42 protein-coding genes and 1 rRNA gene (1 of these 43 running past the window's edge) are annotated in these 57,671 nt (G+C 74.8%); 22 read left to right on the forward strand and 21 right to left on the reverse strand.

The window, feature by feature from the left end; translation table 11 throughout:
* Positions 1 to 73: 73 nt before the first annotated feature.
* Together rrf and B056_RS0119425 are read left to right on the forward strand one after the other, a co-directional pair.
* Positions 74 to 190, forward strand: a 5S ribosomal RNA gene (gene rrf / locus B056_RS0119420).
* Between the two features lie 2,571 nt (positions 191 to 2,761).
* A complete protein-coding gene (locus B056_RS0119425) occupies positions 2,762 to 3,994 on the forward strand; it encodes a hypothetical protein (RefSeq protein ID WP_020572588.1) in 1,233 nt (410 codons plus the stop codon).
* 128 nt (positions 3,995 to 4,122) lie between these two features.
* On the opposite strand, the gene B056_RS0119430 is transcribed toward B056_RS0119425, so the two are convergent.
* Complete coding sequence (locus tag B056_RS0119430; RefSeq protein ID WP_018503529.1) at positions 4,123 to 5,451, reverse strand: DUF1015 domain-containing protein; 1,329 nt, start codon at positions 5,449 to 5,451, stop codon at positions 4,123 to 4,125.
* Between the two features lie 332 nt (positions 5,452 to 5,783).
* Here B056_RS0119430 and B056_RS0119435 point away from each other — a divergent pair, with 332 nt between their 5' ends.
* Positions 5,784 to 6,227 carry a tetratricopeptide repeat protein gene (locus B056_RS0119435; protein WP_026239888.1) on the forward strand — a complete coding sequence of 148 codons (444 nt, stop codon included), beginning with the start codon at positions 5,784 to 5,786 and terminating at the stop codon, positions 6,225 to 6,227.
* Positions 6,224 to 7,414, forward strand: coding sequence for an HAD-IIA family hydrolase (locus tag B056_RS0119440; protein ID WP_018503531.1), 1,191 nt, complete (start codon positions 6,224 to 6,226; stop codon positions 7,412 to 7,414). Before B056_RS0119435 ends, B056_RS0119440 begins: the two co-directional genes overlap by 4 nt.
* A 58-nt stretch (positions 7,415 to 7,472) precedes the next feature.
* On the opposite strand, the gene B056_RS0119445 is transcribed toward B056_RS0119440, so the two are convergent.
* Positions 7,473 to 7,811 (reverse strand): SCP2 sterol-binding domain-containing protein, encoded by a 339-nt coding sequence (locus tag B056_RS0119445; RefSeq protein WP_018503532.1) that lies wholly within the window; start codon positions 7,809 to 7,811, stop codon positions 7,473 to 7,475.
* Between the two features lie 245 nt (positions 7,812 to 8,056).
* On the opposite strand from B056_RS0119445, the gene B056_RS0119450 reads away from it, so the two are divergent.
* From B056_RS0119450 to B056_RS0119475, 6 genes are all read left to right on the forward strand, one after another.
* The gene (locus B056_RS0119450) at positions 8,057 to 8,326 is read left to right on the forward strand and encodes a hypothetical protein (RefSeq protein ID WP_026239889.1); all 270 of its coding nucleotides are present in this window, start codon (positions 8,057 to 8,059) and stop codon (positions 8,324 to 8,326) included.
* A gap of 17 nt (positions 8,327 to 8,343) precedes the next feature.
* The gene (locus tag B056_RS0119455) at positions 8,344 to 9,348 is read left to right on the forward strand and encodes a TlyA family RNA methyltransferase (RefSeq protein WP_018503533.1); all 1,005 of its coding nucleotides are present in this window, start codon (positions 8,344 to 8,346) and stop codon (positions 9,346 to 9,348) included.
* Positions 9,345 to 10,232, forward strand: a complete 888-nt coding sequence (locus B056_RS0119460; RefSeq protein WP_018503534.1) for an NAD kinase — start codon at positions 9,345 to 9,347, stop codon at positions 10,230 to 10,232. The genes B056_RS0119455 and B056_RS0119460 overlap by 4 nt, the downstream gene beginning before the upstream one ends.
* A 184-nt stretch (positions 10,233 to 10,416) precedes the next feature.
* Positions 10,417 to 12,168: a DNA repair protein RecN gene (gene recN, locus B056_RS0119465; protein WP_018503535.1), complete on the forward strand. Its 1,752-nt coding sequence runs from the start codon at positions 10,417 to 10,419 to the stop codon at positions 12,166 to 12,168.
* A gap of 152 nt (positions 12,169 to 12,320) precedes the next feature.
* Complete coding sequence (locus B056_RS0119470; RefSeq protein WP_020572589.1) at positions 12,321 to 14,180, forward strand: CTP synthase; 1,860 nt, start codon at positions 12,321 to 12,323, stop codon at positions 14,178 to 14,180.
* Positions 14,177 to 14,800 (forward strand): NUDIX domain-containing protein, encoded by a 624-nt coding sequence (locus B056_RS0119475; protein ID WP_018503537.1) that lies wholly within the window; start codon positions 14,177 to 14,179, stop codon positions 14,798 to 14,800. Before B056_RS0119470 ends, B056_RS0119475 begins: the two co-directional genes overlap by 4 nt.
* A 78-nt stretch (positions 14,801 to 14,878) precedes the next feature.
* On the opposite strand, the gene B056_RS0119480 is transcribed toward B056_RS0119475, so the two are convergent.
* Entirely contained in the window at positions 14,879 to 15,784 is a 906-nt protein-coding gene (locus B056_RS0119480) for a PKD domain-containing protein (RefSeq protein ID WP_018503538.1), read from the reverse strand.
* Between the two features lie 2 nt (positions 15,785 to 15,786).
* On the reverse strand, positions 15,787 to 16,437 hold the full coding sequence (locus B056_RS0119485) for a hypothetical protein (RefSeq protein WP_018503539.1): 651 nt from the start codon (positions 16,435 to 16,437) through the stop codon (positions 15,787 to 15,789).
* A gap of 212 nt (positions 16,438 to 16,649) precedes the next feature.
* Between B056_RS0119485 and B056_RS37185 the strand changes: the two genes are divergently transcribed.
* Complete coding sequence (locus B056_RS37185; RefSeq protein ID WP_018503540.1) at positions 16,650 to 17,753, forward strand: tyrosine recombinase; 1,104 nt, start codon at positions 16,650 to 16,652, stop codon at positions 17,751 to 17,753.
* Positions 17,754 to 18,017: 264 nt separating this feature from the next.
* Here B056_RS37185 and B056_RS0119495 read toward each other — a convergent pair whose 3' ends face one another.
* The gene (locus tag B056_RS0119495; RefSeq protein ID WP_006542192.1) at positions 18,018 to 18,236 is read right to left on the reverse strand and encodes a hypothetical protein; all 219 of its coding nucleotides are present in this window, start codon (positions 18,234 to 18,236) and stop codon (positions 18,018 to 18,020) included.
* Between the two features lie 610 nt (positions 18,237 to 18,846).
* On the opposite strand from B056_RS0119495, the gene npdG reads away from it, so the two are divergent.
* Positions 18,847 to 19,530, forward strand: coding sequence for an NADPH-dependent F420 reductase (npdG, locus tag B056_RS0119500; protein ID WP_026239890.1), 684 nt, complete (start codon positions 18,847 to 18,849; stop codon positions 19,528 to 19,530).
* Positions 19,531 to 19,541: 11 nt separating this feature from the next.
* Positions 19,542 to 20,375: a helical backbone metal receptor gene (locus tag B056_RS0119505; RefSeq protein ID WP_018503542.1), complete on the forward strand. Its 834-nt coding sequence runs from the start codon at positions 19,542 to 19,544 to the stop codon at positions 20,373 to 20,375.
* 63 nt (positions 20,376 to 20,438) lie between these two features.
* Here B056_RS0119505 and panB read toward each other — a convergent pair whose 3' ends face one another.
* On the reverse strand, positions 20,439 to 21,380 hold the full coding sequence (panB, locus tag B056_RS0119510; RefSeq protein WP_026239891.1) for a 3-methyl-2-oxobutanoate hydroxymethyltransferase: 942 nt from the start codon (positions 21,378 to 21,380) through the stop codon (positions 20,439 to 20,441).
* A gap of 596 nt (positions 21,381 to 21,976) precedes the next feature.
* On the opposite strand from panB, the gene B056_RS0119515 reads away from it, so the two are divergent.
* Together B056_RS0119515 and thrS are read left to right on the forward strand one after the other, a co-directional pair.
* Positions 21,977 to 22,621: a TetR/AcrR family transcriptional regulator gene (locus B056_RS0119515; RefSeq protein ID WP_018503544.1), complete on the forward strand. Its 645-nt coding sequence runs from the start codon at positions 21,977 to 21,979 to the stop codon at positions 22,619 to 22,621.
* A gap of 174 nt (positions 22,622 to 22,795) precedes the next feature.
* On the forward strand, positions 22,796 to 24,772 hold the full coding sequence (thrS, locus tag B056_RS0119520) for a threonine--tRNA ligase (protein ID WP_026239892.1): 1,977 nt from the start codon (positions 22,796 to 22,798) through the stop codon (positions 24,770 to 24,772).
* Positions 24,773 to 24,828: 56 nt separating this feature from the next.
* Here the strand turns inward: thrS and B056_RS0119525 are convergent, their stop codons facing one another.
* Entirely contained in the window at positions 24,829 to 26,670 is a 1,842-nt protein-coding gene (locus tag B056_RS0119525; protein ID WP_018503547.1) for an NAD+ synthase, read from the reverse strand.
* Between the two features lie 252 nt (positions 26,671 to 26,922).
* Here B056_RS0119525 and B056_RS0119530 point away from each other — a divergent pair, with 252 nt between their 5' ends.
* The 3 genes from B056_RS0119530 to B056_RS0119540 all read left to right on the forward strand — a co-directional run bounded on the left by B056_RS0119530 (position 26,923) and on the right by B056_RS0119540 (position 33,556).
* Positions 26,923 to 28,281 (forward strand): glutamine synthetase family protein, encoded by a 1,359-nt coding sequence (locus B056_RS0119530; protein ID WP_018503548.1) that lies wholly within the window; start codon positions 26,923 to 26,925, stop codon positions 28,279 to 28,281.
* A gap of 145 nt (positions 28,282 to 28,426) precedes the next feature.
* Positions 28,427 to 31,606, forward strand: coding sequence for a bifunctional [glutamine synthetase] adenylyltransferase/[glutamine synthetase]-adenylyl-L-tyrosine phosphorylase (locus B056_RS0119535; protein WP_018503549.1), 3,180 nt, complete (start codon positions 28,427 to 28,429; stop codon positions 31,604 to 31,606).
* Positions 31,607 to 31,780: 174 nt separating this feature from the next.
* Positions 31,781 to 33,556 carry a phospholipase D-like domain-containing protein gene (locus B056_RS0119540; protein ID WP_026239893.1) on the forward strand — a complete coding sequence of 592 codons (1,776 nt, stop codon included), beginning with the start codon at positions 31,781 to 31,783 and terminating at the stop codon, positions 33,554 to 33,556.
* A gap of 185 nt (positions 33,557 to 33,741) precedes the next feature.
* Here B056_RS0119540 and glnII read toward each other — a convergent pair whose 3' ends face one another.
* Complete coding sequence (gene glnII / locus B056_RS0119545; RefSeq protein WP_018503550.1) at positions 33,742 to 34,812, reverse strand: glutamine synthetase GlnII; 1,071 nt, start codon at positions 34,810 to 34,812, stop codon at positions 33,742 to 33,744.
* Positions 34,813 to 35,293: 481 nt separating this feature from the next.
* The gene (glnA, locus tag B056_RS0119550) at positions 35,294 to 36,718 is read right to left on the reverse strand and encodes a type I glutamate--ammonia ligase (RefSeq protein WP_018503551.1); all 1,425 of its coding nucleotides are present in this window, start codon (positions 36,716 to 36,718) and stop codon (positions 35,294 to 35,296) included.
* A 181-nt stretch (positions 36,719 to 36,899) separates the two neighbouring features.
* On the opposite strand from glnA, the gene B056_RS37190 reads away from it, so the two are divergent.
* Positions 36,900 to 37,376 carry an RDD family protein gene (locus B056_RS37190; RefSeq protein WP_026239894.1) on the forward strand — a complete coding sequence of 159 codons (477 nt, stop codon included), beginning with the start codon at positions 36,900 to 36,902 and terminating at the stop codon, positions 37,374 to 37,376.
* A gap of 98 nt (positions 37,377 to 37,474) precedes the next feature.
* Here the strand turns inward: B056_RS37190 and B056_RS0119560 are convergent, their stop codons facing one another.
* From B056_RS0119560 to B056_RS0119580, 5 genes are all read right to left on the reverse strand, one after another.
* The gene (locus B056_RS0119560) at positions 37,475 to 38,476 is read right to left on the reverse strand and encodes a DUF4191 domain-containing protein (RefSeq protein ID WP_018503553.1); all 1,002 of its coding nucleotides are present in this window, start codon (positions 38,474 to 38,476) and stop codon (positions 37,475 to 37,477) included.
* Positions 38,477 to 38,532: 56 nt separating this feature from the next.
* Entirely contained in the window at positions 38,533 to 38,814 is a 282-nt protein-coding gene (locus B056_RS37195) for a hypothetical protein (RefSeq protein WP_035752097.1), read from the reverse strand.
* 201 nt (positions 38,815 to 39,015) lie between these two features.
* Complete coding sequence (lipA, locus tag B056_RS0119570; RefSeq protein WP_018503555.1) at positions 39,016 to 40,002, reverse strand: lipoyl synthase; 987 nt, start codon at positions 40,000 to 40,002, stop codon at positions 39,016 to 39,018.
* Entirely contained in the window at positions 39,999 to 40,772 is a 774-nt protein-coding gene (lipB, locus tag B056_RS37200) for a lipoyl(octanoyl) transferase LipB (RefSeq protein ID WP_051105674.1), read from the reverse strand. Before lipB ends, lipA begins: the two co-directional genes overlap by 4 nt.
* 83 nt (positions 40,773 to 40,855) lie before the next feature.
* Positions 40,856 to 41,605, reverse strand: a complete 750-nt coding sequence (locus B056_RS0119580; protein WP_195905929.1) for a Type 1 glutamine amidotransferase-like domain-containing protein — start codon at positions 41,603 to 41,605, stop codon at positions 40,856 to 40,858.
* A 146-nt stretch (positions 41,606 to 41,751) separates the two neighbouring features.
* Between B056_RS0119580 and B056_RS0119585 the strand changes: the two genes are divergently transcribed.
* A complete protein-coding gene (locus B056_RS0119585; protein WP_051105675.1) occupies positions 41,752 to 43,620 on the forward strand; it encodes a protein kinase in 1,869 nt (622 codons plus the stop codon).
* Between the two features lie 38 nt (positions 43,621 to 43,658).
* On the opposite strand, the gene B056_RS0119590 is transcribed toward B056_RS0119585, so the two are convergent.
* The 4 genes from B056_RS0119590 to B056_RS0119605 all read right to left on the reverse strand — a co-directional run bounded on the left by B056_RS0119590 (position 43,659) and on the right by B056_RS0119605 (position 49,657).
* On the reverse strand, positions 43,659 to 44,570 hold the full coding sequence (locus tag B056_RS0119590) for a TIGR01777 family oxidoreductase (protein ID WP_018503558.1): 912 nt from the start codon (positions 44,568 to 44,570) through the stop codon (positions 43,659 to 43,661).
* 249 nt (positions 44,571 to 44,819) lie between these two features.
* Complete coding sequence (sucB, locus tag B056_RS0119595) at positions 44,820 to 46,289, reverse strand: 2-oxoglutarate dehydrogenase, E2 component, dihydrolipoamide succinyltransferase (RefSeq protein ID WP_026239897.1); 1,470 nt, start codon at positions 46,287 to 46,289, stop codon at positions 44,820 to 44,822.
* A gap of 100 nt (positions 46,290 to 46,389) precedes the next feature.
* Positions 46,390 to 47,772, reverse strand: coding sequence for a dihydrolipoyl dehydrogenase (gene lpdA / locus B056_RS0119600; protein ID WP_018503560.1), 1,383 nt, complete (start codon positions 47,770 to 47,772; stop codon positions 46,390 to 46,392).
* Between the two features lie 271 nt (positions 47,773 to 48,043).
* Positions 48,044 to 49,657, reverse strand: coding sequence for a leucyl aminopeptidase (locus tag B056_RS0119605; protein WP_018503561.1), 1,614 nt, complete (start codon positions 49,655 to 49,657; stop codon positions 48,044 to 48,046).
* 168 nt (positions 49,658 to 49,825) lie between these two features.
* On the opposite strand from B056_RS0119605, the gene gcvT reads away from it, so the two are divergent.
* Positions 49,826 to 50,923, forward strand: a complete 1,098-nt coding sequence (gene gcvT / locus B056_RS0119610; protein ID WP_018503562.1) for a glycine cleavage system aminomethyltransferase GcvT — start codon at positions 49,826 to 49,828, stop codon at positions 50,921 to 50,923.
* 40 nt (positions 50,924 to 50,963) lie between these two features.
* On the opposite strand, the gene cobS is transcribed toward gcvT, so the two are convergent.
* Complete coding sequence (gene cobS, locus B056_RS0119615) at positions 50,964 to 51,839, reverse strand: adenosylcobinamide-GDP ribazoletransferase (protein WP_018503563.1); 876 nt, start codon at positions 51,837 to 51,839, stop codon at positions 50,964 to 50,966.
* A complete protein-coding gene (gene cobT / locus B056_RS0119620) occupies positions 51,799 to 53,181 on the reverse strand; it encodes a nicotinate-nucleotide--dimethylbenzimidazole phosphoribosyltransferase (protein ID WP_018503564.1) in 1,383 nt (460 codons plus the stop codon). Before cobT ends, cobS begins: the two co-directional genes overlap by 41 nt.
* A gap of 101 nt (positions 53,182 to 53,282) precedes the next feature.
* Between cobT and B056_RS0119625 the strand changes: the two genes are divergently transcribed.
* Entirely contained in the window at positions 53,283 to 57,512 is a 4,230-nt protein-coding gene (locus B056_RS0119625) for a DUF4062 domain-containing protein (RefSeq protein ID WP_018503565.1), read from the forward strand.
* 86 nt (positions 57,513 to 57,598) lie between these two features.
* On the opposite strand, the gene B056_RS0119630 is transcribed toward B056_RS0119625, so the two are convergent.
* On the reverse strand, positions 57,599 to 57,671 hold the final stretch of the coding sequence (locus B056_RS0119630) for an aldehyde dehydrogenase family protein (protein ID WP_018501992.1). It continues 1,367 nt past the right edge of the window; only the last 73 of its 1,440 coding nucleotides appear in the window; its start codon lies off the right edge, out of view; it ends in the stop codon at positions 57,599 to 57,601.

Genomic DNA, 57,671 nt, shown 5'->3' on the forward strand with positions numbered 1-57,671 from the left:
CAAAGATTCTGCTGTTCTGCGTCCACTGTGCGGTTCTCGGGCTGCGACCGGTTTCGGTCGGGTCTGATAGTGTTTCGGTGGTTTTAGCGAAGGGGAAACGCCCGGTTCCATTCCGAACCCGGTAGCTAAGCCCTTCAGCGCCGATGGTACTGCGTGGGTGACTGCGTGGGAGAGTAGGACGCCGCCGGACTTCTTTTGGTGGGGGCTGTTTCTGGCTGTGGCCGGGAGCAGCCCCCACCTGCATTTCCGGGTTGTTCCGGCTGGCGAGGGCTGGCGGCCTGTGCCGCGCCGGCCATAGCGGCCGCGTGCGGTTCATGGGAGCCGCATCCGATCGAGGTCGGAACTGTAACCCTCGAAGGCCGCGACGGATCCCCGACCCTGCGACGTCGAGCCCACGCGGTCCGGGACCGAACCGAAGGTTCGAGCACCCGAGCTCCGCGGCCCGGCCCCGGCCCCCAACCGGCCCTCAGCCGGCCCGAACAGGATCGAGCGTCCGAACAAGGATCAAACGTGGCGCCTGAGTGAGTCCATAGACTCACTCACCCGCCACGGTCGCGCCGGAAGGCCGACGGCCGGAGGCAGACTTGCGTTGCCGCTGATGGGCGGTGGGGGCGGGGGCGTCCGGGTGGCGGATCGGTGGTGCGCAGAATCGGATCCACCTGGGGAGGCCGCGTTCCGGCGCCCCGGAACGAAGGGAATGCTGTCGGTTATGCCGAACGACGAGTCGCCGAGGTCCCAACCGCCGTCCAGGGCCGGCCGCACCGCCACCGGTGGTGACGGCGCGCGGCGCACCGAGGGCCGCCGTGACGCCCCGACGGCCCGTCGAGGGCCGTCCTCGTCCGGGCGGGACTCCGGTGGTGAGGCCCGGCGTTCCGGTCGAGTGGCCAGGGGCGATGCCGGCCGCTCGGGTTTCGTCCGGCGGGCTGACGGTGGGCGGGGCCCCACGTCGGCGGGTGCCCCGGGCGGGGGAGCGGGCGGCCGCGGTGCCCCGACCCGGCAGGGCACCGGCCGCGCCGGCGGCCCGCCCCGGCAGGGAGCTTCCGGCCAGGGCACCGCACGTCCGAAGACAGCCTGGCGTCCCGCGGGGACGGGGCAGGGCCGCGGTGGTGCCGGAGCTTCGGGCGGCGAGCGGTGGAGCCGTCCCACCTCGGAGTCCGAGGGCGGTCCGCGCGCGACGAGCGGTGGCCGGCCGAGCGGTGGCCGGCCGACGGGGGACCGTCCGACCGGAGACCGGCGGTCCGGTGGTACCGGCCGGCCGGTAGGGCAGGGCAGGCCTGACGGGGGGCGACCGGTCCGCCGCTGGGAGGGCTCCGGCCAGGGGTCCGGCCGGAGCGCGCCCGCCTCGGAGGCACGGGGCCGGCAGTGGTCGGGGAGCCCGGCGCGGGAGGCGGGCGACCGCCCCAGGCAGAGCGACCGGCCGCCCTACGGCGCGGCCCGCGCCGCCAACCCCCGCTACAGCGGCCCCCGTCATGAAGGACCTCGTCACGAGGGGCCGAGGCACGAGGGGTCCCGTCACGACGGCCCTCGTCACGACGGGCCCCGCCACGACGGGCCCCGTCACGACGGAGCTCGTGATGAGCGGGGCCGTGGCGACGCTCGGCGGGAGAGCGGTGGTGGCTGGGCCGGCAGCGGCCCTCGAACCGGTTCGTCGCCCGATCGCGGTGGGCAGCGCAGCTACGGAAACAGCGGCGGCAGGCCTGACGGTGGCCGGCCGGCGCAGGGACAGGGACAGGCGAGCCGGGGCTCCTCCGGGCGTCCGTACGGTGCCGGGCGGCCGGTTGGCGGTGGGCGTGACGGTTCCGCCGGTGCCGGTCACGGCGGGCCGGAAGAGAACCGGTTCGACCGGCGTTCCCGCGCGCAGGGCCCGGGCCAGTGGCGACCCTCGTCCGGGGACGCGGCGACACGGGGCGCGGCAGGACCGCGCGGCGGGGTTCGCCGTGACGGCCCGGGCAGATCAGAGGGGACGGCGGCCGGCCGCGGCGCGGGTTCCGACCGGCGCCCCCCGTCGACGGGGTCGCGGCCCTGGCAGGGTGGTGCGTCCGGCGATGCCCGGACCTCCGGTGGTACCGGTTCCGGCCGTGGTTACCGCTCCGATCGTTCCTCCGGGTCCGACGGTGGTTACCGGTCCGATCGTGGTCCCGGGTCCGATCGTGGTGCCGGCCGTCGGGGCGGCCCGCCCAGCGGGGGATCGTCCGAACGGTCCTACCCGCGGGCGGCGCCCCGTGACCAGCCCACGTCCGGCGCGAACCGGCCGGACCGGTCTGACCGGCCGGACCGGTCAGACCGCGTGGAGCGGCCGGACCGGGCGGAGCGCGCGGAGCGCATGGACCGACCGGACGTCGCGGGCAGCGGTCCGGACCGGGCCCGCCCGGAACAGACCCGTCCCGACCGGGCCCGCCCGGATGAGGGCCGCCCGGATGAGGGCCGGCGGGACGCTGGCCGCGCGGACGTGGGACGTCCCTATCAGGCCCGTCCGTACCAGGAGCGGTCGGATCGGGCCCGGCCCGATCGGTCCGGTGGGAACCGGTTCGAAGCGAACCGTGCCGGCGCCGGGAGTTCGTACCCGAGCCGTCGCGGCCCGGACGCCCGATCCGGAGCGACCGGGGGACCTCGAACGGGGCGGGGCGGGGCGAGCGGCGGGCCGGGCCGGTCGGGCCCCGGCACGCGTCCGGCTGGCGGGAGCGGGGGACGGCCCTCCGCCGGGTCGCCCGGCCGTCCGAACCGGGATGACGCCACGGCGCGCCGCCGGCCGCCCGCCCCGGTGCTGCCGGATGAGGCCAAGGCCGAGCTGCTCGATCGCGACATTCGCCGTGACCTGCGCAGTGTGCCCGCACCGTTGGCCGAGATGATCGCCCGGCATCTCGTCGCGACCGCGCTGCTCGTCGACACCGACCCGGTGCAGGCGTTGGCGCACGCGCGGGCCGCGGCGGCCAGGCTGCCCAGGATGGCCGCGGTGCGCGAGGCCGTCGGCGTCGCGGCCTACCACGCCGGCGAATACGCCTCCGCGCTGCTGGAACTGCGCGCGGCGCGCCGCATCGACGGCTCGTCCCACAACCTGCCGCTGATGGCTGACGCCGAGCGCGGCCTCGGTCGGCCCGAGCGCGCGATCGACTACCTCTCGGACCCGGGTGTCGCGGCGCTGGACGCCGCCGGCCGGGTCGAGCTGCTGATCGTTGTGTCTGGTGCCCGGCGCGACATGGGCCAGCCCGAGGCGGCCGCGGTGCTGCTGCGCGACGAGGCGACCGCCAGGACGGAGCCGAAGCCGTGGACGCCCCGGCTCTGGTACGCCTACGCCGAGGCCTTGCTGGCGGCCGGTCGCACGGTGGAGGCGCTGCGCTGGTTCACGGCCACGGCCGGCATCGACGAGGACACGACCGACGCGGCCGAGCGTGTCTACGAGCTGACCATCGATGACGAGAGCCCCGAAGACGACGAGAGCCCCGAAACCGACCCCCAGGACGGTGGCGGGAACGAGCGGCTCGAGCGCGAGCAGCCTGACGACGAGCGGCTCGACGACGGCGGGCTCGCCGTCGACATCCACGACGGCGCGGCCGCCGAGGGAACGGCGCCTGAGAGCCTGATCGTCCCCGGTCCGGACGCCGCCGCCGCTGACGCCGCGGTCGCCGCCGCCGACGCCGACGCCGCTACCGACAACGACGACGGTGACGGTGCCGGTGCCGGTGCGAACGTCGACGGGGCGTTGGCCGATGCGGATGCCGAGGCGGAAGCCGATGTCGAGGCGAACGCGGCGACAGACGCCGAGACCGGTGCCGCTGGAGCGGCGGTCGACGCGGCCGTCGACGGTGAAGACGGTGAAGCGGAGCCCGCCGTGGGGCCGGAGCCGACCGAGGTCGACTTCTCCGCGGCTGCGGACACGAGCGTGGCGCCTGCCGTGGAGGCGAGTGCCGACACCCCGCCGATTCCGGAGATCATCTTCTCGGACGCCCCGGGCGGTGCGGACCAGGCCGGAGCGCACCGGACGCCGGAGGACTAGACGCCGGGACATTCCCGGTCTCCCGGGCGCTCGAACAGCTGAGCGCCCGGGAGACCGGGCCCGCGCCGTACCCGGGGCGGTCCCCGGGCGCTCGAACAGCTGAGCGCCTCGGTCCGCCCGAGCGTGCCTCAGTCCAGTGGGCGGATCAGCAGGCCGGTGCGCGGCTTCGGGGTGAACAGGGTCGACTTGCGGGGCATCCGCTCCGCGGCACCGGCGACGGCGGTCACGTCGGCGACCGGGGTCGGGTTGAGCAGCAGCGCGACGCCGCCGGTGGCGCGCGCGGCGGCGAGTGCGGCCGGGGCGTCGTGGTAGTAGTCGACGACGCCGACCTTGTCCTCCAGGCCCCAGACGTCCGTGATCAGTGCGAGGTGCGCGACGGTCACGTCGAGGCCGCGGAACGCCGCCGACCGGTCGGCGGGCAGCGCGCGGGCGAGGAGATCGGCGGTGGGCGCCGTCAGCAGGAAGGCGCCCGAGCCGTCGCTGATCACGAAGGCGTGGCCGTCGTGGCCGGCCTTGGCGAGCTCGTCGAGCAGCACCGCCGGGTCGACCCGTCCGGTACCGGTGGCGGTGCCGGCGGCCTCGGTCAGCCGGCGGACGGTGAAGGCGCCCTCGGCCCGCGCGACGGCGTCGGTGAGGGTGAGCCCCCGTACGGCGCGGTGGATCGCGTGCACCTGCGGGCCGTTGGCGGTCGCGTCCACCAGGAACGTGAGCCCGAAGTCCCAGGCACCCGCACCGTCGCCCGCGGTGTGCCGTTCGGCCTGGTAGTGACGGTAGGTGGCGTACCGGTGGTGGCCGTCGGCGATGACCGCGCGCCGGGGGAGCAGGTCCGCCGCGATGGTCGCCAGCTGGGCGGGGTCGTCGATCGCCCAGATCCGGTGGGTCACCCCGTCGTCGGTGCGGGCGTCCACGATCGGTGGGGTGGTCACCGCCGCGGCGACGACCTGGCTGGCCGGGCCGCCGCCGTCGTAGAGCAGGAAGATCGGCTCCAGGTTCGCGGCGGTCGCCCGGGTCAGCGCGAGCCGGTCGGAGACGGGGCCGGCCATGGTGTTCTCGTGGGGCAGGACGATGCCCGCGTCCGGGTCGGCCAGGGCGAGAGCGCCGACGAGCCCGCGCTGGAGGTGGCCGTCCTGCTCCTGCTCGTAGACGTAGAGCGCGGGGGCCTCGTCCCGGATGAGGATCCCGGCGTCCAGCCACTCCCGCAGGGTCCGCGCGGCCCGGTCGTACCGACTGTCCGGCTCGGCGGGGGAGAGGTCCCGCGGCAGGATCAGCCGGACGACGTTGTGCTCCGCGGCCGCCTCGAGGGCGGTACGGCCGTCCTCGTCGATGACGTCGTAGGGCGGGGAGGTCAGCCCGGCGAGATCCGGGCCGGCGGTGGTGAACCGCGCCGCGCGGAACGGCGCGAGGACGAGCCCGGGCGGAATGGGCACGGCGGCGTCAGGAGCAACCATGAGGCGCATCGTAGGTGCTGGGGGCACCCGGTCGCCCCGGCCGGCCGGCCAGGTCACGCCACGGAAGACTGGCCGTTATTCCGATGTTGAGGCATGTGGGCGCCACTTGCGGCGAAACTGGAGGAGAGGGTGGGACGCCTCCACCCCACCTGGGTCGCCGAGGACGTCGGCCGGTGGGGCCGGCCCGATGACGGCCGGTCGCGGTGCCGGTCAGGGCGGTGCCGGTCGGGCTTCGGCCACGCCGGCCGCTGTCCGGCGCGGCCCGGTGCGGCGTCCCGGTGGTGCTGATGCCGCCGCCGCGGTGGCCACGGCCGTGGCGGTCCGGACGACGTGGAGGTGCCATGACGGAGGAATCCGGCGTTCCGAACGGCAACGGCAATACCAACGGTAACGGCAGCGCCAACGTGCGCTCGCCGGCCGGCGAGGTCTACGACTGGTACACCCGCGGGATGGCGCTGCTCGGGCACGGCGACGCGAACGCGGCGGTGCAGCTCCTCGCGCACGCCGTCGCGGCGGAACCGGCGTCCCCGAGCGTGCGGGAGGCGCTGGGCCGGGCGCAGTTCGAGGCCGGGCAGTACGACGACGCCCTGCGCACGTTCGCCTGGATCGTCGAGCGCCATCCGACCGACGACTACGCCCAGTTCGGCCTGGGGATGGCCGCGCGCCGTACCGGCGACCTGCGGTCCGCGGTGGAGCACCTGGCGCTGGCGGTGGCGATGCGGCCCGATCTGGCGCACTACGGGGTCGCGTTGCGCGGGGCGCGGGCCGCGCTGAACCGCGCGTGACGGCTCCGCGCGAGGCGGCGGGCACCGAGGCGGCGGCCACGGAATCGGCGGCCACGGAATCGGCGGGCACCGCGACGGCGGGCACGGGGTGGTCCGTGCTCGCCGGCACGGCCCGTTCGCCGGCGGCGATGTTCGACGTCGCGCTGATGGATCTCGACGGGGTGGTGAACCGGGGCGAGCGGGCTGTCCCGCACGCCGCGCGGGCCATCGAGGCCGCGGGCCGGCAGGGCCTGCGCACCGTGTACGTGACGAACAACGCGCTGCGGACTCCGGAGACCGTCGCCGCGCGGCTGTCGGGTTTCGGGGTGCCCGCCGAACCGGCGGAGGTGGTCACCTCGGCGCAGGCGGCCGCGCACGTGCTCGCCGAGCGGCTGCCGGCCGGGGCGGTGGTCCTGGTCGCCGGGGGCGTCGGGTTGCGGGAGGCGGTCCGTGCGGAGGGACTGATCCCGACGGAGTCGGCCGCGGACGAGCCGGCCGCCGTGGTCCAGGGCTTCGACCCGGAGATCGACTATGCCCGGCTGGCGGAGGCGGTGCTGGCGATTCGCGCGGGGGCGTGGTGGGTCGCGAGCAACACCGACCTGACCGTGCCCACGGAGCGCGGCCTGGCGCCCGGTAACGGGGCGCTGGTGGCCTTCGTCCGGGCCGCGACGGGCGCGGAGCCCGAGGTGACCGGGAAGCCGGAGCTCGCGATGCACGCGGAGTCGGTGCGGCGCAGCGGCGCCCGCGACCCGATCATCGTCGGCGACCGGCTGGACACCGACATCGAGGCGGGTTTCCGCGCCGGCACGCCGACTCTGCTGGTGCTCACCGGGGTCACCGGTCCCGCGGAGCTGCTCGACGCCCCCGCGCGGCACCGGCCGACCTTCCTCGCCGCCGACCTGCGCGGGCTGCTGCGTCCCCAGCCCGCCGCGGCCGCCGGGGACGGCTCGTCCCGGTGCGGCGGGTGGACGTGCGACCTGGACGGCGGCACTCTGCGCTGGCACCGGACCGACCCGGGGGACGCCGGTGGGCCGGCCAGCGGTGGGCCGGGCGGTTCAGGGTCGGCCGGGGAGGACGACGGGCTGGACGCGCTGCGCGCCGCGTGCGCACTGGCCTGGGCGGCGGCGGACGAGGGCCGCCCGGTCGAGGCCCTGGCCGCCGACCGGCCGGCTGGCTGCGAGGACCTGCGTGTGCCGGCCGCGCGCTGAACCGGCCAGTACCGGCACGGGCCGGGCCGGTGCCGCCCGCCGGCTACCGCCGGCACGGTCAGAGCAGGGAACGGACCCGCAGGAGGTCCCGGACGCTCGCGTCGACCTTGAGTCGGCCGCTGGCCCACGCCGTCGTCACCGACAGGGTGCCTTCGGTCACGGCGAGCAGGTCGTCGCTGCTCAGAGTGAGGGTGATCTGCGCCCCCGGCCGCTCGCCCTCGCCGATGTCGCACAGGCAGCCGTCGCGGAGCTGGCCGGAGAACGTGGTCCGCAGGTCCGGGATCCGGCAGACGATCACCCGGTCCGGGGTGCGTGGCGGCCGGCGCTCGCGCGCGAGCTCGCCGAGCCGCTCGGCGAGGGTTCGCAGCGCCGCCTCGCACTGCAGTCTGTCCGCCATGCCGGCCGGTCACCTCCTTCGCCCGCGGCGCCCGCTTCGCCCGCAGTGCCCGTCATCCGTGCCTCGGCGGATCCTCCGGGTCCGGAGGAACCGGCCGTCAGCGACACTAGCGTGTGCCTGCCGCCCCGGGCGGGACGCCGGTTGATGGTGTGCGGGACGCCGGTGGATGTGAGGGCGGCCACGTGCTTGCCAGGTCATGCCGCGGCCGGGCGCGGGCGCCCACCGGAATGCGAGAGGCTGGTCCGGTGAACACCGACGAACTGTCCGCCGAGCTGAGCGCGGCGCTCGCGCGGCTCACCACGCTCCCCGGCCAGCCGGCCGCCGAGCACCTGGAGGCGTTCGAGGACGTGCACCGGCTGCTGGAGGAATCGTTGGAGGATCTCGCGGGCGGCGCGCCGCGCGGCTCGGGCGCGGCGCCGTCGCCCGGTCCGACCTCCGGTCCGCGACCGGCCCCCGGCCCCGGCGTGCGTCCGGCCCCGGGCCCCGGTCCGGGTCCCGCCCGGGCACCTCGGTGAGACGGGCGGGATCACCGGTGGCCCGCAGGATCCGCCTGGACGCGGAGCTCGTCCGCCGTCGGCTCGTCCCGTCCCGGGAACGGGCGGTCGAGGCGATCGCCTCGGGTCGGGTGCGGGTCGGCGGCGTCACCGCGACGAAGCCGGCGACGGTCGTCGACGGGGCGACGTCGATCGTGCTCGTAGTGGACGACGACCCGGGCTACGCCTCGCGGGGGGCGCACAAGCTGGTCGGCGCGTTCGAGGCGTTCGGCGTCCCGGCGCCTGGCAGGCCTGATCAGACCGATATACCGAATTCGCCAGCGACGCCGACGGGGCCGACGGGGCCGACGGGGCTGGCGGGGCCGCCGGCGCTCGTGGTCGCCGGGCGTCGCTGCCTCGACGCCGGCGCGTCGACCGGTGGGTTCACCGACGTGCTCCTCCGGTACGGCGCGGCGCGGGTGGTGGCCGTCGACGTCGGTTACGGGCAGCTCGTCTGGCGGCTGCGCTCGGATCCGCGGGTGCGCGTGCTGGACCGGACGAACGTCCGCAACCTCACGCCCGAGCAGGTCGGGGAGCCGGTGGAGCTGGTCGTGGGCGACCTCTCGTTCATCTCGTTGGTCCTGGTGCTGCCCGCGCTGCGCGCGTGCGCCGCGCCGGACGCCGACTTCGTCCTGCTGGTCAAGCCGCAGTTCGAGGTGGGCCGGGAGCTTCTCGGCTCCGGTGGTGTGGTCCGTGATGTGGCCCTGCATGCTCGGGCGGTGCATACCGTCGTGACCGCCGCCGAGGGGCTGGGGCTGGGAGCGCGCGGCGTGGCGGCCAGCCCACTGCCGGGCCCCGCCGGCAACGTCGAGTATCTGGCCTGGCTGCGCGCGGATGTCCGCCCGCCCCCCGACCAGGTCGAGGCGATGATCGCCGCCGCGATCGAGGCCGGGCCCGCGGGCCCGGCGACACCAGCCCCCGCGCCGGCGCCGCCGTCGTCTCAGGACGCGGGCCAGGACGCCGGAGAGGACGCCCGAGCCGACGGCGAAAGGACCGGCCGATGACCCGCGAGGTGCTCGTCGTCAGTCACCCGCGCCGCTCCGTCGTGCGGGAGAGCGCGCAGCGCGTGCTGGAGATGCTCGTGGCCGCCGGTGTCTCGCCGCGGGTCCTGCGGGACGAGGCCGAGCTGCTCGACCTGTCGGCCCCGAACGTGGTGACGGGGGACACCGAGGCCGCGGTCGGCGCCGAGCTGGTGCTCGTGCTGGGCGGTGACGGCAGCCTGCTGCGCGGCGCCGAGTTCGCCCGCTCGGCGGACATCCCGCTGCTCGGGGTCAATCTCGGGCATGTGGGCTTCCTGGCCGAGGCGGAGCCCGACGCGCTGGAGGCCACCGTCGAGCACGTCGTCCGCAAGGAGTACTCGGTCGAGGAGCGGATGACCGTCGACGTGACGGTCCGCCACCGCGGCGAGCTCATCTACACCGGCTGGGCGCTCAACGAGATGTCGCTGGAGAAGGCCGGGCGGTCCCGGATGCTCGAGTGCGTCCTGGAGATCGACGGGCGGCCGCTGTCGCGCTGGGGCTGTGACGGCGTGATCTGCTCGACGCCGACCGGCTCGACCGCGTACGCGTTCTCGGCGGGCGGCCCGGTGATGTGGCCGGGGGTGGAGTCGCTGCTGGTGGTGCCGATCAGCGCGCACGCCCTGTTCTCCCGGCCGCTGGTGCTCGCCCCGACGTCGACCGTGGCGATCGAGGTGCTGCCGGACGTCCCGGCGGTGCTCTACTGCGACGGGCGGCGGCTGGTCGACGTCCCCGAGCTGTCTCGGGTGGAGGTGGCGCGGGGCCGGCGGCCGGTGCGGCTGGCGGTGATCCGACCACGTCCGTTCACCGATCGGCTGGTGGCCAAGTTCGACCTGCCGGTGGTGGGGTGGCGCGGCCGGGCGGGGCGCTGAGCCGACCCGGTTCGGCGCCGGGTCGGCGCGCTGAACTGGGGGAACGCGGCCGGCGGGGGAACGGCGCGGGACGGGCGGGGCGGGGGCGGCCGGCCTGGCGACGTGACCGGAATCGGCGGCACGGCTCCGGTGTCCCCGATTTCCGGGTGCCGTCCGTGGTGAGGGTGACGCTAGAGTTCGGGGCGTGCTCGAGGAGATTCGCATCCGTGGCCTCGGGGTCATCGATGACGCCGTCCTCGATCTGGCGCCGGGGCTGACGGTCGTCAGCGGCGAGACCGGTGCCGGCAAGACCATGATCGTGCAGGGGCTCGGCCTGCTGACCGGGGGCCGCGCCGACTACGCGCTGGTCTCCCCGCTGGCCGGGCGGGCCTTCGTGGAGGCCCGGCTGGTGGTGCCGGCCGACTCCGGACTCGCCAAGCGGGTCCGTGAGCTCGACGGCGACGTCGACGAGGACGTCATCATCATGGGCCGCACGCTGAGTGCCGAGGGTCGCTCGCGGGCCCAGCTGGCGGGGCGTTCGGTGCCCGCGAGTGTCCTGGCGGAGATCACCGAGAACGTGATCGCCGTGCACGGGCAGTCCGAGGCGCAGCGGCTGCGCCGTCCCGCGACGCAGCGTGACGCGCTCGACCGGTTCGCCGGCGCCGCCGTCGCCGAGCCGCTCGCCCGGTACGGGCAGGTGTACGCGCGGCTGGCGAAGGTCCGCGCGCGGCTGGCCGACATCACCGGGCGGTCGCGGGAGCGGGCACAGGAGGCGGAGCTGCTCCGGCTCGGCCTGGCCGACGTCGAACGGGTCGCGCCGTGGCCCGGCGAGGATGTCGCGCTCGACACGGAGCTGCGCCGGCTGGAACATTCCGAGACCCTGCTGCGGGTGGCGCGTTCGGCGCACGGCGCGCTGGTCAGCGACCCCGCGGCCGGTGAGGAGGTCCCGGCCGCCGCCGAGCTGGTCGGCTCCGCCCGCCGGGTCGTGGCCGGTGACGCCGCGCTCGACCCGGCGCTGGAGGAGCTGGCGGGCCGGTTGGCGGAGCTGTCGAGCCTGCTGACCGACGTGGCCGCCGACCTGGCCTCCTACGCCGCCGGGGTGGAGTCCGACCCGGAGCGGCTCGCTCAGGTGCAGGAACGCAAGGCGGCGCTGACCGCGCTGGCCCGCGCGCACGGCACGGATGTCGACGGCGTCCTGCGCTGGGCCGACACCGCCGGGCGTCGGCTGCTCGAACTCGACGCCGACGGTGACCAGACCGGTGCCCTGGCCGCCGAGCGCGACGAGCTGACCGCGGAGCTCGCCGGCCTGGCCGAACGGATCAGCGCGGCCCGTTCCGCCGCCGCCGAACGGTTCGGTACGGCGGTCGCCGCCGAGCTGGCCGGCCTGGCCATGCCGCGGGCCCGGGTGGAGGCGGCGGTCGGGCACCGTGACGACCCGAACGGCCTGCCCGTCGGCGGCCGGACGCTGGCCTACGGGCCGAGTGGGATCGACGACGTCGAGCTTCGCCTGGTGCCGCACCCCGGCGCGCCGGCCCGGCCGGTCGAGAAGGGCGCCTCGGGTGGTGAGCTGTCCCGGGTGATGCTGGCGATCGAGGTGGTGCTCGCGGCGGCCGACGCCGGGGCGACGATGGTCTTCGACGAGGTCGACGCCGGGGTGGGCGGGCGCGCCGCGGTCGAGATCGGCCGCCGCCTCGCCCGGCTCGCCCGCACCCACCAGGTCATCTGCATCACCCACCTGCCGCAGGTCGCCGCGTTCGCCGACCGGCATCTGGTCGTGCGCAAGGCCGACGACGGCTCGGTGACCCGCAGCGGCGTGCTGGCGCTCGACGGCCCCGGGCGGGTCCGGGAGCTGTCGCGGATGCTCGCCGGCCAGGAGGAGAGCCCGCTGGCCCGCGGCCACGCCGAGGAGCTGCTCGCCGCCGCCGCCGCCGACAAGGCCGCCCTCACCCGGCCCTGACCCGGCCCTGACCCGCGGGCCGGGCGGCCGGGTGATCCGCCGGCCGGGTGGCCCGCGGCGGGGTGGGGCGTTGGCCTGGTCGGCACGGTGTTACCGTGAAGCTCCGTGGAGGCGCCGGGGCCGGACCGGCGGCGTGACCACGGGGGTTCCGCGTGGCGCAGGCGCATGTGACCAAGCACGTGTTCGTGACGGGAGGAGTGGCGTCCAGTCTCGGCAAGGGACTGACGGCGTCCAGCCTCGGCCGTCTGCTCAAGGCTCGTGGCCTACGGGTCACGATGCAGAAACTCGACCCGTATCTGAACGTTGATCCGGGCACGATGAACCCGTTCCAGCACGGCGAGGTGTTCGTCACCAACGACGGCGCCGAGACCGACCTGGACATCGGGCACTACGAACGTTTCCTCGACGTCGATCTCGACGGCAGCGCGAACGTGACCACCGGGCAGGTGTACTCGGCGGTGATCGCCCGCGAGCGTCGCGGCGGGTACCTCGGTGAGACGGTGCAGGTGGTCCCGCACATCACCGACGAGATCAAGGACCGGATCCGCCGGCTGGCCACCGACTCGGTGGACGTGGTGATCACCGAGGTGGGCGGCACGGTCGGCGACATCGAGTCGCTGCCCTACCTGGAGGCGATCCGCCAGGTCCGGCACGAGGTCGGCCGGGACAACGCGCTGACGGTGCACGTCAGCCTCGTCCCGTACCTGGCGCCGTCGGGTGAGCTGAAGACCAAGCCGACCCAGCACTCGGTGGCGGCGCTGCGCAGCATCGGCCTGCAGCCGGACGCGGTGGTCTGCCGCTCCGACCGGCCGCTGCCCGACGCGCTCAAGCGCAAGATCGCCATGATGTGCGACGTCGACGACGAGGCGGTCGTCGGAGCCCCGGACGCCGGCTCGATCTACGACATCCCCAAGGTGCTGCACAAGGAGGGCCTCGACGCCTACGTGGTGCGCCGGCTCGGCCTCAGCTTCCGCGACGTCGACTGGACGGAGTGGGACACCCTGCTCCGCCGGGTGCACCATCCCTCGAACACCGCCACGGTGGCGATCGTCGGCAAGTACGTCGACCTGCCCGACGCCTACCTTTCGGTGACCGAGGCGCTGCGGGCCGGCGCGTTCGCCGTCGACGCTCGCGCGGACATCCGCTGGATCGGGTCGGACGAGTTCAGCTCGCCGGCCGCCGCCGCGCACGCGCTGGAGGGTGTGGACGGCATCATCGTCCCGGGCGGGTTCGGGATCCGCGGCATCGAGGGCAAGATCGAGGCGCTGCGGCACGCCCGCGAGCACGGCATTCCCACCCTGGGGATCTGTCTGGGCCTGCAGTGCATGGTGATCGAGGCCGGCCGTTCGCTGGCCGGGCTGGCCGAGGCGAACTCGGTCGAGTTCGACCCGGAGACCGCCCATCCGGTGATCTCCACGATGGCCGACCAGCACGACGTGGTCGCCGGCAAGCGGGACATGGGCGGCACGATGCGGCTCGGCCTGTACCCGTGCGCGCTGGGCGCGGGTACCGTGGCCCGCCGGGAGTACGGCGAGCCGGAGGTGCTCGAGCGGCACCGGCACCGTTACGAGGTCAACAACTCCTACCGGGAGCGGCTGACCGCCGCCGGGCTGGTGTTCTCCGGCACCTCGCCGGACGGCCGCCTCGTCGAGGTCGTCGAACTGCCGGCGGACGTCCACCCGTTCTACGTGGGGACGCAGGCGCATCCGGAGTTCCGGTCGCGGCCGACCCGCGCGCACCCGCTGTTCCGTGGGCTTGCCGCCGCCGCCGTGGTCCACGCCGACCGGCGTCGGGGCCGGCTGCCCGTCGAGCTCCCGGACGGGGGCGGCACCGACGGCGGCCACGGGGGCGGCACCGTCACGGAAGGCAACGGTGCCACGGACGGCAACGGTGCCCGGCCGGCCGGTGGGCGGGGTCGGCGGGGCCGCGCCGAGCCGGGCGCGTCGGCCGGTGGGTCCACGGGGCCGGCCGCCGCGGCCGGTGTGAGCGGCGGAGAGCTGGTTTCCCCATGAGCGGCGCCGTGCACTCCTACGAGGTGGCGGACAGCTCCGTCCCCTACCGCGGGCGGGTCATCGCCGTGCGCCGGGACATGGTGCGGATGCCCGACGGCGACACGTCCCAGCGGGACGTGGTCGTGCACCCGGGCGCGGTCGGTGTCGTCGCCCTGGACGACCAGGAGCGGGTGGTGATGGTCCGCCAGTACCGGCACCCGGTCGGCGGGCCGCTGTGGGAGCTGCCCGCGGGCATCCTCGACGTTCCCGGCGAGCCGGCCTCGGTCGCGGCCGCCCGGGAGCTGGCCGAGGAGGCGGGCCTGCGGCCGGGCCGTCTCGACCTGCTCGTCGACGTCTACGCGTCGCCGGGGATGACCGACGAGGCGTTCCGGCTGTTCCTGGCCCGGGACCTGGTGGAGATCCCGGCGGCCGAGCGGCATGTCGGCGTCCACGAGGAGGCCGAGATGGACATCACCCGCATCGACCTGTCGGAGGCGGTGGATCAGGTGATGCGCGGCGAGATCACCAACGGGATGGCGGTGATCGGCCTGCTGGCCACCTACCGGGCCCGGGTGGACGGCTATGAGCGGCTGCGTCCGCTCGGCTCGCAGTGGTCGGCCCGCCCCGGCGCGAGCGGCTGACCGTCGCCTGTCTCCCGTCGCCTGCCGGCCGTCACCCGTCCACCGGTGCCGGTGGACGGGGCCCGGCCGGCGTGGCGGTCAGTCGTTGGCGACGAGTACCCCGCCGGCCTCCTCGATGGTGATCGGCTCGGCGGCGGCGAGGACGACGTCCGGCAGGGGGAACGCCTGCGCCACCCCGGGGACGGTGAAGAAGCCGTCCCAGGTCACGGTGAGGGTCACCTGGTAGGTGCCCGGACGCTGGTAGGGGTGGGCGACGTAGGCGTCCGGGTGGTCACGGGGGGAGATCGCCGGGTCGTAGGGGCGGCCGGGTGCGTCCGGGCCGGTCCCGCCGTCGCCGAAGTCCCAGGCGTAGTGCGGGTTCGCGCTGATCGTGGCCAGGACGGGTTCGGCGACGTCGAAGGTGAAGGCGTCGGGCACCGCCGTGTGCATGATCGTCGGCAGGTTCGCGAAGCTGTTGCCGACCGGCTGGATCACGACGTCCGGGGTGGGCAGCAGCTCCTCGCGCAGGTAGTCGGCGAGCTGCGTGGCGATGTCGGCGACGGCGATGCCGTCGGGGTCGTAGAGCACCGGGCCGCAGTTCGCGACGAGCGCGTCGTACTCGGCGCGTTCGGCCGCCGTCATCTCCGGGGCGGGGCCGACACCGGTCAGCAGCGCGCACAGCGCGTCCGGGTCGGGCGGGCAGTCGTCGCCGCAGCCGCCACCGCCACCGCCACCGGTGGCGCCGCCGAGCGGCACCCGTTCGAGGTACCCGCCGCGGTAGCGGTACTGGTAGCCGTTGTCCGTGGCCCGGGTGTCGCAGCTGCCCCACCGTGCCCCGGTGCACGGGACCTGCGCGCCCGGCCGCGGACCGTCGGGCGCGGGTGCGGCCCGGGCGGCGGATCCCGGCCCGGCCAGCGGGCCCGGACCGATCCCGCCGAGGACGAGTAGCGCGGCCGCGACCAGCGCGGCGAGGGCGGCCGGACGTCCGTTGCGGTGCTGGCTCACGGCTACCCCGCGGCGTAGGTGATGGTCTGGACGCGCCAGCCGGGGCCGGTCAGCGCGAGGCGGGCCGTCGCGGTGCGGGTCGGCACGGCCGGTTCGGTGCCGGCGTCGCGGCCCGCCGGGTCGAGCAGGCGGACCTGGCGGGTCGTGGCGGTGAAGCGGACGTCGACGACGGTGCCGGTCCGCTCGCCGGCGGCCAGCCCGGTGATCTCGTAGGGCTCCTCGGCGGCGCGCAGCCCGAGCTGGTCCAGGTGCCGGGTCATGCCGACGTCCAGGGCGCAGGTCTGGCAGCCCGGCAGCGCGGTCGCCGAGACGTCGGCGACCCGGCCGCCCCGGGCGGCGGCGTTGATCTCGCGGTAGTAGGCCTCGACGACCCGGCCGGCGCCGGCGGGGGAGTCGTCGGCCGGGTCGGCGCCCGCCCCGGCCGGCCCGCCGGTGGTGGACCCGCCGGTGGTGGCGGCCGGGGTCGCGGTTCCGGGGGGCACGACGGGGCCTGTGCCGCCGGCGTGACCGGGGCTCGCCGGGCCGCCGGCCGTGGCGGAGCCGGGTCGCGCCGGCGGAGGCGCCCCACCCGCGGGGCCCGAGCCGCCGCAGCCGGCGAGGACCGACCCCGCCAGCAGCGAGACCGCGCAGACCGAGACCGTGCGGGCAGACACTCCGCGGACCGGTACTCCGCGGACCGATCGCCCGCCGGCCGGGCCGGCGCGGGCCGGGCTTGCGCTCGAGGTGGTGATGATGGCGGACCCCCGACGTGCGGCGAAACGTGACAATACAATGCCCGTCCGCACAAGCCGTCACGATAGACGCTCGACGGCGCCGTGGGACCGGCAACGGCGAACCGTCGCGGTCACGTCCTAATATCAGTTCGATGATGACCACGGTGGAAGGCGGCGACGCCCGCCACGGTGGGCCGCCCGGTGACTCAGCGGGCCCGGCCGGCCCGGTCCAGGTCATCGAGCGTTACCTGGACCACGTCGACGGCGAGCGCGGGCTGGCCCGCAACTCGGTGCTGGCCTACCGGCGTGACCTGCGCCGTTACCGCGAGCATCTGGCGGCCGGCGGGATCACCTCGCTGGCGGCGGTCGGGGAGGCCCAGATCGCGCAGTTCGCCGCCGCCCTGCGGGAGGGCGACGAGACCCATCCACCGCTCGCCCCGGCGTCGGTGGCCCGGATGCTGGTCGCGGTCCGGTCGCTGCACCGGTTCGCCGCGCAGGAGGGCGACGTCAGCGAGGACGTGGCCCGCCCGGTCCGGCCGCCGGTGCCGCCCAGGCGGCTACCGCGGGCACTCACCGTCGACCAGGTGAGCGCGGTCATCGCCGCCGCCGTGGCCGGCGGCCCTGATCATCCGGAGGTCTCCGGGGCCGGCCCGGACCGCGCGGAGCTCGCCGGCGGTGACCCGGCGGAGCTGGCGCGGCGGCTGCGCTCCGCGGCCCTGCTCGAACTGCTCTACGGGACGGGCGCGCGGATCTCCGAGGCGGTCGGCCTGGATCTGGACGATCTCGACCTGGACCAGTCCGCGGTGCGGCTGCGGGGCAAGGGCGGGCGGGACAGGATCGTCCCGCTCGGCCGGTACGCGGTGACCGCGCTGGAACGCTACCTTCGGCGCGGACGGCCGTACCTGGTCGCCGGGTGCTCGGGGGCGGCGCTCTTCGTCTCGCGGCGGGGGAACCGGCTGTCCCGGCAGAGCGCGTGGTCGGCGCTGCGTGTGGCGGCGAACGCGGCCGGTGTCCCAGGGGCCTCGCCGCACGTGCTGCGGCACTCGTTCGCGACCCACCTGCTCGACGGCGGCGCCGACGTCCGGGTGGTGCAGGAGCTGCTGGGGCATGCCTCGGTCAGCACGACCCAGATCTACACGCTGGTCACGATGGACCATCTGCGTGAGGTGTACGCGTCGTCGCACCCGCGGGCGCTGCGACGTTCCCCCGGTGCGGACCAGGCTGTCATGCCGCGTCCCGCCGCCGGCACCCCGTGACCCCGTGACCGGCCCGTGTCGCCGGGCACCGCAGATCTGAGAGGCACCGGGTATCCGAGGGGCATGGCACGTCCTGAGCGGCACAGCGCTCTGACAGGTGCGGTCCCCCGAACGGTCGGCCGCCCGTGGGTGACCGACGCGTGGGACGACAACCCCGGGCGACCGGTGAGGTCGGCCGGGCTGCCTACGTCCGGACCGGCCTGTCGCCAGGCCGTCCTTGTTCCTCGTTCAGAACGGCCCAGGTGCGGGACGGTGTGAACCGTTTCAGGACGGGGTGTACGGCCCCAGGCTCGGCATTCCGTTGGAGGGCGCGGGCGAGGGGACGCCGCCCACCCCGCCCACCGACTGGTTGCTGCGCTCGGCGAGGGTCTCGCCCACCTTGCGCGCGATCGCTTCCATCAGGCGCAGTGCCTGCGGCAGCGACAGGTTCAGCACCACTTCGCTGTCGTTCGTCATCGCGAAGCGAACCGACACGTCCGCCATTGCTCGACCTCTCTCGCCTGACTCGTAAGATCTGCCTGCCGAAGATCTGTTTGGTGCGTGTGATTGGGAACGGTACGGCCCATCTTGGACGTACGCACGTCCGGGGCTCCCCGAAGCGTACGGATCCTCACGTTGCGTCAGGTCGTCGGTGCTCCGCGTCGTGGTCAGAGTTCGGTGAAGATCCGCCACCCGTGCTGCTCCTTCGCCGGTCGCGATGCTCCGCCGGTGGCGTCGGTGCCGCCCGCCCGAGCCGGGGATCATTCCGGCCCATATCAATGATCGCGATCGTAGCTACCCCGTTGTTTCTTCATAGTCCCCTATCGGGTGGGTGGACCCGCGAGGGGGTGGGGGTAAATGTCCTCCCGCTGGCCGTTGTGTGCCCCTGTGCGCGACGTGGGTCCTTCGTGGTATCTGACGGTCGAAGTCACCGGTGACCCTCGGGTGGGAAACCCCTCATGCCGGTTCAGCGTGCTCCCCGGGCCGCCCGTCGCCGCTCCTGGCAGCCCACCGCGGGCCGGAGCCCGGCGGGTCGGGAATCCTGAACTGGGAGCGGAGTCACAGGGTGTGACGGTGGTCGGCACGCGGAGCCGGTTTCGGGCAGGATGGCCCGGTGAGCTCAGCATCGACGCCTCTTCCGGACGTCTCCTCGCTCGTGATCGGTATCCTCGGTGGTTCCGGGCCGCAGGGCGGGGGCCTCGCCGTCCGCCTCGCGATGGCGGGTCACCAGATCCTCGTCGGGTCGCGCTCGGCCGAGCGCGGCCGGGAGGCGGCCGCGAAGCTGGCCGCCCCCGGGCGGAACATCGCCGGCGGCGACAACGCCGACGTCGCCGAGCGGGCCGACGTCGTGATCGTCGCCGTCCCCTGGGAGGGGCACGGTGAGCTGCTGGCCGACCTGCGCAAGCAGCTGGCCGGCAAGGTCGTGATCGACTGCGTGAACCCGATGGGCTTCGACAAGGGCGGCGCGTTCGCGCTCCCGGTCGCCGAGGGCAGCGCCGCGCAGCAGGCCGCCGCCGTGCTGGCGGACAGCACCGTCGTCGGCGCCTTCCACCACGTGTCGGCCGTCCTGCTCATGGACGAGTCCGTCGAGTCGATCGACACCGACATCCTGGTCGTCGGCGACGACCGCGCCGCGACCGACACGGTGATCGCGCTGGCGAACCGGATCACCGGGATGCGCGGCATCTACGCCGGCAAGCTGCGCAACGCCGGCCAGGTCGAGGCGCTCACCGCCAACCTCATCTCGGTCAACCGCCGTTACAAGGCGCACGCCGGCCTGCGCGTCACCGACGTCTGAGCGGGCGCGGCATGCCGGCCGAGCAGGAACCGGCCGGCGCCGGGCCGGCCTTCGGTGAGCCGGCCTTCGGCGGGTCGGCCGGTGACGAGCCGGTCGACGACCTGGGCCTGCCGGTGGCGGTCCCGGCCGTGGTACGGCGCGTGGTCTCCCTGGTGCCGAGCCTGACCGAGTCCGTCGCGGCGACGGCACCCGGCCTGCTGGTGGGCGCCACCGACTGGTGCTCCCGGCCGGCGGACCTGGCGGTGACCAGGGTGCGCGGCACGAAGAACCCGGACGTCGCGGCGATCGTCGCGCTGGCGCCGGACGTCGTCTGCGCCAACGCCGAGGAGAACCGCCAGCCGGACCTGGACGCGCTGCGGGCGGCCGGTCTCGCCGTCTGGGTGACGGCGCCGACCACGGTCCCCGCGGCCCTGCGCAGCCTCGACCGCCTGCTGCGCCTGGCCTGCCGGCTGCCCCGTCCCGGCTGGCTGGAGACGGCGGAGCGGGTCTGGGCGACACCGGTCGACGGGCCACGCCGGCGCGCCGTCGTCCCGATCTGGCGCCGGCCGTGGATGGCGCTCGGCCGCGACACGTTCGCCGGTGACCTGCTGGCCCGGCTCGGGGTCGACAACGTCCTCGCCGGGGCGGACGAGCGTTACCCGCGGGTGGAGCTCGACCGGCTGCCCGCCCATGATCTCGTGGTGCTGCCCGACGAGCCGTACGCGTTCAGCCCGTCGGACGGGCCGGAGGCGTTCGCCGCGCCCGCGGTGTGCGTCTCCGGCCGGTTGCTCACCTGGTACGGGCCGTCGCTGGTCGAGGCGCGTGCGGAGCTGTCCGCCGCGCTCGCCGCGGCCCCCCGGCGCTAGGAGGCCCGGTGGCAGGGGCCCGGCGGCGGCTTCCCGGGTGGGAACCCGCCGCCCGGCGGCGGGTCAGTAGCTGTGCTCGACGGTCGGGTAGAGCCCGCCGGAGACCTCGTCACGGAACGCGGCCGCGGCCTCGGTGAGCGCTGTGCGCAGGTCGGCGAACCGCTTGACGAAGCGGGGCGGCTGGCCACCGGTCAGGCCGGCCATGTCCTGCCAGACGAGGACCTGCGCGTCGCAGTCGGCGCCGGCGCCGATCCCCACGGTGGAGATCAGTAGCTCCTTGGTCACCCGGGCGGCCAGGTCGGCCGGGACGACCTCCAGCACGACGGCGAACGCGCCCGCCTCCTGCAGGCCCAGCGCGTCGGCGAGCAGCACCTCACCGGCGCCGTCGCGGCCCTGCACCCGGTAGCCGCCGAAGGCGTGCACGCTCTGCGGGGTCAGGCCGAGGTGGCCCATCACCGGGATGCCGGCGGCCACCAGCGCCTCGACCTGGGGCAGCACCCGGGCGCCGCCCTCGAGCTTGACCGCGTGCGCCCCGCCCTCCTTGAGGAAACGGGTCGCGGTCGTCAGTGCCTGCTCGGGGCTCGCCTGGTAGGAGCCGAATGGCAGGTCGGCGACGACCATCGCGTGCGGTGCGCCGCGCACCACCGCGCGGACCAGCGGGATCAGCTCGTCCACGGTGATCGGGACGGTGGTCTCGTAGCCGTAGACGGTGTTGGCGGCGCTGTCCCCGACGAGGAGGACCGGGATGCCGGCCTCGTCGAAGATGCCCGCGGTGATGACGTCGTAGGCGGTGAGCATGGCCCACCGCTGGCCCCGGTCCTTGGCCGCGCGGATGTCGCGGACCGTGGTCCGGCTGTGGCTGGCGGGCCGGATCGTGGTCGGTGTGGCGGGCGCCTGGCCGCCGGCGTGGGGCGTGGTCGGCGCGCCGTAGAGCGTCGCCGCCTGCTCCGTTCCGGGCACGGCGGGGCCGCTGGATGAGCGGGGCATGCCGATCGATGAAGTCATGCGATCTCCCGGTGATCCGTCCGGGCGCGGGATCGCGTCCCGGCGTGCCCCCATGCTGCCACCGATCCGGCTCCGCGCGGAGCCGGATCGGTGGGGAACCGGCCCGAGGGTGACAGCGCGGGCCACGGGACGGCGCCGGGCTGTGGCCCGCGGGTGGCCGCCCGCGGGCCCGCCATGCGGTCTCGCCGGGTGCGTCCAGCGGGTTTTCGTTGTTCGGGTGGTGTTGCGGAGCTGGTGTGTTGGCCTGCGGTGGCGCATCATGCACAGGCGCGCTGCAACCGCAAACGGATGCGTCTGGGCGGCGCGCGGACGTACTGTCCGATCTTGTGAGCCGCGGGCGGGGAAACGTGCCGGCACAGTGTGCCCGGAGTCACCGGGGTGCTCGGAGTCACCGGGAGCCCGGGGCGCCATGCCCGGGGCCGTCAGCCGCCCCGGGCGGCCGGGCGCCGGGGCGGCCGGGGGTACCCGGCGGGCGGGCACGGCCGTGACGGTCCCCGGTCGGTGGACGGCGTGACGAAGGCGCGGGTGGCGTAGGGCATGCGGATGGACCAGCACGGCGACCGGTCTGGGCCGCCACCGTCGGGCCGGGCGGTCTGATGGCCGTCACACATGTGCGCGGGTCGGCGCCCGGGGGCCGGGCGGCCCCCGCGCCCTCGGGAGTGGTGCGCCCGCCGGGCCGGCCACGGGACACCCGCTGTGACACCGCGATCATCCAGGCGACGCTGACCGAGCTGGCCAGCAACGGGTTCGGCGGGCTGTCGATGGAGGCGGTCGCGGCCGCGGCCGGGGTGGGCAAGGGCACCGTCTACCGGCGCTGGCCGAGCAAGGGCGCCCTGGTGGCCGATGCGCTGGCGACGCTGGCGGAGACCTACGAGCCGCACGACACCGGCTCGCTGCGCGACGACCTCGTCGCCGCGCTGAACTCGGTGCGCCGGCACAGCATCCAGACGCTGTCGGGGCGGATCATGCCGCGGCTGCTGGCCGAGAAGGAGACCCACCCGGAGCTGTTCGACACCTACCGCCAGCAGGTGATCGTGCCGTCGCGGGAGCGGGTGGCGAGCGTGCTGCGGCGCGGGGTGGCGGCCGGTGAGCTGCTGGCCGACCTCGACATCGACCTGGTGACGGACATGCTCGTCGGCCCGGTCTCCTACCGCCAGTACACCAGCGGGAGCCACGAGGTCAGCGGCACCCGGATCGGCCAGATCGTGGACACCGTCCTGGGTGGCATCCGCCCCCGCTGACCGGTCCGCCCACCCGGCGGGGCCGGTGTGTCACCGTGCGTGTAATCCCGTTGGGATGCCCGGAGCGCACGAGTAGCATCTGCGGTCGGGACGGCCTGAGCTGGCAACCCGATCCGTGATCAGGGTGGTCGCAGGCACGCCCTGATTGTCCGTTCAACGCAGCAGGAGAAACCGGTGTCCGACGTCCGCGTAACCGTCCAGCGAGGTCAGCAGGCCGAGGAGCGGGTGGTGCGGACGGGGACTACGGCCGCCGAGCTCTTCGACGGGGAGCGGTCGGTGATCGCGGCCCGCGTCGGTGGTCTTCAGCGTGACCTGGCCCATCCGCTCGCCGCTGGTGACGTCGTCGAGCCGATCACCGTCGACTCGCCGGACGGGCGGGCCATCGTCCGCCACTCCTGCGCCCACGTGGTCGCGCAGGCCGTGCAGGACCTGTTCCCCAAGGCCCGGCTCGGCATCGGCCCGCCGATCCAGGACGGCTTCTACTACGACTTCGACGTCGAGCGCCCGTTCACCCCGGAGGACCTCAAGGCCGTCGAGAAGCGCGCCCAGGAGATCATCAAGGCCGGCCAGCGTTTCGCCCGCCGGGTCGTCTCCGAGGACGAGGCGCGCGCCGAGCTCGCCGACGAGCCGTACAAGATCGAACTGATCGGGCTGAAGTCCAACACGGGCGACGACGCCGAGGCCGGGGTCGAGGTGGGCGAGGGCGAGCTCACCATCTACGACAACCTGGACCCGAAGTCCGGCGAGCTGTGCTGGAAGGACCTGTGCCGCGGGCCGCACGTGCCCACCACCCGGCACATCCCCGCGTTCGCCGTGCAGCGCTCGGCGGCGGCGTACTGGCGGGGCAGCGAGCGCAACCCGCAGCTGCAGCGCATCTACGGCACCGCCTGGGAGTCCCGCGACGCGCTCAAGGCCTACCAGCACCGGCTCGCCGAGGCGGAGAAGCGCGACCACCGCCGGCTGGGCGCCGAGCTCGACCTGTTCTCCTTCCCGACCGAGATCGGGCCCGGCCTGGCCGTGTTCCACCCCAAGGGCGGCGCGATCCGCACCGTGATGGAGGACTACTCGCGGCGCCGGCACATCGAGGCCGGGTACGAGTTCGTCAACACCCCGCACATCACCAAGTCCGACCTCTACGAGATCTCCGGGCACCTCGACTGGTTCGCCGACGGCATGTACCCGCCCATGCAGCTCGACGGCGGCACCGACTACTACCTCAAGCCGATGAACTGCCCGATGCACATCCTGATCTTCCGGTCGCGCGGCCGGTCGTACCGGGAGCTGCCGCTGCGGCTGTTCGAGTTCGGCACCGTCTACCGGTACGAGAAGTCCGGGGTCGTGCACGGCCTGACCCGGGTCCGCGGCCTCACCCAGGACGACGCGCACCTGTTCTGCGCCCGCGAGCAGCTGCCCACCGAGCTCGACACCGTCCTGAAGTTCGTGCTCGGCCTGCTGCGCGACTACGGCCTGGAGGACTTCTACCTCGAGCTGTCGACCCGTCCGCCGGGCAAGGCGATCGGCAGCGACGAGGAGTGGGAGGAGGCGACCGAGCTGCTGCGCGAGGCCGCCTCCAAGCAGGACCTCGAACTCGTCATGGACGAGGGCGGCGGCGCGTTCTACGGGCCGAAGATCTCCGTGCAGGCCCGGGACGCGATCGGGCGCACCTGGCAGCTGTCCACCATCCAGGTCGACTTCCAGCTCCCGCAGCGCTTCGACATGACCTACCAGGCGGCGGACGGCACCCGCCAGCGCCCGTTCATGATCCACCGGGCGCTGTTCGGGACGATCGAGCGGTTCTTCGCGATCCTGCTGGAGCACTACGCCGGCGCGCTGCCGCCGTGGCTGGCGCCCGTGCAGGTGGTGGGCATCCCGATCACCGACGAGCACGTGCCGTACCTGACCGACGTCGCGGCGAAGCTGCGGCAGCGGGGCATCCGCGTCGAGGTCGACTCGTCCGACGACCGGATGCAGAAGAAGATCCGCACCGCGCAGAAGCAGAAGGTGCCCTTCATGCTGCTCGCCGGCGACGAGGACGTCGCCAAGGGCGCGGTGTCCTTCCGTTTCCGGGACGGCACGCAGCGCAACGGCGTGCCGGTGGACGAGGCCGTCGCGGAGATCCTCGACGCCGTCGAGCGCCGCATCCAGGTCTGAGACCGGACATCCAGATCTGAGCCCGCGCCCCCGGCGGATCGGCCCGTCGGGGGCCGTCAGCCCGCCGGGTGGTCGCGCTCGCGCCACCGCGAGGTGATCGGCAGCCGGCGGTCGCGGCCGAACGCCTTGGACGTCACCTTCGGCCCGGGCGGGTTCTGCCGGCGCTTGTACTCGGCGAGGTCGACCAGCCGGATCACCCGGTCGACCGTCGCCGGGTCGTGGCCCGCCGCGGTCAGCTCGGCCCGGCCGAGGTCGTGGCTGACGTAGTCGTCGAGGACGGCGTCGAGGACCGAGTAGTCCGGCAGGCGGTCGGAGTCGAGCTGGCCGGGGGCGAGCTCCGCCGACGGCGGCTTGACGATGATCTCCTCCGGGATGGGCGGGACCTCGCCGCGGGCGACCGCCCGCGCGTTGCGCCAGCGGGCCAGCGCCCACACGTTGGTCTTCGAGACGTCCTTGATCGGGGCGAACCCGCCGGCGCTGTCGCCGTAGAGGGTGGAGAACCCGGTGGCCAGCTCGCTCTTGTTCCCGGTTGTCAGAATCAGGTGGCCGTGCTCGTTCGACAGCGCCATCAGCAGCGTCCCGCGGACCCGCGCCTGCAGGTTCTCCGCGGCCAGCCCGTGCAGGCCCCCCGCGGCGGCGAGCGCGGAGTGGAAGGCGGCCACCGTCGGCTCGATCGGGACGACGCTGTGCCGGGTCCGCTGCCGGTGGGCGAGCTCGGCGGCGTCGTCCAGCGAGCCCTGTGACGAGTGCGCCGAGGGCAGGGCCACCGTGTGCACGGCGTCCGGGCCCAGCGCGTCCACCGCGATCGTGGCCACCAGCGCCGAGTCGATGCCGCCGGACAGGCCGAGCGCCACCGAGCGGAAGCCGTTCTTGCGGACGTAGTCGCGGGTCCCGGTGACGACGGCGGCGTACAGCTCGCCGGCCGGGTCGGGCCGGTCGGCGACCGTCGCCGGGCGCGGCTCCCAGGCCGGCAGCGGATCGGCGGCGAGCACGACGTGGCTGACCGTCATCACGGTGCCGTCGCCGGCGTCGACCGGCCCGACCGGCGGCGTGGTGACCGGCCCGGTGACCGGCCCGTCCGGGCCTGTTCCCGGGCCCACGCCGGTGCCGGCGCCTTCGGGCAGGTCGAGGTCGACGGTGAGCAGGGTCTCGGCGAAGACCGGCGCGCGGGCGACGACCTCGCCGCCGGCGTCGACGACCAGCGAGTCGCCGTCGAAGACCAGCTCGTCCTGGCCGCCGACCAGGTTGACGTAGGCCAGCGTCGCACCGGCCTCCCGGGCGCGGCGCGCGCACAGCTCGTCGCGGTGGTGGGACTTGCCCTGCTCGTACGGCGACCCGTTGATGCACAGCAGCAGCCCGACCCCGACCTCGCGGGCCACCGCGACCGGGCCGCCCTCCTGCCAGAGGTCCTCGCAGACGGTCAGCCCGACGTCGACGCCGTGCAGCCGGAACACCGGGAACGTGCTGCCCGGCACGAAGTACCGGAACTCGTCGAACACCCCGTAGTTGGGCAGGTGGTGCTTGGCGGAGCGGGCCGCGACCCGGCCCTGCCACAGCACGGCCACGCAGTTCTGCGGCTCCCCGGCGGGACGTCCGACCGCCGGCGCCGGGTTCGGGGAGGCGTCGAGATAGCCGACGACGACGGCGATCTGACCGGCGCCCTCCTCGGCGAGCCGGACGGCGAGGCGCTCCAGGGCGGCGGCTGAGGCGGCCACGAAGGAGCGGCGCAGGACGAGGTCCTCGGCCGGGTAGCCGGTCAGCGTCATCTCGCCGAACACGACCAGGTGCGCGCTCTGGGCGAGGGCCTGCTTCACCCAGGAGCTCACCAGCTCCGCGTTGCCGTCCAGGTCTCCGACGGTGGTGTCCACCTGGGCGAGGGCGATCCGCAACTGGGCCATACAGGCAGCGTAGGCCGCGATACGGCGGCCGGGCGGCGCCGTCGTGGGGGTGGGTACGAGCGGTTGCGGCGGCGCAACTTCGCTGTAACGTCAGGCGCGTCGGGTCGGATCAGTCGCTACTCTCGGGTCAAAGTACCCGGGGGCGCCGCGCCCCGGCTCGGAGTATCGGGCGGCGGCGCAGCCGGGGGAAGATCACCGGAAGTTGACTCGGGGAGCCGTGCCGACGAGTCCACACCTCAGCGCGGAGGGCTCATGGACAAACAACAGGAATTCGTTCTTCGCACCCTTGAGGAACGCGACATCCGGTTCGTCCGGCTCTGGTTCACCGACGTGCTGGGGGTGCTGAAGTCGGTCGAGATCGCGCCGGCCGAGCTGGAGGGCGCGCTCGCCGAGGGCATCGGCTTCGACGGCTCCGCGATCGAGGGCTTCGCGCGGGTGCACGAGGCGGACATGCTCGCCCGGCCCGACCCGTCGACCTTCCAGGTGCTGCCGTGGCGCGGCGAACACCCGATGACCGCCCGCATGTTCTGCGACCTGGTCATGCCGGACGGGACGCCCGCCGTCGCGGACTCCCGCTGGGTGCTGCGCCGCACGCTGGCGAAGGCGGCCGACGCCGGGTTCACCTTCTACACCCACCCCGAGATCGAGTTCTTCCTGCTCAAGCACCCGCCGACCCGCGGCGGCCCGATGCCCCCGCCGGTGGACGAGTCGGGCTACTTCGACCTGACCCCGAACGACATCAGCCACGACTTCCGCCAGCAGGCCATCGGCGTGCTGGAACGGCTCGGCATCTCGGTGGAGTTCAGCCACCACGAGGTCGCCCCGGGCCAGCAGGAGATCGACCTGCGCTACGCAGACGCGCTCACCATCGCCGACAACATCATGACCTTCCGGCAGGTGATGAAGGAGGTGGCGCTGCGCCAGGGCATCTACGCCACGTTCATGCCCAAGCCGTTCAGCGACCAGGCCGGGTCGGGCATGCACACCCACATGAGCCTGTTCGAGGGCGACCGCAACGCCTTCCACGACCCCACCGACGAGTACCAGCTCTCCAAGGTGGCCAAGGCGTTCATCGCCGGGCTGCTGGTGCACGCCGCCGAGATCACCGCGGTCACCAACCAGTGGGTGAACTCCTACAAGCGGCTGGTCGGCGACCAGCGCGCCGGTGAGCTCATGGAGGCGCCCGCCTACGTCTGCTGGGGCCACAACAACCGCTCGGCGCTCATCCGGGTGCCGCTGTACAAGCTCAACAAGTCGAACGCGGCCCGGGTCGAGTTCCGCTCGCCGGACAGCGCCTGCAACCCGTACCTGACCTTCGCGCTGATGCTCGCCGCCGGCCTGCGCGGGGTACAGGGCGGGTACGACCTGCCGGCACCGGCGGCCGACGACGTCTGGACGCTCACCGAGGAGCAGCGCCGGGAGCGCGGCATCACCGCGCTGCCCGGGTCGCTGGCCGAGGCTATCGCGACCATGGAGACGTCCTCGCTCGTCCGGGAGACCCTCGGCGACGAGCTGTTCGACTTCTTCCTGCGCAACAAGCGCTCGGAGTGGATCGAGTACCGCAGGCAGGTCACCCCGTTCGAGATCGACCGGTACCTCCCGACCCTCTGAGGAGCCGGCGGCCGCGGGCCGCCGTTCCTCCGGAAGCCGCACCCATGCCCCACTCGACATTCCCGCTCTACCAAATATTCCAGCTCTGCTGGACGTTCGCGTCCCGCCCGCCGACCGTGCTCGGCCGGCTGGCCGGTCCCGTCAGATGACGGTCCCGGCCGCCGACCGGCGGCGCAACACCGCCGCCGCGCAGCTCGCCCGGCTCGGCTTCTCCGACGTCGAGCGGGTCGCCGCGACCATGCGGCGGATCGGCCTGCTTCCGGCCGACGACGGTGCGGCCGGGGGCGGTGCGGCGGGTGGCGGTGCGGCCGCTGATGGTGAGGCGAGGCTGGCGGCGAGCGTCGTCGTCGGCGAGCTGGCCGCCGCCGCGGATCCCGACCGGGCGCTGCGCTGCCTCGACCGGCTGCTCGACGCCCAGGACGCGCCGGCCGCGGCCCGGCTGCTGACCGCGCTCACCGCCCGGGCGGGCCTGCGCCGCCGCCTGATCGCGGTACTGGGAGCCAGCTCCGCGCTGGGCGATCATCTCGTCGCCCATCCCGGGGACTGGGCGATCCTGGACTCCGACGAGGCGATGACCGGCCCGGCCGACCCGGTGGCGGCCCGCGGGCGGCTGCTGCGGGCCGTCGGCGCCGACCCCGGCGCCGCCGAGCCCCGCGCCCGCGGCGACGGCTCGGACGTGCTGGACGCGCTGCGGCTGGCCTACCGGCGCGCCCTGCTCGTCCTGGCCGCGCGGGACCTCACCGGCACGGTCACCCTGGACGACGCCACCGCCGAGCTCGCCGCCCTCGCCGGGGCCGCTCTCGATGCCGCCCTCGCGGTGGCCCGCGCCGGGCTCGGCCCCGGCGACGTCCCCGTCCGGCTCGCCGTGATCGGGATGGGCAAGTGCGGCGGGCGCGAGCTGAACTACGTCAGCGACGTCGACGTCCTGTTCGTGGCCGAACCGGCGCCGCCGGCTGGGACCGAGGCCGGGGCCGGAACCGGGACCTCGGCGGCGCCGGAGCTGGAGGCGGCGCTGCGGACCGCGACGCGGCTCGCCGAGCGGGTCGTCCGGGTCTGCGGCACGCCGACCGCGGCCGGCGAGCTGTTCCAGGTCGACGTCAACCTCCGCCCGGAGGGCCGGCACGGCGCACTGGTGCGCACCCTCGACAGCCACCGGGCCTACTACCGGCGCTGGGCCCGGACCTGGGAGTTCCAGGCCCTGCTCAAGGCCCGCCCGATCGCCGGCGACCCCGAGCTCGGCCGGCGGTTCGCCGCGATGGTCGCCCCGATGGTGTGGACGGCGGCCTCCCGCCCCGGGTTCGTCGCCGACATCCGGGCCATGCGGCGGCGGGTGGAACGCTCGCTGTCCCGCTCCGAGGCCGACCGCAACCTCAAGCTCGGCCCCGGCGGGCTGCGCGACGTCGAGTTCGCGGTGCAGCTGCTGCAGCTGGTGCACGGCCGGGCCGACGCCAAGCTGCAGGTCGCGTCCACCCTGGACGCCCTCGACGGCCTGGCGCGCGGCGGGTATGTCGGCCGCCGCGACGCCGCCGGGCTCGCCGACGCCTACCGGTTCCTGCGCGCCGCCGAGCACCGGCTGCAACTACAGCGGCTGCGCCGGCTGCACACCCTGCCGCGCGACCCCGCAGAGCTGCGCTGGCTGGCCCGCTGCCTGGGCCTGCGGGGAGCCGCCGAGCTGGAGGCGGAACACCGCCGGGTGGCCCGGTTCGTCCGCTCACTGCACGAGAACCTCTTCTACCAGCCGCTGCTGGAGGCCGTGGCCCGGCTGTCCGCGGAGGAGATGCGGCTGACCCCGCAGGAGGCCGCTGACCGGCTGGCCGCGCTCGGCTTCGCCAACCCGGCCCGCTCCCTGCGTCACATCGAGGCGCTGACGAACGGGGTGAGCCGCACGGCGGCCATCCAGCGGCACCTGCTGCCGGCGATGCTGCCCGCCTTCGCCGACGCCCCCGAGCCCGACGCCGGGCTGCTGGCGTACCGGCAGGTCAGCGAGGCGCTCGGGCGCACCCCCTGGTACCTGCGGCTGCTGCGGGACTCCGCCGGCGCCGCCGACCGGCTCGCCCGGGTGCTGGCCACCAGCCGGTACGTCGCCGACCTGATGGCCCGGGCGCCGGAGTCGGTGCGGCTGCTGCGCACCGAGGAGGAGCTGCGCCCGGTGCCGCGGGAGGCCCTGGTGCGCACCCTGCTCGCGGTCGCGCACCGCAACCCCGACGCCGAGGACGCGGTCGGGCGGGCCCGGGCGGTGCGCCGGGTGGAACTGGTCCGGGTGGCCTGCGCGGACCTGCTGGGCCTGCTCGACGTCGGCGCCGTCGGCCGGGCCCTCTCGGACGCCGCCGCGGCCACGATCGAGGCCGCCCTGCTGATCGCGCGCCGCGAGGTCGCCAATGTCCGCGGTGTCCGTGGTGCCGGCGGTGCCGGCGGTTCCGGCGGGTTCGACGGCGGCGACGGGCTGCCCGTCCGGCTGGCCGTCGTCGCGATGGGTCGGCTCGGCGGTGGGGAGCTGTCCTACGGCAGCGACGCCGACGTGCTCTTCGTCCACGAGGCGGAACCCGGGGTCGGTGAGGCGCGGGCGGCCCGGCTGGCCACCGAGATCATCGAGGAGTTGCATCGCCTGCTCGCGCTGCCGGGCCCGGACCCGCCGCTGACGCTCGACGCCGCGCTGCGCCCGGAGGGCCGCAGCGGACCGCTGTCCCGCACGATCGAGGGCTACTCGTTCTACTACGAGCGCTGGTCGGCGGGCTGGGAGGCCCAGGCGCTGCTGCGCGCCCACCCGCTGGCCGGCGACGTGGAACTCGCCGCCCGCTTCTGCCGGCTCGCCGACCGCGTCCGGTACCCGCGTTCGCTGGCCGCCGGCACCATCGCCGAATCCGTGCGGCTGCGCGGGCGGATGGGACGGGAACGGATCCCGCGCGGTGTCGACCGCACTCTGCACGTGAAGTTCGGCCCGGGCGGGCTGACCGACGTCGAGTGGACGTTGCAGCTCCTTCAGCTCGGCCACGCCTGGCGGCTGCCGGGCCTGCGCACCACCGTCACCCGGGACGGCCTTCGTGCCGCGGCCGGCGCGGGCCTGCTCGCCGCGGGCGAGCTCGCCGCCCTGGACCGCGCGTGGACGCTCGCCTCCCGGGTGCGCAACGGGATCATGCTGACCTCCGGTCAGGCGGGCGACGTTCTCCCGGCCGGTCCGCCTGATCTGGAGCGGGTCGCCCGCGCGCTGGGATACCCGGCGGAGACAGTTCACGAGCTGCCCGCCGGCTACCGCCGGGCCGCCGCCCGCGCCCGCTCCGTGGTGGATGACGTCCTTGCCCGCGAGCAACGTACCGCGCACGGCTGAACCCGGGGTTCACCAGCCTTTCACGGTTTTACGCACCGGTGTCGCCGGTGACGTGGTAAACCAGTATGGCCGATTATTCGGGAAGGACGGGGGACCCCGGCGGATATCGGCTGTTTCAAGCCGCCGTACCGCGCCGTCATGGTCGCCAACCGTTTACCGCGCCGAAAGGAAATTATGTCGCACGCGCCGCACAATATCGACACGCTGACAACCGCCTACTTTACCCGCCCCACCGACCTTCCGTTCTCCTCGCCTCTTGGAGAAACCGCGCCGGAACAGTGGGCGCCACTGGACCTGGGGCCGAACGACGTCGAGGCGTTCATCGACGGCCTGGCCTATTTCACCGCCGTCGAGAACGAGATCGACCGGCTCATCGCCGGTCCGGTCGGCGCGGGGTTCTTCTACTGCACGGCGTGGTGGCTCGGCACGGTCACGACGCCCGCGACCGTGCGGATCCGCTCGGTCGACAAGGCGATCGGAAAGCTCGCCGCGGCAGCGGGGATCAACCTCGAGACCGAGTTCACCCGCAATTTGGGCCAGGACGAGTTCAAACTGCCCAGCGGCACCCCGCTGCGATCGAAGCTCGCCCAGCTCATCGGTCGGAGGGTGGATGTCCGGATCCTGGCCTGGACGTCGCCCTTCGCGCCGAAGTACAAGCCGGTGGCCGACCTGCTGGGCAGCCTGACCGACCTCAACCTCCACACGATCCTCAGCGTCGACTCGCTGCGGCGGATCTACGCGGCCGCCCAGAACAAGATCCTGCTCAACACGTGCGCGCATCCGCTGGGGGCCGCCCACGCCAAGATGATCGTGTGCGGCGGCGCGAATCGGCTCGCCGCCTTCACCGGCGGGCTCGACGCGGCACCCGGCAGAATGAGGCCGGTGCCCTGGGCGCTGGCGAGTCCGACCCGGGGCTGGCACGACGTGGCGGTCCGGGTCCAGGGCCCGGCGGCGGGGGCGATGTACAACTTCTTCCGCAGTCTGTGGAACGAGCAGCTCAAACAGCCGATCGACACGTTCGTCATCGACGACGAGCCGGTTCCCACGCATTTCGCGGACTCGCCCCCGGTTCCGGCCGCCCCGGCGCCGCCGGCCGTCGTCGGACCGCGCCAGCGGGTTCAGGTCCTGCGGACGGTGCCGCAGATGAACTTCTCGGCGGCCGGCCCGGACCGGCTTGGGCCGTCCGCCGCGCAGCGATGGCTTCTCACCACCGCGGCCGGGTTCAGGCGAGGACCCATCACCTTCGCCCCGGATGGAATCTTCGAATTTCACGTCGCGCTGCGAAAGGCGATTTCGCAGGCCACCCGGTACATTTTCATCGCCGACCAGGCATTCACCTCGCAGGAGGTGATGGGCTGGCTCAACTCCAGACTCATCCAGCAGCCGGGCCTGAAGGTGATCCTGGTGCACGGCGCCGACCCCGCCGACCCGCCGTCCGGGCTGCTGAATCACGCTGTCAACAACTTCCTGCTGCCCCACCTGCCCGGAGCCGGTGGAAACCCGAACAATGTGATCGTCTGTGGTTGGGTGGGTGTCACGGTCCACAGCAAGGTCGTCATCATCGATGACCAGTGGTGTGCGGTCGGCTCGGCGAACTGTATGCGTCGCAGTCATTTCACGGATATCGAGCTGTCGATCGCCGTGCTTGACGAGGACGAGCCTGGTTTCGCTCAGCGGCTTCGCCGGGACCTCTGGGCGCGGTACTGCGGCGTGCCGCTGCAGGGCGAGTCGATCGCCATCTCCTACGACGACGAACTCACCGCCCTGCTCGACCTCAACCGGGCGCTGGGGATCTGGAAGCCGGCGTGGGGGTCCGGGGCGGCGCTGCCGATGGCCGCGCACCTGCTCGGCTCGGTCCAGCCCTACCCGCTGCCCATGCCCGTGCCCACGGTCGCCTACAGCGAGGCCGCGTACGACGCGCAGGACATCGACTCGCGCAAGGTCGTCTGAGCCCGGGGCCGACCCGGAATCCCGCGGCCGGGACGACCGCGGGGAGAGGCGGGGCGGTGCCGGGGGCCGTCACGGCGCGGCTGGAGCGGTCAGCCCGCGGCCTCCAGCGGCAGGCGTGCCAGCCGGAGGCCGCGGACGTGCTCCATGCCAGCAGGGCCGCGGCGCGCGGCCCCCGCTCGGACCGCTCAGACCTTGACGGTCGCGTCGGCGGTCTGCGACGGCACGAACAGGGTCGGCTTGTCGCCGGCCAGCGCGCTGCAGCAGGTGTCGACGATCAGCGAAGAGACCACGTACGGGTCCATGTTGGCGTTGGGCCGGCGGTCCTCGATCCAGCCCTTCTTGGCCTTCTCGACGGCCCACGGGATGCGGATGGAGGCGCCACGGTCCGAGGCACCCCAGGAGAACTTGTTCCAGGGGGCGGTCTCGTGCTTGCCGGTCAGCCGGAGCTCGATGCCGTCACCGTAGTGGGTGACGTGCTCCATCACCCGGGTGCCCAGCGCCTCGCAGACGGCGACGATCGCGTCCCAGCTCTCCATGGTCTGCCTGGTGGAGAAGTTGGTGTGCGCACCGGCGCCGTTCCAGTCGCCGGCCATCGGCTTGGCGGCGAAGGACACCGACGCGCCGAAGTCCTCGGCGATCCGGTGCAGCAGCCAGCGGCCGACCCAGATGTGGTCGCCGATCGTGGGCGTCGGCAGCACGCCGATCTGGAACTCCCACTGGCCCATCATGACCTCGGCGTTGGTGCCCTCGATCGCGAGGCCGGCGTCGAGGCACGCCTGGGTGTGCTTCTCGACGATGTCCCGGCCGGGCATCTTCTCGCCGCCGACGCCGCAGTAGTACGGGCCCTGCGCCTCGGGGTACCCGGCCGCCGGCCAGCCGAGGGGACGCCCGTTCTGGAAGAACGTGTACTCCTGCTCGATGCCGAACATCGGCGACATGTCGGCGTACTTCTCGGCCACGGCACGGGCGGCGGCGCGGGTGTTCGTCGGGTGCGGGGTGAAGTCGGTCAGCTGGACCTCACACAGCACGAGCACGTTGTCGCCGCCGCGCAGCGGGTCCGGGCAGGTGAAGACAGGCTGCAGGACGCAGTCGGAGTTCGAACCCGGGGCCTGGTTCGTGCTCGAGCCGTCGAAGCCCCAGATCTCCGGCTCCTTGCCGCCCTTGACGATGCGGGTCTTGCTCCGCATCAACGGCTCAGGCTTGGTGCCGTCGATCCAGATGTACTCGGCCTGATAGCTCTTCGACTTGGAGCTCACTCATACTCCCCGTGGTTGACGTGGCACGTGACGGAGCGACTGTGTGATCGGCCGGGGGAGGGCCGACCCCGGCCGCGACTGACGCAGGGTTCGTCCGGAGCTTGGTCGGGCCTCGTTTCCAATCAGTTCCCGGGGTGTTAATTCTCGGTCACCGGAGTGTTGCTGCGCGGCCGTGGGCGCGACGCGGAAGCGAATACCCGTCGGTCCGCGGGAACCATCCCGGAAAAGCTCCCGTAACGACGGACGGCCCGTGCCCACGGGTTCGTGGGCACGGGCCGTCCGTCGTCGGCTGATATTCGCCCGCCGTCGCCGGCGGAGTTCCGGGAAGGCCCGGCCGCAGGTCGGAACGGCTGTCAGGTGGCTGGTGCCGGGGGAGGGCCATAGGTCATGCGAGAACCCCCGGTGCCGCTCTCACGCCGTGCGGCGGGAGTCCGGCCGCCCCGTTGGTGGCGCCGCTCCGGACCGGGACGGATATCGCGTTCTAGATGTCGTAGTAGAGGCTGAACTCGTACGGGTGCGGGCGCAGCCGGATGGCGTCGACCTCGTTCACCCGCTTGTAGTCGATCCAGGTCTCGATGAGGTCGGGGGTGAAGACGTTTCCCTCGCGGAGGAACTCGTTGTCGGCCTCGAGCGCGTCGAGGACCTTCTCGAGTGAGCCGGGCACCTGCGGAACGGCGGCGAGCTCGTCCGGCGGGAGCTCGTAGAGGTCCTTGTCGATCGGGTCCGGCGGGTCGATCTTGTTCTTCACGCCGTCCAGGCCGGCCATCAGCATCGCCGCGAACGCCAGGTACGGGTTGCAGCTCGGGTCCGGCACCCGGAACTCGACCCGCTTCGCCTTCGGCGAGTCGCCGCCGAGCGGGATCCGGCAGCACGCCGAGCGGTTGCGCGCCGAGTAGACGAGGTTCACCGGGGCCTCGTAGCCGGGCACCAGCCGCCGGTAGGAGTTCGTGGTCGGGTTGGTGAACGCCAGCAGGGCCGGCGCGTGGTGCAGCAGGCCGCCGATGTAGTGGCGCGCGATGTCGGACAGGCCGCCGTACCCGTTCGGGCTGTAGAAGAGCGGCTCGCCGTCCTTCCAGAGGCTCTGGTGGGTGTGCATGCCGGAGCCGTTGTCCTCGAAGAGGGGCTTGGGCATGAAGGTCACGGTCTTGCCGCGGCTGCGCGCCACGTTGCGGATCACGTACTTGTAGAGCATCAGGTTGTCGGCCGTCTTGAGCAGCGTGTCGTACCTGATGTCGATCTCGGCCTGGCCGGCGGTGCCGACCTCGTGGTGCTGCATCTCGACGGTGATGCCGACCTCGAAGAGCACCCGGGTCATCTCCGAGCGCAGGTCGGTGAAGTGGTCCGTCGGCGGCACGGGGAAGTAGCCGCCCTTGAACCGGGGCTTGTAGCCGAGGTTGCCGCCCTCCTCCTTACGGGCCGTGTTCCACGCGGCCTCCACCGAGTCGACCGCGTGCATCGACCCGTAGGGGGTGTAGTCGTAGCGGACGTCGTCGAAGATGTAGAACTCGGCCTCGGGCCCGAAGTAGGCGGTGTCGGCGATCCCCGTGCCGCGCAGGTAGGCCTCGGCCTTCTTGGCGATGTTGCGGGGGTCGCGCGAGTACTGCTCCTTGGTGATCGGGTCGTGGATGAAGAACGTCATCGCGAGGGTGGGGTGCTCGCGGAACGGGTCGACAAACGCCGTCCGAGGGTCCGGCAGCAGCAGCATGTCGGATTCGTGAATCGCCTGGAAACCGCGGATCGACGACCCGTCGAACATGAGGCCATCGCTGAACACCGACTCGGAGAAAACCTCCGTGGGGATTGTGAAGTGCTGCATCACCCCGGGAAGGTCGCAGAATCGTACGTCAATGAACTGTACGCCTTCGTCCCGGATATAACGGAGCACGTCGTCGGCGTTTGTGAACATCCACCCTCCAGCGTTTGTCAGGTATCCGTGAACTGACAGGGTACGCTCTGGTCGGTTGCGCGACGTGACCGGATAGCGTACCGGGGATATCACCGCGTTGTTTCCGAGATGTTACCGTAACGGCGTTCGTCACGGTACGTCATCGCCCGATCGGCGCGGGATCGCCGCATAGGCTTGCGCCGTGGGACGCGCACTCGGAGGTTGGCTGGAAGGGCCCGGGCTGCCTCGGGACACACCACCCGGAGCCCGGCTCGGGCTCCCGGCGGAGGGCCCCGGTTCGGTGGTGGGGTTCGGCCCCCGCCTGATCGCCTATGCCGTCGACGCGGTGATGGCGAACCTGCTGGTGGGAGTCCTGTTCCTGGTCGGCGTCAGCGCCGTGGGGGATGCCCGTGGCCTGGCCGTGTACGGAGCGTTCCTGCTCGAGGAGCTCCTGCTGGTCGCCGTCGCCGGGCAGACCATCGGCATGCGGCTGGCGCGCATCCGGGTTGTCCGGGTGCGCGACGGGGCGCGGCAGAGCTGGCCCTGGATCGTCGTGCGGACGCTGCTGCTGGCCCTGTTCATCCCGATCTTCATCTGGGACCGTGACCTGCGCGGCACGCACGACCGCGCCGCCGGGACGGTGGTCGTGCGCGACCCGGTCACCTCACCGGTGACCTGAACCCACCCGGCTCAGCGTGGCCAGGCCGGCATGGCCACGCCGGCCTGGCCGGCGTGGCGGTTCGGCGCGGGCCTGGTGGGCTCGGCGGCGCGGCTGGCTCAGCGCAGCCGGCCGCCGCGGGGGATGTTGCGCGGGATGGGGCCCTTGGGGATCGGAAGCGCCGGGGCGCTGACGGCCTTCAGCCTGCGGTCGAGGGCGTCCACGTCGCGCTTGCGCAGCTCGCGGCGCAGCCGCATGAGCGTGCTCTGCAGCTTCGGCAGCGGGATCTCGCCCTCGCCGGTCCCGACGACGTAGTCGAGCAGCGGGGCCTCGCCGACGATCTTGCGGATGCGGCGCTTCTCCGCCACGAGCAGTTCGCGCGGGCCCCGGCCGCGACCCTCCGCGATCAGGATCACGCCCGCCCGGCAGACCACGCGGTGGACCACGTCCTGATGTCGGTTCACCCCGACGGCGGGGGTGAGCCGCCAGTCGCCGCGCATCCGCTCGACAACCCCGGCGGCGGCGCCCGGCTTGCCCTCCATCTCGGCGTACGCGGTCTTCTGGACCCGCCGGCTGAACACGTTCAGCGCCACGACCAGCCCGAGCAGCACCGCGATCGGCAGCCACACGTACAGCGGGCCGACGAACACCCCGAGGATGACACCGACCGCGATCGGGCCGGCGAGCCCGAGCAGGCTCAGCCACAGCACCCGCGGGTCACGCTGCTTTGTGATCTTGTAGACGAGGCGGATCTGCGCGAGCCTGCCGCGCGCCCCGCCAGGGGCGTCACCGCCACCGGCGGCCGGTGGCGGTGTGGCGGCCCGCGCGTTCCGGCCGGCCCTGTCCTGCGGGTCGGACGCACCGCCCGAGCCGGCCTGGTCGGACCTTGCGGCCCGGCGGGCCTTGCCGCCGCCCTTCGGGGCTCCGCCCCTGGGGGCTCCGCCGGTCGGCCCGCCCGCCTTCGGGTCCCCCGCCTTCTGGGCACCCCCGCCCGGGCGTGACCCGGACGCTCCCGTTCCACCCGGGCGGCGGGCGGCCCCGCCACCGGTCGTTCCGCTTCCACCCGCGGCCGCGAGCACCGGCTCCCCGCCGGCTCCGGCCGGCTTCTTCCGCAGCGCCATAAACGCGAGCCTACGGCCTCGGGCGGGGTGCCTGGCGACTGCTCCGGTAACGGAGGTCAGGAACGGGCGGCGGCGGCCGCCCGGGAGCGCGCCGGTGAGACTCGCGGCGCCGAGATCCGGGAGAGGGGGAAGGTGGCCCGGGCCGGCGGTGGCACGGGCGGCGGCGCGGGGGAGGGCTCGAGCGCGGACACGGAGATCTGGTCGACCCAGCGGTAGCCGGTGGTCACGTGCAGGTCGGTGGCGGCGCGCCAGGCGTTGTGGCGCGCGGTGCGCTGACCGCCATGGGGCAGGACGAGGAGAGTCAGTTCCTCGAGTGCGCTGAGAAGTGAGCGGAGCACGGTGTCGACGACCTCCCGACGCGGTCGTGGCGCCCGAGGCGGGAGGAGCTCCCGCCGGAACAGCACTGAGTGTGTAGGGCGCAGATGTCGTCGCGATGTCCGCAAGGTGGCGGCGACCCCCGCGCAACGGCGAATCTCGTGACCGCCGTGTGACGCAGAGCCGAGCCTAGCCGCCTCGGGTAGTCATCACCAGCCGAGTCATCACCTGGCGTGAGAGTCGTCGGACACACTTTCGGGCAGAACGGCTTCTATGGTGGCAGTGTTGCTACGTACGGTGACGGCTTGGCGGTACAGTCGCCCGGCGCGGTACGACGATCGGACGAGCGGGCCGGACAGCACCCCGGCGAAGCCGATCGCGGTGGCGCGGCGCTCCCACTCGACGAACTCCTCGGGGCGGACCCAGCGCTCCACCGGGTGATGGCGGGGGGTCGGCCGCAGGTACTGCGTGACCGTGAGCAGGTCGCAGCCGGCCTCGTGCAGCGCGGTCATCGCCTCGGCGACCTCGTCGTCGGTCTCGCCGAGCCCGAGGATCAGGTTCGACTTGGTCACCAGGCCGGCCGCCCTGGCCTGGGTCAGGACGTCCAGCGAGCGTTCGTAGCGGAACCCCGGCCGGATCCGGCGGAAGATCCGCGGAACCGTCTCCACGTTGTGCGCGAGCACCTCCGGCTCGGCGGAGAAGACCTCACCGAGCTGCTCGGGACGGCCGCCGAAGTCCGGGATCAGCACCTCGACCCCGGTGCCCGGCGACCCGGCGTGGATCTGCCGGACGGTCTCGGCGTACAGCCACGCCCCGCCGTCGGGCAGGTCGTCGCGGGCGACTCCGGTGACCGTGGCGTAGCGCAGGCCCATGGTCGACACCGACTCGGCGACCCGGCGCGGCTCGTCGACGTCCAGCGGGGTCGGGCGGCCGGTGTCGATCTGGCAGAAGTCGCAGCGCCGCGTGCAGACGTCCCCGCCGATCAGGAAGGTGGCCTCGCGGTCCTCCCAGCACTCGTAGATGTTCGGGCAGCCGGCCTCCTCGCACACCGTGTGCAGCCCGGCCCCGCGGACCAGGTTGCGCACGTCGGTGTACTCGGGGCCGGTGCGCATCCGGGTGCGGATCCACGGCGGCTTGCGCTCGATCGGTGTCTGCGCGTTGCGCGCCTCCAGCCGCAGCAGCGGCCGGCCTTCGGGAGCGACCGCGGTCATCGGTGAGCCTTTCCGCCGGCGAGCCCCGCGCCGATCAGATCAGTGTCGGACGTTGTCGTCGGTGCGGCCGGGCCCGCGTCGCCCGCGGTTCCCGCCGTGCCCGTGCCGCCCGCGGCGTCCGCCGGTCGGCGGCGGGCCTCGACGGCCCGGCCGGTGGCCAGGTAGTCGGCGAGGGCGGTGAGCATGTGCCGTTCGACCACCGGGCGGGCCTCGGCCACCGGCAGCGGCCGGCCCAGCTCCCGGCTCAGGCTGGTCACGCCGGCGTCGGAGATCCCGCACGGGACGATCCGGCCGAACGCGGTGAGCGCGGGGTCGCAGTTCAGCGCGAAACCGTGGTTGGTGACCTTCCAGCTCACCCGGACGCCGATGGCGGCGAGCTTGCGCAGGCCGTCGGCCGTCCACACCCCCGTGCGCCCCTCGACCCGCCGGGTCTCGAGGCCGAACTCGGCGCAGGCCGCCATCAGGCCGGCCTCCAACGCCCGTACGTAGGCGACGACGTCCAGCGGCACCGGAAGCCGCACGATCGGATAGCCGACCAGCTGCCCGGGGCCGTGCCAGGTGATGCCGCCGCCGCGGTCGACGTCGACGACCTCCGTCCCGTCGACCGGGCGGTCACCCGCCCCCGTCCGCCGGCCCGCCGTGTAGACGTCGGGGTGTTCCAGCAGGATCAGCGTGTCGGAGCCGCGTCCGTGGCGGCGGTCATCGGCCAGGGCCCGCTGCATCTCCCAGGCCTCGCGATAGGGAACGACACCCAACCGGAGGACATCCACGTTCCGAGCGTACGCCCGCGGGCCGGGGCGGCAGGGCCACTCGGGGACCCGCCGGGAGCTTCCGGGGCCCGGACCGGCCGAGTCTACGGCGCCTGGTCCGCCGCGGCCCGTCGATCGGGCAGGAGCCTGGTCGGGACCCGGGTCTCGACGGCCGTCCCGGCCGGACCCGGCTCGACCCGCCAGGCGTGGGCGTCCGGCCGGTCGGCCACCGCCTCGACGAGTTCGGTGCCGCGGAAGTGCAGGCCGGCGCCGTCGTCGGTGGCCCACCCGGCGGGCAGCGTCCCCGCGGCGACGAGACGCTGGTAAAGCGGGCGGCGCGCGGCCTCGGAGTCGTAGTGCGGGGTGTTGCTGTGCGGCAGCAGGCCCAGCCCGTTCGTCACCGGGCGCAGGTCGGGGCCGAACGAGTCGGTGGTGCCGCCGGTGTGCCAGCACAGCGAGCCGGCCGACACCCCAGCCAGGACGACCCCGGCCTCCCAGGCCTCGCGCATGATCCGGTCCAGGCCGTGCGCCCGCCACACGGCCAGCAGATTGGCCACGCTGCCACCGCCGACCCAGACGACGTCCTGCGCGAGCAGGTGCGCCCGGACGTCGGCGACGTTGGGCATGGGAAACAGCGCGAGGTGGGAGACCACGACGTCCGGCCGGTCCCGGCTCAGCGCCGCGTACCCCCGGGCGTAGGCGGCCTGGTCGTCGCCCAGGGCGGTCTGCAGCAGACACAGCCTGGGACGTCCGGCGGGGGCGGCGAGCTCGATCGCGTGATCCAGCAGTGGTCCGACCCGGGCGCCCCACCGCCCGTCGGGCCGGAAGCCGCCGCTCGTCGCGAGGATCTGCACAGATGACTCCTGGTTGACCGGCCCCGGGACGTCCCCGGGGCGCCCGTCCGCGCCCGGCGGCGCGCCGCCGCCGTTCGGGAGGAAGTTATCCACAGCGAGGGAAAGAGTCCTGCAGAGGTGGTCGGATCCGCCTAGCGTCGACGTTCGTGACCTTCACCGACGATTCCGGCGATCGGCTGGGGCGGCACGGCGGCGAGCCCGTCGTACCGGGAATCCTCCTGCACGGCCGCCGCTACGACGCCGGCGCCGGCGAGGTCTGGGCCGGCCAGGTCGAGCGGCTCGGCGTGAGCGTTACCGTCCGCTACGTCCGGTTACCGGCCGACTCGCTGCTGCGGGCCGAGGCCCTCGACGAGGCCCGGTCGCTGCTCGGCGTCCGCCACCCGCACCTGGCCTCCGTGGTGGATGTGATCCGCACCCCCGACGGCCTGGCCGTCGTCACCGAACCGGTCCACGAGGCGGTCAGCCTGTCCCGGCTGCTCGGCGCGCGGGGCCGGCTCGACCCGGGCGAGGTCGTCACCATCGGCCTGCCCGCGGCGCAGGCGCTGGCCGAGGTGCACGCGGCCGGTCTGCACCACGGCGGCCTGACCGCCCTGGACATCCTCCTCGAGCCGAACGGCCGGCCGGTTCTCACCGGAGCCGGCGTCGCGGCCCTCACCGACCCGGGCGTGTCCACCGCGGAGGACGTGCACGACCTCGCCGACCTCCTGCTCGGCGCGATGCGCCAGGCCACGGGGCCCGACGCCGCCGCGGTCGCCGTGGCCGTCGCGATGGCCCTGGTGGACGATCCGCGCCGCCGGCCCTCGGCCGCCGAGCTCGCGGCCGGGCTGGCCCGCAGCGCCACGCCGCTGCCGGTCCGGATGACGGGTGTGGCACCCGGGGCGGCCGGCGTCATCGAGATCGACCCTGAGTCCGGCCGGCCCGTCGGTGGCGCCGACGCCACCCCGGTCGACCAGCACGACCTGCTGGATCCCGTGGAGAGCATGGGGGGCGACGGCGCCCGTGACGGCGTCGGTGACGGTGTCGGCGGCTCCGGTGCCGGCGGAGACAGGACGGACCCGTGGTCGGCCGCCGAGGAGGAGGCCTGGCCCGGCGACCCGGCCCCGGGCGGCCCGGCCGCGGACGACCCGGGCTCCGCGGGCGATCCGCCGGAATCCGCGTGGCCCGCCGGCGGGGATGATCCGTACGGTCTGTACCGCGCGGCCGGCCAGGTGGGCCCGGCCGAGGACGACGAGCCACCGTCGCCCGCCGGGCCACCGCGCGACGGGCGGACGGCACCGGTCGAACCGGCGGACCTGGTGGGCTCGCTGCGTCCGCCGGGCCAGGACCGGGCCGGCACCCGCCGCCGCGCCGGCCGGGCCGCGGCGCCCGCCCGCCCCCGCGGCGCCTCCCGATCCTCGGCGCCGGGCGCGGCCAGGGCGCGCCGGGCCGCGGGGGAGCGGGCCGGCAGCCGGCGGCGGCACCCGGTGTTGTTCCCGGTGCTCGCAGGCGTCGGGTTGGTGATCGTCGCCGTCGCCGCGCTCCTGCTGGCCCGTGACTCCGGGTCCGACGGCACCGGTCAGCCCGCGCCCGCCGGAAGCGGTGCCGGCACGAACCCGACCGCGACCCCCGTCAGCGGCCAGACTCCGGAGCAGGCGTGGCGGGCCGTGCTCGACGAGCTCAACGACGCCCGCAGCCGGGCCTTCGAGCGGGCGGACGCCGCTGCCCTCACCCTCGCGGACGCGTCGGGCAGCGCCGTCCTGAAAGCCGACCAGGACTCGATCGGGGCGATGGCCGGTCGGGGCGCGCACTCGACACCGGTGCGGATCCAGATCGTCGAGCTCACGGTTCGTGAGGAGAACGCCGACCGGGTCGTCCTGCGGGTCACCGAGACGCTGGCCGGCTATGACTTCGTCGACAGCGTGGGCACCGTGCTGGACAGCCAGCCGGCCGGCCCGCCGGAGACCAAGGACCTCACCCTGACGCGGACCGAGGCGGGCTGGCGGCTGGCCGGGAGCGTACGGATCACCCCTGGCTGAGCGTTTCTGATGGGGGTGGGGCTGGGCGCCCGCCGAGCTCAGGCGCCGCGGTGGACGGCGTCGGCCAGGGCGGCGGCGAGGTCGGAATGGCGGAACTGGAAGCCGGCGCCGACCAGCGCGGCCGGTGCGAGTCGCTGGGAGGCGAGGGGCCCCTCGTCGGCGAACTCGCCCAGGGCCAGGCGCAGCGCGAACCGCGGCACCGGGGCGAAAGCCGGGCGCCGCAGGGCCCGGGCCAGCGCCGCGGTGAACTCCGCGTTCGTCACCGGGGTGGGCGCCACCAGGTTCACCGGCCCGCGGACTCCGTCGGCCTCGAGGAGGAAGCGCAGCGCGTCGACGGTGTCGGCCAGGCTGATCCAACTCAGCCACTGGCGCCCCGAGCCCAGCCGGCCGCCGGCGCCGATCCGGAAGATCGGCAGCAGCCGGCGCAGCGTCCCGCCACGCCCGGAGAGGACGATGCCGGTGCGCACCTGGACCACCCGGACGCCGGACTCCTGCGCCGCCGTGGTCGCGTTCTCCCAGTCACGGGCGAGGTCGGCGAGGAAACCGGTGCCGGGCCGGGCCGTCTCGTCCAGCGCCGGTCCGGCCGGGCTGGCGTTCGTGCCGTACCAGCCGATGGCGCTGCCGGAGAGCAGGACCCGCGGGCCCGGGTCGAGGCCGGCCAGGGCCTCGGCGAGCAACCGGGTGCCGTCGATGCGGCTGGTCCGGAGGGTCTGTTTGTAGCCGGTGGTCCACCGGTGGTCGCCGATGCCGGCGCCGGCCAGGTTCACGACGCCGTCCACGCCGGCCAGGGCGGCGGCGTCCAACGTGCCGGCGGCCGGGTCCCAGCGGACCTCGGACGGGTCCCGCGGCGGGCGCCGGACGAGGGTGAGGACTTCGTGGCCGTCCCCGCGCAGCGCGGGCAGCAACGCGGAACCGATCAGCCCGGACGAGCCGGTGACGGCGACCTTCATCTGCCCGGGACCCCCATCCGACCATCCTCGACCTGGAGCCCGCGGCACGGGAACCCCGGGCCCGGACGTCACCCTAACGGGCCGCGGCCACCTGCGCCGCGGGACCGCGCCGGCCAGCCGCGGCCCGCGCCGACCCGTGCGTCGGTGCGTCGGTGCGTCCGTACGGACGCACCGACGACAGCGGCGGTCGGGTGGGTCCGCGAACCCACCCGACCGCCGCCCGTCGACTCCCGAACGCCGAGCTTCCGGCTACAGCCCGAGCTCGGCCTCGAAGGCGCCTTCCTCGAGACGGCTGGCGATCGCGGTCAGGAACCGGGCCGCGTCGGCGCCGTCCACGATCCGGTGGTCGTAGGTGAGGGCCAGATAGACCTTCGACCGGATGGCGATCACCTCGCCGAGCTCGGGGTCGGTGACGACGGCCGGGCGCTTCACGACCGAACCGGTGCCCAGGATCGCCACCTGCGGCTGGTTGATGATCGGCGTGTCGAACAGCGCGCCGCGGCTGCCGGTGTTGGTCAGCGTGAAGGTGCCGCCGCCCAGGTCGTCCGGGGACACCTGGTTGGCGCGGGTCCGCGCGGCCAGCTCGTCGATCTTGCGGGCCATCCCGCTGAGGTTCAGGTCGCTGGCGTTGTGGATGACCGGGACGACCAGGCCACGGTCGGTGTCGACGGCGATGCCGAGGTTCTCCGAGTCGTGGTAGGTGACCGTGCCCGCCTCCAGGTCGATGCTGGAGTTGATCCCCGGGTGCTCGCGCAGCGCCTCGCACGCGGCCACCGCGAAGAACGGCAGGAACGACAGCTTCACACCCTCGCGGGCCTGGAAGTTCGCCTTGGCCCGCTCACGCAGCTTCGCGATCCGCGTGACGTCGGCCTCCACGACGGTGGTGAGCTGCGCGCTGACCTGCAGCGACTCGACCATCCGACGGGCGACCAGCGAGCGCAGCCGGGTCAGCTTCTCGGTGCGGCCACGGGGCACGGCGGGCGCGGCGGAGGCGGCGGCGGGCGCCGGCCGGGCGGCCGGAGCGGCCGCGGGGGCCTGCGCCGCGGCGGGAGCGGCCGGCGCGGCCGGAGCCGCGGGAGCGCTGGGAGCCGCGGCCGGAGCGGCCGGAGCGGCGCCGCGGGACTTCGCCGCGTCCTGGATGTCCTGCTTGGTGATGCGGCCACCGGGGCCGCTGCCGGTGACCGCGCCGAGGTCGACGCCGAGCTCCGCGGCCATCTTGCGGACCAGCGGCGTCACGTACCGGCCGAGACCGTCGGCGGTGGCGTCCGGGACGGTGGCCGGGGCCTGCGCGGGCACCGGCGTGGCGGGAGCCGGCGGCGGAGGCGGTGCCGCGGCGGGTGTGGCCGCCGGGGCGGGGGCGGGCGGTGCCGGGGGAGCCGGCGGCGGGGGCGGCGCGGCGGCGGCGGGTGCCGGCGCGGGCGGTGGCTCCGGGGCGGCGGCGGGGGCCTCGGCGGGCGCGGCCGCCGAGGCGGCGCCCGCGGCGCCGTCCTCGATGACAGCCAGCTCGACGCCGACCTCGACGGTCTCGTCCTCGTTGACCTTGATCGAGCCGAGCACACCGGATGCCGGGGCGGGGATCTCGGTGTCGACCTTGTCGGTGCTGACCTCGAGGAGCGGCTCGTCGGCCTCGACCCGCTCGCCTTCCTTCTTCAGCCAGCGGGTGACCGTCCCCTCGGAGACGCTCTCCCCGAGGCGGGGCATCGTGACGGATACTGACATGCTGACAACGACTCCTTCGTCGCGCCCGGCGCCCTCCCCACCGCGCCCGGTCGGGCCGGGCGGGGCGGACGCGGGCACCGCGGGCTAGCTGTGGACGTGCCTAGCTGTGGGTGTGCAGTGGCTTGCCGGCGAGAGCGAGGTGCGCCTCGCCGAGTGCCTCGGAGAGGGTCGGGTGCGGGTGGAGGAGCTGGGCCACGTCGGCGGGGTATGCCTCCCAGTTGGTGATGAGCTGGGCCTCGGCGATGAGCTCGCCGACCCGGTCGCCCACCATGTGGACACCGACGACCGGGCCGTCCGCCGCCGAGATCACGGTCACCGCGCCCGCGGAGCGCAGGATCCGTGCCTTTCCGTTGCCCGCCAGGTGGTACGTGGCGGTGTTGATCTCCCCGTGACGTTCCCGGGCGGCGGCCGCGGTCAGACCCACGGACGCCACCTCGGGATGGGAGTACGTGACCCGCGGGACGTTGTCGTAGTCGACCGGTACCGGGTCGAGCCCGGCGAGCAGCTCGGCCGCGAGGATGCCCTCGGCGAACGCGACGTGGGCCAGCTGGGGCCCGGGCCGCACGTCCCCGAGGGCGGAGACGGTGGGGAGGTTCGTCCGCAGGTACCTGTCGACGAGGACGTGGCCGCGTTCCGTCGCGACGCCGACCTCGTCGAGGCCGAGGCCGGCGGAGACCGGGCCGCGGCCGACCGCGACGAGCAGCAGCTCGGCGTCGACGGTCGACCCGTCCTCGAGGACGACGGTCACCCCCTGGTCGGTGCTCTTCGCGCCCGCCAGCGGCACGCCGAGCCGCAGCGCGACGCCCCGGGCCCGGAACGCGCGCTCGAGCAGCTTCGAGCTGGCCTCGTCCTCGGCCGGGACCAGATGGCCCAGCGCCTCGACGATGGTCACCTCGGCGCCGAACGAGCGCCAGACCGACGCGAACTCGCAGCCGATCGCCCCGCCGCCGAGCACGACCACCGAGCGGGGGACGTGCTCCAGCGCCAGCGCGTCCCCGCTGTCGATGACCGTCCGGTGGTCGAGCTCGAGGCCGGGCAGGGTCCGCGCGGCCGAGCCGGTGGCGAGCAGCACGTGCCGGGCCTCGACCACCCGGTCGCCGACGGCCACCGCGGTCGGCGACACCAGCCGGCCGAGGCCCGTGACGACCTCGATGCCGCGGGCCCGGACCAGCCCGCTCAGGCCCTTGTACAGGCCGTCGACCACCGAGTCCCGGTACGCGCCGACCCCGGCCATGTCGATGCCGTCCAGGGTGGCCCGGATGCCGAAGCTCTCACTGGCGGCGACGGTGTCGACGACCTCCGCCGCGTGCAGCAGTGCCTTCGTCGGGATGCAGCCGCGGTGCAGGCAGGTGCCGCCGAGCTTGTCCTTCTCGATCAGGACGACCCGCAGGCCGAGCTCGGCGGCGCGCAGCGCGGCGGCGTAGCCGCCGCTGCCGCCCCCGAGGACGACCAGGTCGACGGGACCGGCCGCTGTGTCCGCCACGCGAGGGGTCCCTTCGTCGTCGACTTGCGGACGGGTGGGGTCACGGCCTGGCGGCGGCGGGAGCGTGGTCGTCGTCCAGGCCGGTGAGCCCCGCCGGGGCGGCACCCGGGCGCGGGACGGGCGTCCCGCCGGGTGACACGCTCCGGCCAGCCCAGTCTTTCACGGCGACGCGGTTGCACTGGACAGATGGCGCCGACTGTGCCGCATCACGCGACGTCCGATCGCGTCATCGGAACTGTCGCGGAGTGGCGCGCGGCGGCAGCGCCGCACGTCACGGGGTGGTGCCGGCCCTGTCCTCGGCGAGCTGGACGAGGGTGCGCACGATGGCCCCGGTGCCGCCTCTGGGCGTGTAGCCGTAGGGCTCGCCGCCGTTCCAGGACGGACCGGCGATGTCGACGTGCGCCCAGGGGATCTCCTCGGGCACGAACGCGGCGAGGAAGTGGGCGGCGAGCAGCATGCCCGCGTCGCGGTTCCCGCCCGGGGCGACGTTGGCCAGGTCGGCGACCACCGAGTCGAGGCTCTTGCGCAGCTCCGGCGGCATCGGCATCGGCCACACCGTCTCGCCGGCGCGCCCGGCGGCGGCGACCACCGCGTCGGTCGCCTCGGACCGGCCCATCACCCCGCTCGTGCGGGTGCCCAGCGCCACGATCTGCGCCCCGGTCAGGGTGGCGACGTCGACGACGAGCGCGGGAGTGTCCTCGGACGCGCGGGCCAGCGCGTCGCCGAGCACGAGCCGCCCCTCGGCGTCGGTGTTGAGCACCTCGACCCGCTTCCCGCCGCGCAGCGTGATCACGTCGGACGGGCGGATGGCGTCGCCGGAGGGCATGTTCTCCGCGCACGGCATCCAGCCGGTGACGTTGACCGTCAGGCCCAGCCGGGCGGCCGCGACGACCGCCGCGAGCACGGACGCCGCGCCGGCCATGTCGCTCTTCATCCACTCCATGGACACCGGCGGCTTCAGCGACAGGCCACCGGAGTCGAACGTGATGCCCTTGCCCACCAGGGCCAGGTCGGTGCCGGCCGGACCCGTGCCGGCCGGGTCGCCCGCGGCGGCCCTGGCGCCGGTGGCGCCCTGGTAGCGCAGCCGGATCAGCCGCGGCGGGTTGACCGAGCCCTGGCCGACGCCGAGCAGGCCCCCGTAGCCGCCCTCGGCGAGCGCCTCCTCGTCGAGCACGGTCACCTCGACGCCGGCCGCGCCGCCGCGCTCGACCGCGATCTCGGCCAGCCGGGCCGGCGAGAGGTGGCTCGGCGGGGTGTTCACCAGGTCCCGCACCAGTGCGACGGCGTCACCGATGATCGTCGCGCGTTCCAGCGCGGCCTCGGCCGCCGCCAGGTCGGCCGGATCATCGACCGTCAGGACCAGCTCGCGCACGGGTGCCGGCCCGCTCGGCGCGGCGCGCAGGCTGTCGAACGCGTAGGCGCCCAGCAGCGAGCCCTCGGCCGCCGCGCGCAGCGTCGCCGCGGTCGGTCGGCCGGCGGCGAGCGCGAGGGTCGAGGCGACCCGGGCGGTGCCGACGAGCGCGCGGACGGCGGCACCGGCCGCCCGGCGCAGCGTCTCGTGGTCCGGTCCGGCGTCGGCCCCGTCGCCGGCGGCTCCGGCCGTTCCGGCGGCTCCGGCGGTGAACGCGGCGTGCTCCCCGACGCCGACCGCGAGCACGGTCGAGGCCTTCAGGGTCCCGAGCGTGGCGAAGCGGACGATGTCGCCGGTGGCTCCGGTCGCGCCGAGGTCGGCGAGGATCCGGGCCAGTCGGCCGCCGAGCGCCGCGTCGAGGGCGCCGGTCCCGCCGAGGGGCACCGGACCGTCGTCGCCCTTGGCCATTCCGATCACGACGGCGTCGACGTCGAGGTCGGTGAGGGCTGCGGAGGCGGCAGAGGTGACGGTCATGCTCCGAGCGTATTGGGCTCCGAGACCCGTGGCCTGGTGTGGCACCGCCGCGATGGCCGGCCTGCGTCCGGAGGGGACGGCGGGAAACCGTCCCGTCACCGCCGGGTGGTTGCCCGCGGGGCGCCGCCGACGTCCCGGAGTGACGTCCCGGGCGGCTACGCTGCCGGCATGGGAGAGCTGCGTCGGTCCCCGCTGCACGAGCGGCACATCGAGCTGGGCGCCAAGACGGCCGCCTTCGGCGGGTGGGAGATGCCGATCGAGTACGCCGGCCGGGGCGTGCTCGCCGAGCACGCGGCCGTCCGTGGCGCGGTGGGGGTCTTCGACGTCAGCCACCTCGGCAAGGCCCGGGTCGCCGGCCCCGGCGCGGCCGAGTTCGTCAACGCCTGCCTGACCAACGACCTGCGGCGGGTCGGTGCCGGCCAGGCGCAGTACACGCTGTGCTGCGACGAGAGCGGCGGCGTCGTCGACGACCTGATCGCGTACCACTACGCCGCCGACGACGTGTTCCTCGTCCCCAACGCGGCCAACACCGCCGAGGTCGTCCGGCGGCTCGCCGCGCAGGCGCCCGCCGGCGTCGCCGTCACCGACCTGCACACCGAGTTCGCGGTGCTCGCGGTGCAGGGGCCCGCCGCGCCGCAGGCGCTGCGCGCGCTCGGCCTGCCCGCCGACGGCGCCTACATGAGCTTCGCCGACGCCGAGTGGAAGGGGCGGCCGGTCATCGTCTGCCGCTCCGGCTACACCGGCGAGACCGGTTTCGAGCTGCTGCCACGCTGGGCGGACGCGGTGCCGCTCTGGGACGAGCTGATGACGGCGGTGACCGGCCTCGGTGGCCTGCCCTGTGGCCTCGGCGCCCGGGACACCCTGCGTACCGAGATGGGCTACCCGCTGCACGGCCAGGACCTCTCCCTGTCCATCAGCCCGGTGCAGGCCCGGTCGGGGTGGGCCGTCGGCTGGGACAAGCCGGCGTTCTGGGGCCGCGAGGCGCTGCTCGCCGAGCGCGCGGCGGGCCCGGTCCGGTCGCTGTGGGGGCTGCGCTCGAACGACCGCGGCATCCCGCGCCCGCACATGCGGGTGAGCGGGCCGGACGGCGCCGAGCTCGGCGAGGTCACCAGCGGCACGTTCTCCCCGACCCTGCGGCAGGGCATCGGCCTGGCCCTGCTCGACCGCTCCGTGACGGCCGGCGACGAGGTGACCGTCGACGTGCGCGGCCGCGTCTCGACGATGACGGTCGTCCGCCCACCGTTCGTCTCCGCCTCGCCCAGGTGACACCGGCGGGCCCCGACGCCCGGGCGGTGCTCGCCCGGCGCTAGTCGAGGCCGAGGGAGCGCAGGACCGGGTTCGGGATCGTCGACGCCATCATCAACAGGGTCACCATCGACGTGATCTCCACCGTGGCGCCGAGAGTGTCCCCGGTGATGCCGCCGAAGCGCCGTACCAGGCGGCGGCGTAGCGCGATGGACACCGCGACACCCACGGCGGCGGCGACGATCGCGCGGACCGCCCGTCCGGTGTCACCTCCGTCGTAGTCGAGCCGGCCGGCAAGCCCCGCGACGACGAGCACGCCCGCCGTCGCCAGCGCCGCGTCCCGCCGCCGCACGGTGCCGGCGACCAGGGCACCCAGCCCCTCCGCGCGGGCGGAGGGAACGCCCCCGACGCAGGACAGGGTGACCGCGAGGCGGCCGGTCATCGCCGCGACCAGGATCGAGACCGTCCCGCGGTGGGCCGTGATCGCGACGCTGAGCGCGCTGACCTGGATGAGCACGACGAACAGGACGGCGATCGCCCCGAACGCGCCGATGGTCGACTCCCGCATCACGGCCAGCGCGCGTTCCCTCCCGCCGCGGACGCCGAACGCGTCCCCCACGTCGGCCAGCCCGTCCAGGTGCAGGCCGCGGGTGAGCAACGCGAGCAGGGCGACGCCGAGCACGGCGGGCAGCAGGGTCTGCGGGCGTTCGTGCGGGACCTTCGTGACGACGCGTGCCGTCACCACCAGCAGCGCGCTGGCGAGTCCGAGCACCAGGCCGACCAGCGGGGCGAGGGCCATGGCGCGCCCGGCGACCGTCCGGTCCAGGCGTTCCGGGCCGCGCACGGGTAGCACGGTGAGCAGGGTGAACGCCGCGCGGGCCTCGATCATCAGCTGGTCACGGCGCGCTGGCGGCAGTGCCGTCGTCGCGCGGCTCATCGTCGCGCGGCCCGGTGGGGGCTGGTGGGGTCTGGAGCGCCTCGGGCGTGATCAGGCCGAGCATCCCCAGGTCGAGCCCGGGCCGGCCGGAACCTGTCGGCCCGGGGGCACCGGGGGCATCGGGGGCATCGGGAGCGGGCAGGTCCGACTCGGCGTCGGCGGTGCTGGTGGCCGCGACGGCGTCGGTGGCGTCGGTCGGGTCGGCCTCGGTGGGCGCGGCGGGTTCCTTGGCGCTCACGCCGGCCTGGTCGAACGTAGCCATCTCGGCCAGTGTGGCCTGCGCGGCCGTGAGGATCGGGACGGCCAGCAGCGCGCCGGTGCCCTCCCCGAGCCGCAGGCCGGCGTCCACGAGCGGCTCCAGCCCGAGGTGGTCGAGGACGAGGCGCTGCGCCGGCTCGGTGGAGCGGGTGCCCGCGACCCACCACCGCTTCGCCCCGGGCGCGATCCTCTCGGCGGCCAGCGCCGCCGCGCAGACGATCACGCCGTCGAGCACGACGGGCGTGCGCCGCACGCCGGCCTGGACGAGCAGGCCGGCGAGCGCGGCGAGATCCGCCCCGCCGGCGATCCGCAGGACCGCGCGCGCGTCGCCGGTGGAGGGCCGGGCCCGGCGCATCGCGTCCCGGATCGCGGCCGTCTTGAGCATCCAGCGCTCGTCGTCGATGCCGGTGCCGCGCCCGACGACCTCGATCGGCTCGCGGTCGAGCAGCGTGCCCACCACGGCGGCGGCGGGCGTGGTGTTGCCGATGCCCATCTCACCGGGGACGAGCAGGTCCGCGCCGGCGTCGATCTCCTCGTCGGCGATCAGCCGGCCGACGGCGAAGGCGGCGTCGACCTCGGCGGCGGTGAGCGCGTCGGTCCGGTCGATCCGCCCGCTGCCGCGCCGGACCCGGTACCGCTCGGGGGGCGCGCTGCCGTCCGCCCCGCCCGGGGTGGTGGGCACGGGGGTGTCGACGGCGACGTCCACCACCCGGACCGACGCGCCGACCTGGCGGGCGAGCACGTTGACCGCCGCCCCGCCGGCGGCGAAGTTCGCGACCATCTGCGCGGTCACCTCGGACGGGAACGCGGAGACACCGGCCGTGGCGATGCCGTGGTCCCCGGCGATGACCACCACCCGGACCCGGCGCAGTGGCCGCGGCGGGCAGGTGCCCTGCGCGCCGGCGATCCAGACCGACAGCTCCTCGAGGCGGCCCAGGGCGCCCGGTGGTTTGGTGAGCAGTCCCTGCCGGTGGCGCGCGGCCGTCATGGCCTCGTGATCGAGGTCGGGGACGACCGGTACGGCGTCCGGCGCGGGCGCGAGGGCGGGCGCGGCGGCGGGTTCCGCGGCCGGGGTGATGTCCACTGGTCCTTATTACCTGAATAACCTGACCGCCGACCCGGGTGACGTCCCGAGGCGTCGGCGCGCCCAGCCGGGAGTGATCAGGTAATTTGCCGGTTGTGTCTGTGCCGGAGCGGCTGCCGTCCGAACCGTCCGGCAGCCTCGCGGTGCCCGCCGTGCCGGACGTGCTGGCGGCGGGTCCGGTCGAGCTGCGGGGCGAGTCCGGGATGTGGCCCGCGGGGCTGGTCGCCCCGTGGGTGGGGGACCCGCGTGGCCCGGACCGCCGTCGGACGATCTTCCTCAGCCACACCGCCGAGCTGCGGCGCTTCCCGCGGGACCGGTCGTTCGTGGCCGCCGCCGAGCGTGCCGTCGCGCTGGCCGGTGACCGCGTCGTCGACATGGAGTACTTCGGCGCCCGCGCCGACAACCCGGCGGAGTTCTGCGTCCGGCAGGTCCAGGAGAGCGACGTCTACGTCGGCCTCATCGGGTTCCGGTACGGGTCACCCGTCCGGGAGCTGCCGCACCTGTCCTACACCGAGCTGGAGTTCCAGGCGGCCACCGAGGCGGGCATGCCCCGCCTGGTGTTCCTCCTCGAGGACGACGCGGAGGTCCCGTTCCGCGACTTCGTCGACGTCGCCCACGGCGAGCGGCAGGAGGCCTTCCGCGCGCGACTGCGCGACGGCGGCACCATCGTCGCCGGTTTCCGGGACGGCCGGCTGGAGACCGCCGTGCTCGACGCCCTGGTCAAGCTGCGGGACAGCGAGCGGCGGGCGGTCGCCGCGGTCTCCGGGTTCGGCGACGCGCCCCCGGGCCACCCGGGCCATCCCGGCCCGCGGCCCGTCCTCGTTCCGGGCGGTGGATGGCTGCGCCGCCCCTGGATGGTGCCGGCCGTCCGGGGGCTGGTGGAACGCCCGGAGCTCAGCGAGGCCGTCCTGCGCCGGCTGCTGCCGTCCACGGGTGCGCCGGGCGTTCCGGGAGGTCCAGGCGTCCCGGATGTCCCGGCTTCCTCGGGTCCCCCGACCGGTGCCGAGGTGGTCCCGCGCCCGGTGGTGCTCACGGGTGCCGGCGGGTTCGGGAAGACGACGCTGGCCGCGGCCGTGTGCGGCAGCCCGCGGATCGCCCGCCGGTTCGCCGGCGGGGTGCTGTGGGTGACCCTCGGCGAGTCGCTGGCCGGCGCGCACCTGGCCGACCGGATCAACGACCTGAGCGAGGCGCTGTCCGGGGTCCGCCCGACGCTGTCGGACCCCGAGCAGGCCGGGTTCCGCCTCGGCGAGCTGCTCGGTGCCGAGCCTCGGCTGCTCGTCCTGGACGACGTGTGGCGGCGCGCCCAGCTCCGCCCGTTCCTGCAGGGCGGCTCGGGCTGCGTCCGTCTGATCACCACGCGGATGCTCGGGCTGCCGCCGGACGCCGACGTCGTCCCGGTGCCCGCGATGGCCGACGGCGAGGCGGTGAGCCTGCTGACCCGGGACGTCCCCGCGCCGTTGCCGGAGGCGGTCCTGCGCCGGCTGCTGGTGGTCACCGGCCGCTGGCCGGTGCTGCTCGCGCTGGTCAACCGGGCGGTCGTCCGCCAGACCCGGGACGGCATGTCGGTGCCCCGCGCGGCCGAGCGGGTGCTGCGCCGGCTGGAACGGCGCGGCCCGACCGCGCTGGACGTCAGCCGGGTCGAGGAGCGGACGCTCGCCGTGGAGGCGACGCTGTCGGCGAGCCTGGGCCTGCTCACCGGCGACCGGCTCGACCGGTACCTCGAACTGGCCGTCTTCGGCGAGGACGTGGAGATCCCGCGGGACGTCCTGGACGCCTACTGGGCGGCGACCGGCGATCTCGACCCCGACGAGGTCGACGACCTGTGCCAGGAGTTCGCCGACCTGTCGCTCGTCGTGGCCTACCGGCGGGACCCGCCGTCGCTGGTGCTGCAGGACGTCCTGCGGACCTACCTGCGGGCCCGGGTCGGGGCCGAGCGCCTGCGCGAGCTGGACGGCGTCCTGTGCGACGCGCTCGCCGGAATGATCAGCGGCGACCCCGGCGACCCCGGCGACCCCGGCGACCCCGGCGACCCCGGCGACCCCGGGGGCGTCGGACCGGGCGGTGGGGTGCGGGCCCCGTGGTGGACGGCGCCGCGGCGGGCCGGCTACCTCTGGGAGCATCTCGCCCGGCACCTGGCCGGAGCCGGCCGGCACGACGAGCTCGCCGGGCTGCTCGGGGACCTGCGCTGGACGGTCGGGAAGCTCGCCGTCGCCCGACTCGGGCCGGTGGCGGTCGAGGCCGACCTGGCCGTCGCCGCCGGGGTGCGCCCGGACGACCCGGTACTGCCCGCGCTGAGCCGGGCGCTCGGGCAGAACGCGCACCTGCTCGGCCCCACCGAGCCCCCCGAGGCGCTGGGCGCGGTCCTGCTGAGCCGGCTCGACGGCATCCGCGCGCTGGAACCGGCCCGCGCCGCGCTGGCCCGGCGGCTGAGCGGCCCCCGCCTGGTCAACCGGTGGACCCTGCCCGACCAGCCGCACCCGGCGCTGCGCCGGGTGCTGGCCGGCCACCACCGCCAGGTCCTCGCGCTGGCCGTCGCCCCGGACGGGTCGTGGCTGGCCTCCGCCGGAATGGACGGCACCGTCCGCACCTGGACGGTCGGCGCCGGCACGGCGCGCTCGGTGCTCACCGGCCACGTCGGCCAGGTGCTCGGCGTCGCGGCGGCACCCGGCAGTGGCTGGCTCGTCTCGGCCGGCGAGGACGGCACCGCCCGCGTCTGGGACGTCCCCGGTGACGAGGCCCGCGGTGACGAGGCCCGCGGTGACCTGGACGACGGGGAGCCGGGTGATCCCGGGGAGCGGGAGCGGCGCGGCCGGGAGCCCGAGGGAGTCGACCCGGTGGCGCGGCTCGTCCTGCGCGGCCACGACGGCCCGGTGAACGGCTGCGCGGTGACCGCCGACGGCACCGTCGTGATCACCGTCGGCGGCGACGGCGCGCTGCGGACCTGGGACGCCGCCACCGGCGCGCCGAGGCTCGCGGTGCCGGTCACCGACGGGCGGCTGCGCTGCTGCGCCACCGGGCCGGGTGGGGCCCTCCTCGCGACCGGCGGCGAGGACGGGACCATCCGGCTGCACGACCCACTGACCGGCGAGATCCTCCGACGGCTGGCCGGCCACGCCGGTCCGGTGCTCGCGCTGGCGTTCGGCCCGGACGGCTCCTGGCTGGTCTCGGCGGGCGAGGACGGCACGCTGCGCCGCTGGGACGCCGCCGCCGGCCGCCAGACCGGGGTGCTCGGCGACGGCAGCCGCCCCGTGCGGGCCTGCGCGGTCGCCCCGGACGGCTCCTACCTGGTGGCGCCGGCCGGGGACGCGATCACCGTCCGGGATCTCCCCACCGGCGGGCAGCGGGCCGAGCTCACCGGGGCGACCGGGACGCGGGCCTGCGTCGTCGCGCCGGACGGCTCGTGGATCGCCTCGGCCGGGCGCTACGGCACCATCCGGGTCTGGAGCACCGGCACCGATCTACCGCGCCCGTCGACCGCGGGGCGCAACGAGGGGGCCCGCGGCTGCGCCGTGGTCGCCGGCGGCCTGGTGGTCTCCTCCAGCGACGACGGCACCGTCACCGCCTGGGACCCGGTCACCGGCGAGCCGGGCGCGGCGATGGCGGGCCTGCCCGGCCCGGCCCGCGGCTGCCGGACCGGGCCCGGCGGGCGCTGGGTCGTGGTGTCGGCGCAGCCGACCGCCCTGCGGCTGTGGGAGCCCGCCACCGGGGTCGTCCGGGCCGTGCTGACGGCCGACGTCGCGATCCTCGGCTTCACGGTCGCCGCGGACGGCTCCTGGGTGGCCGGCGGCTGCGAGGACGGCTCGGTGCGGCTGTGGGACACCGAGTCCGGGGAGTGGATGGCGACCTTCGCCGGCCATACCGAGGGGGTGCAGGCCTGCGTCGCCGGCCCGGACGGCACCTGGCTCGCCTCCGGCGGGGACGACGCCACCGTGCGGATCTGGGACGTGGCGACCCTCGAGCAGCGTGCCTCGCTGTCCGGTCACACCGACCCGGTGCTCGGGCTGACCACCGACCCGGCGGGCCGGGTCCTGGTCTCGACCGGCACCGACCACACCGTGCGGGTCTGGGACGTCGCGACCGGGCGCGCGCTGGCCGTCCTGCACGGTCACGCGCACACCGTGCGGGAGGCGAGTTTCTCCCCGGACGGCGCCTGGCTCGCGACGGCCGGCGGCGACGGGTCGGTGCGGGTCTGGGACCCGGTGACCTGGCGGTGCCGCACGATGATCCGGTTCGAGGGCGCGGCCCGGGGCTGCTGCTGGCTGCCGGACTCCACGGGGCTGGCCGTCGCCGGCTCGGCCGGCCTGTACCTCTACAGCTTCGTGTCGGGCTGAGCGCGGCCGGGGCGGTCTGGCGGGTCCTTCGGGGGCTCGCCGGACCGCCCCGGCTGGTGCCTGGTGTTGGTGTTGGTGTTGGTGGGTCAGGTTCCGGCTGGGGTGGCGATGGTTTTGACTTCGAGGAATTCCTCGAGGCCGAGGAGGCCGCTTTCGCGT

It is taken from the genome of Parafrankia discariae, from assembly GCF_000373365.1.
Taxonomy (GTDB): domain Bacteria; phylum Actinomycetota; class Actinomycetes; order Frankiales; family Frankiaceae; genus Parafrankia; species Parafrankia discariae.

Bases quoted from the DNA above. Each gene is read 5' to 3' on its own strand.
- lipA (WP_018503555.1), bottom strand. From the start codon at position 40,002: ATGACCGCGGTCGCTCCCGAAGGCCGGCCGCTGCTGCGGCTGGAGGCG.
- B056_RS0119460 (WP_018503534.1), top strand. From the start codon at position 9,345: ATGACCCGCGAGGTGCTCGTCGTCAGTCACCCGCGCCGCTCCGTCGTG.
- glnA (WP_018503551.1), bottom strand. From the start codon at position 36,718: ATGTTCACAAACGCCGACGACGTGCTCCGTTATATCCGGGACGAAGGC.
- B056_RS37185 (WP_018503540.1), top strand. From the start codon at position 16,650: ATGATGACCACGGTGGAAGGCGGCGACGCCCGCCACGGTGGGCCGCCC.
- B056_RS0119530 (WP_018503548.1), top strand. From the start codon at position 26,923: ATGGACAAACAACAGGAATTCGTTCTTCGCACCCTTGAGGAACGCGAC.
- sucB (WP_026239897.1), bottom strand. From the start codon at position 46,289: ATGTCAGTATCCGTCACGATGCCCCGCCTCGGGGAGAGCGTCTCCGAG.
- B056_RS0119495 (WP_006542192.1), bottom strand. From the start codon at position 18,236: ATGGCGGACGTGTCGGTTCGCTTCGCGATGACGAACGACAGCGAAGTG.
- B056_RS0119540 (WP_026239893.1), top strand. From the start codon at position 31,781: ATGTCGCACGCGCCGCACAATATCGACACGCTGACAACCGCCTACTTT.
- panB (WP_026239891.1), bottom strand. From the start codon at position 21,380: ATGACTTCATCGATCGGCATGCCCCGCTCATCCAGCGGCCCCGCCGTG.
- B056_RS0119475 (WP_018503537.1), top strand. From the start codon at position 14,177: ATGAGCGGCGCCGTGCACTCCTACGAGGTGGCGGACAGCTCCGTCCCC.
- B056_RS0119435 (WP_026239888.1), top strand. From the start codon at position 5,784: ATGACGGAGGAATCCGGCGTTCCGAACGGCAACGGCAATACCAACGGT.
- B056_RS0119560 (WP_018503553.1), bottom strand. From the start codon at position 38,476: ATGGCGCTGCGGAAGAAGCCGGCCGGAGCCGGCGGGGAGCCGGTGCTC.
- B056_RS0119590 (WP_018503558.1), bottom strand. From the start codon at position 44,570: ATGAAGGTCGCCGTCACCGGCTCGTCCGGGCTGATCGGTTCCGCGTTG.
- gcvT (WP_018503562.1), top strand. From the start codon at position 49,826: ATGGGAGAGCTGCGTCGGTCCCCGCTGCACGAGCGGCACATCGAGCTG.
- B056_RS0119430 (WP_018503529.1), bottom strand. From the start codon at position 5,451: ATGCGCCTCATGGTTGCTCCTGACGCCGCCGTGCCCATTCCGCCCGGG.
- B056_RS0119505 (WP_018503542.1), top strand. From the start codon at position 19,542: ATGCCGGCCGAGCAGGAACCGGCCGGCGCCGGGCCGGCCTTCGGTGAG.
- B056_RS0119515 (WP_018503544.1), top strand. From the start codon at position 21,977: ATGGCCGTCACACATGTGCGCGGGTCGGCGCCCGGGGGCCGGGCGGCC.
- B056_RS0119605 (WP_018503561.1), bottom strand. From the start codon at position 49,657: ATGACCGTCACCTCTGCCGCCTCCGCAGCCCTCACCGACCTCGACGTC.
- cobS (WP_018503563.1), bottom strand. From the start codon at position 51,839: ATGAGCCGCGCGACGACGGCACTGCCGCCAGCGCGCCGTGACCAGCTG.
- B056_RS0119445 (WP_018503532.1), bottom strand. From the start codon at position 7,811: ATGGCGGACAGACTGCAGTGCGAGGCGGCGCTGCGAACCCTCGCCGAG.
- B056_RS0119525 (WP_018503547.1), bottom strand. From the start codon at position 26,670: ATGGCCCAGTTGCGGATCGCCCTCGCCCAGGTGGACACCACCGTCGGA.
- B056_RS0119535 (WP_018503549.1), top strand. From the start codon at position 28,427: ATGACGGTCCCGGCCGCCGACCGGCGGCGCAACACCGCCGCCGCGCAG.